Genomic DNA, 55,137 nt, shown 5'->3' on the forward strand with positions numbered 1-55,137 from the left:
CTGCTCGCTTTCGCCGCTGTCATCGATTGGATGCAGCCGCTCAAGAGGTTTTAAAACACTGCCTAGGCTTTAGCCGATCTGGGAGAGAGGTCGAAGAGTCGCCTAAAGGCTGGACTCCAACGAGTGTTATCGGCGCTCAGCGGTGGTTAACGGCGTGACTGGATCGACCACGCGTCGGTTTTGAAGCTCGTTGATGCGGCAGGTGGGGAGTTTGGGCAGGACGTATTTCGCGAAGAGATCGCACTCGTCGAGGTGCGGGTAGCCGCTGAGGACGAAGGCGCGCATGCCCATGTCCATGTAGCGGTTCAGTTTGGCGAGCACTTGATCGGGATCGCCGACGATGGCGCTGGCGCAGCCGCTTCGGGCGAGGCCGATGCCGCTCCAGAGATGGTCTTCGATGTAGAGATCCTTGCTTTGAGCGCGGAGTTCATCCTGACGGAGCACACCGAGGCTTTTGCTGTCCTGCGAGCGGGCTTTGATCTCCGCGCCTTTCGCGGCATCGAGCTTCGAAATGAGTCGATCTGCGGCGGCGCGGGCTTCAGCCTCCGTTTCGCGCACAATGACGTGGCTGCGAAATCCGAAGTCGATCTTGCGGCCGTATCCGGCGGCTTTCTCGGACATCACGCGCATCGTTTCGGCAATGCGATCCTCCGTTTCCGGCCACATGAGGAAGACATCGCAATGCTTCGCACACAAATCCTGCGCGGCAGGCGAAATGCCGCCGAAATACATCAGCGGGCCACCGTTCTGCTGATAAGGCTTCGCGGGTTCAGTGGTGGGCAGCGAGATGTCGTAGAACTTGCCTTTGAACTCATACGGACCATCCGTGCGCCAGAGGCCTTGGAGGATTTGAATGATCTCGCTGGAGCGGTCGTAGCGCGTTTGATTGTCCTCCTTGATGCCCGGCATGTCGGAGGAGATGATGTTGATGGTGAGGCGGCCTTTGAGGATGTGATCGAGCGTGGATAGCGCCCGCGCGAGCATCGGCGGCCACACCTCGCCCATGCGCAGGGCCACGAGGAGATTGATCTGCTGGGTCTGCGGTGCCATCGCTGACGCAAAGGCCAGCGCGTCCTGCCCGGCGATCCAGCCGGAGGGCAGCAGGATGTTTTGATAACCCAGCGCATCCGCCTTCCTCACGATGTCACCACAGTGCTCGTAGCTGCTGCGGATGCTGCCGTCAGGCACGCCGAGGAACTCGTAATCATCAGAGCAAATGGCGGAGAACCAGGCCACTTCACATTGGCGGCCTTCGGTGCGGATGGAGATGGGGGGCATGGCGGTGGATGGGGTTGAGTGAACGCGGAAATGAGCCGCTTGCTTTATATATTGCAGTATTGGAATATGTGACAAGACTTTTGTTTTCCAGCCTGCCATGAACGCTACCTCTTCGCCCCACATCGTCATCCTCGGAGGTGGCTACAGCGGCACGCTCGTCGCGGTGAACCTCGTCCGGCTCGCCGCAAAGCCACCGCGCATCACGATCATCAATGCGCATCGCCCTGCGGGTCGCGGTGTGGCCTACGGCACGCGGCGCATGGAGCATCTGCTGAATGTGGCCGCGCGAAACATGTCCGCCTTTCCCGATCAGCCGGATCATTTCGTGAACTGGCTGCGCACCCGCGCCGAATACGACCTCGTGCCCGATTACGAACTTCGTGAGCGCTTCATCCCTCGCATGATTTACGGCGATTACCTCAAATCGCTCGCCCATCACCACCTCAACGAAGTCAATCATGTCAAAGGCGAGGCCATCGACATTCAAAACGACGGCACCATCACGCTCGCCGATGGCAGCGAGCTCAAAGCCGACCGCATCGTGCTCGCGACCGGCAACGAAGCACCTGCCGACCTGCTGGGCGCGGAATCGCTCGCCGCGCATCCCGCGTGGGCGGGCAATCCGTGGCTGCCGTGGCATGAAAAACTACCGCCGGACACCGGCACGATCATCCTGCTCGGCACCGGCTTGACCACCGTCGATGCCATCATCACGCTGCGAGCGCTCGGATGGCTCGGACGCATCCACGCCGTGTCGCGGCATGGCTGGCTGCCGAACGCTCACTTCCGCGGCATCGACTACCCCGATTTCCCACCCGCCGAGGTCGATCTGGCCGATCTCGGCCTCGAAAAGCTCGTCACGCTCATGGAGCACCATTGCGCCCGTTTGCGCGAGATGGGTGCAAATCCAGCCATCATCGTGGACAAGATGCGACCGCACACGCAGCGCATCTGGCAGCGCTTCACCTTGGAGGAAAAGAAAACCTTCGCGCGGCATCACGCCGCGCGTTGGAACATCCTTCGGCATCGCATCGCGCCGGAAATCCACGCGCAGATCGCCAGCGCCCAACTCACCGGCCAGCTCCAAATCCACGCCGCGAACATCGAACGCGTCGAAAGCGCCGGAGAGCGCGTCCGCGTGCTTTTGAGCGATCAAAAGCATCTCGAAGGCGATCTCGTCCTCAACGCCACCGGCCCGCAAACGCACTTCACCGCCACGAAATCCGTTTTGCTGCAAAACCTGCTCCGCCGTGGCCTCATCACTCCCGACGACATGGAAATGGGCATCCGCATCCAGCCCGACCACACCATCGTCGATCGCGAAGGCAATCCCTCGCCCCATCTCATCGCTCTCGGCCCTCTTTTACGCGGCACCTACTGGGAAACCATCGCCGTCCCCGAACTCCGCGGCCAAGCTAAACGCGTCGCCGAGACCCTCCTCGGCCTCGGCACCAGCACCGAATCTCAACCCGTGATGATGGAGTTCATGATTTGAGGCTGACAGCAAATGGGGGCAGAAAAATGTTTCTGCTATTTTGCTGCCCCCATTTTTCTGTCAGTAAATCATCCGACCCTCGACTGCCTCATACCTTTCATGCGCAATCCCGAAGACCAGCGTCATCTCCTCGCCCAGGCCGTGCTGCATGTGCGCAGCCAGCGAGCCACCTCGCGGCGCACGCTGGCGGATGTGATGCGTCTTTCGCCGACGACGGCCGGTCAGTATGCAGACCAACTCATCGCCAGCGGCCACCTGAACGAAAACGGCCTCGAAAAAGGCCCCATGGGCCGGCCGAAGCGCTCGCTCACCACGAATGCCGACGCTGGATGGTTCGCAGGCATCGAGTTCAACGCGGAGCGCATCCAAGGCGTGCGCGTCGATTTCTCCGGCGCGAAGACCGACAGCCGGATCATCAGCCTGCCCGAGGCCGTGACGCCGAAAGCCGTCATCGCCGAGATCAGCAAACTCATCACCGCCCTCGCCAAAAGTGCCACCGGGTCGCTGCTCGGCATCGGTGTCGGCGTCCCGGGCATCGTCGATCCCATCGCCGGCATCGCTCGTGACTACGCCTTCATCGAAGGCTGGAAGGATGTGCCGCTCGCCCAGCAACTGCACGACAAACACCACGTCACCGTCACGCTCGACAACAACCTCCGCGCCATCGCGCTCGCCGAGCGCTGGTTCGGCGGCGCGGCCGAACTCGCCGACTACGTCGTTCTCGGCCCGCGCAGCGGATTCGGCATCGCCATCGTCATCGGCGGTCGCATCGTCACCGGCACCGAGCACGCCGCGGGCGAAATCGGCCGCTGGCCATGGCCCGATGGCGGCGAGTTGCACGACGCCCTTTCTTCCCCCGCCGTCTGGCGACGTCTCGCCGGCAAAACCAAACGCGCCAGCCTCCCCGCCGATCTCCACAGCGCCCTCGCCGCCTTTGCCGAACAACGCGACGAAGCCCGCGCCGCCATCATCGCCGACTACGCCCGCGTCCTCGGCAGCCTTCATCTCCTTCTCGACACCCACAGCTACTTCCTCCACGGCCCCCTCACCGCCCTCGGCGATGCCTTTTGCACCGACATCAGCAGCAGCATCGCCTCGCTTGCTCCTTCACTCCAAAACAAACCTCTTCGCCTGCTGCGCTCCCAACTCGGCGACGACGCCGGTGCTCTCGGTGCGGCGAGCCTCGCGATGGAAACTTGGATGCCGTGACGCCCGACGAGGACGCGAGAAATGATGCGTGGAACCAGGGAAATCGACGCGTCGCGACGCCTGGAGCGTCCGCTTGACCGAACACCACCCCGCGCAAATACCGAGGAGCGATCATTGAATCCGGATCGAATACAGATCCGCGTCCTTCAGCGTGAAACGCAGTCGCACCGGCTTTCCAGCGAGCGAGCTGACATCGGTGCCGTTTTTCCAGACCACGGTGCGTTCGAGCGAATCGCCAAAGTGCTCCTCGCAGTCGCTCAAAGTGAAGCCGGGGATCGCCTTGCTATTCGCGTCCTGGATTTCGACCTTCACGCCACCGGCAGCGGAGGTGGCGAAGTTCATCGTGAGGGCTTTGCCGGTGAAGGTGAGCGGCTTGGTGATGAGTTCGCCGCCGCTCATCGGTGCATGGATGGAGACGAAGCCATCCAGGCGCAGCGTGTAGCGGCGCAGTTCGCTGCTTTTGCCGGTCCAGTAGCTCTCGGTGGCGTAGAGGCTGAGTTCGTTCGGTGCGCCTTCCATGGACGACTTGGTCTCCACCGGATGCCACGCGATGTATTGATGGCCGTAGTTCCAGGTGCCGGGCCGCTCGATGCCGGGCGGGAGGAAGGCTTCGTTCCAGCGTTTGAAGGTCGCTCCATCGCGGCTGGCCATGAAGAGACCTTCGGTGACGACCATGCCGTAGCGGTCGCTGGCTTTGCTGCGCCATTCGCGATGCTCGCGTTCCGGCAGCGCCCGCATGCTCTCGGACCAGCCACGCTCGAGGTAACGTGTGGGAAAGCCGATCAGCACATGCGGCGCTCGATGATACGGCTTCACCTGGTTCGTGTAGAGCGCCTCGCCGGGTGAATCGACATAGCGGAGGTCCTGCTGGTTTTCCCAAGTGATAAAATCCTTCGAGGTGGCCGTGCGGATGGCGCGGAGGCCGGAGGGCTTCCAGTTCTTCTCGTCGGTGGTGCCTTCGGTGAAGTAGCGCCAGTAGGCGCGATACAAACCGGCCTGCGCATCCCAAAACGCGAGGTTTTGCGAATCGAACGCCCCATCCGTGATCACTGGCGCATCGGCCATCGGCGACCAGCGGAGGCCGTCGGGCGATTGCAGCGCAAGGAGGCCTTTCGGCGAGTTCGAGCGCACGATGGCCTTGTATCTCGACTCGGGCGGCGCGGCGGGGTTTTCGTCTTTGAAGACCGCGGGATGCCCGCCATCGGGATTCACCTTCCCCATCTTGCCATGCGGGATGACGATGTTGTTCGCCTTCGAGCCTTTGAATTCGTGCAGGCCGAGCTCCGGCTTCCGCCAATGAATGCCGTCATCGCTTTCCGCGTAGCAGGTGAAGAGCGGATGCTCGCCCGTGTTCACCTTTCCCGGCGCGGTGACCGTGAGCTGCCACGACTTGTAATACATGCGGTATTTGTCGCCGTCCTTGAAGACGCTGTGATAGCCGCTGCCGCTGCCTTCCCACGGCGCATCATGGGTGATGGCGATCTCCTGCGGCTGCGGATGATGCAGGCGCTGCTCGGCCTTGCCGGTCATCTTTTCGATCAGGAAGTCATCCACGAACAACTCACGTCTCGAACCGATGGCGATGGGATCAGCGGCGAAGGATGAAACGGTCAGGAGAGCAAAGAGGAGCTGCTTCATGACAGCACTACGCAGACAGATGGTAAAATAATGGCGGGTAAAATGATGTTCTGAAGGAATCCTGCTTCCTCATCATTTTACCCTTCATCATTCTACCCGCCTCATGCCCGCCCTTTCCCGCACCGAAGACCCCACGCCGCAGAGCCGCTGCCGTTTCGCGTTGAAGTGGTGCGACATCACGCCGCCAGCGGACATCTACCACCGCATGTGGGGCGCGGCGAAGCATGAACGCGCCACCGGCATCCACCGGCCGCTGCGGGCCACCGTGACTGTCTTTGCGCCGATGGAAGGCAGCGAGCGGCAAATCCTGCTCACGCTCGATCATTGCGTGATGGGAGCCACCGAGCATGCGAACCTCGTCGCGCAGGCCGCGGAGATCGGCGGCGTGGCGAAGGAGGAGATTCTCGTCGTCTTCTCGCACACGCATGGCGCGGGCTTGATGGGCCTGGATCGGGCGAATCTGCCCGGCGGCGATCTCATTCCGCCGTATTTGCATTCACTCGGCGAAAAAGCGGGCGCTTTGATCCGCGATGCCATCGCGTCGCTCCAGCCTGCGGGCATCGTGTATGGCCTTGGGAGGTGCTCGCTGGCCACTCATCGCGATTTTTGGGACGGAAAGCAGTTCGTGTGCGGTCACAATCCCGGCGTGCCTGCGGACGATACCGTCATCGTCGCCCGCGTGACTGATGACCATGGCAAAATGCTCGCCAGCATCGTGAACTACGCCTGCCACCCCACCACGCTCGCGTGGGAAAACACGCTCATTAGCCCCGACTACATCGGCGCCATGCGTGAACTCGTCGAACGCGACACCGGCGCTCCCTGTTTATTCCTGCAAGGTGCCAGCGGCGAACTCGGCCCGCGCGAAGGCTTCGTCGGCGACACCGCCGTGGCGGATCGCAACGGCCGCGAGCTCGGTTACGCCGCTCTTTCAGCCCTCACCGCCCTTCCCGCCGCCGGGACGACGTTCGTCTATGCCGGCCCCGTCGTCTCCGGAGCCACGCTCGGCTCGTGGAAGCATCAAAGCATCGATCTCGCCGAAAAGGCCGCCTGGAAGCTCCAACGCTGGCACGAGCCGCTGAAGTATCGCCCTGGCCAGCCCACGTCCGAACAGATCCAAAACGACCTCGCCAATCTCCAACGCGACGAAGCCGCCGCCCGCACCGCAGGCGATGAAACCCGCGCCGCCGACCTCCGAGCCCTCGCCGAACGCAAAACCCGCCTCCTCCATCGCCTCAAGCAGCTCCCGCCGGGCGACACCTACCCGCTGCAAGTCGCCATCTGGCACCTCGGAGACGCCACCTGGCTCGGCGTCCAAGGCGAAAGCTACTCCCTCCTCCAAACCGAACTCCGCCGCCGCTTCCCCGATAAAATTATCATCGTCGCCACCATCGCTGCCGACTGGGGTGCCTCGTATCTGCCACCGCGTGAGCTTTACGACACCGGCATCTACCAGGAAAGCATCGCCATCGTCGCCGCGGGGAGTCTGGAACAACTCATCGAATCCATCACACAGCGAATTTCCATTTCTTAACCGCTAATCAGACGCTGATAAGACGCTAATGGATTTATCAGCGTCCCATTAGCGTCTTATCAGCGGTTCAAAACCTGTCCTCTCACTCCATGAAAATCACCGCCATCGAAACCCTCGTCTGCCATGCCCGGATGCGAAACTGGGTCTTTGTCAAAGTCGTCACCGACCAGCCCGGCCTCATCGGCTGGGGTGAGGCGACGCTGGAATGGCACACGCGCAGCATCGTCGGTGCCATTGAAGACATGTCGCACTTGCTCATCGGTGAGGACCCGACGCGGGTGGAATACCTCTGGCAGATGATGTATCGGCAGCACTTCTGGCACGGGCACGGCATCGTGCGGGCCACAGCCATCGCGGGCATCGACCTCGCGCTGTGGGACATCGTCGGCAAGGTGGCGAACATGCCGCTCTCGAAGGTCTTTGGCGGCCCGGTGCGTGATTGGGTGCGCACCTACTGCCATCTCGGCGGCGGGAAGATGGAGGACTTTTATCAAACGCCTGCCGACAACGCGAAACGCTTCGCCGAGCTCGCTCAACAAGCCGTGGCGGATGGTTACACGGCCTTCAAAAGCATGGCGGTGCCCAGCACGATGCCCATCGAAGGCATGAAACCCGTCCGTGCCGCTGCCGCCGCCGTCGCGGCCATGCGCGAGGCCGTGGGGCCGGACATCGACATCATGGTCGATTGCCATGCGCGGCCCTCGCCGGCCATGGGAATGAAGTTTGGCAAGGCGCTCGATGATTTCGGACTCTACTTCTTCGAGGAGCCCTGCTGGCCGGAGGCTGTGGATGGCCTGGCGAAGATCAACGCCGCGCTCACCACGCCCGTGGCCAGCGGCGAGCGCGTGACGAACCTGGAGGCCTTCAAAGACATGTTCGAGAAGCGAGCCGTCGAGATCTGCCAGCTCGACATCACCCACTGCGGAGGCCTCAGCGCCGCGAAACGCATCGCCGCTCTCGCGGAGGCGCATCGCATCGCCATGGCCCCGCACAATCCGCAGGGTCCGGTGAGCACTGCCGCGTCACTCGAGTTCGGCTTCTCACAGCCGAGCTACATCATCTGCGAAACCGTGCACAACGACGTGCCGTGGCGACAGGACGTGGTCGAGGAAGGCTTCGTCATCGAGAAAGAAGGCCGCATCGTCCGCCCGAACACGAAGCCAGGTCTCGGCATCACGATCAATGAAGCCGAGGTGAAGAAGCATCCTTTCCAGCAGGAGATCGTCCTGCGCGAATTCAGCCCGGATGGTGGCGTGACGGATTGGTGAACCGCGTGGAAATGCCTGTTTGATCTGGCACGTGCGAGCGTTTGAATGGCGCAATCATGGCCACTCCCATCCGCGTCACCATCTGGAACGAATTCGTGCACGAACGTCAAAACCCGGCGGTGGCGGCCATCTATCCGAAAGGCATTCATGGGCTGCTGGCGGAGGTATTGAGCACGCAGGGCGATCTCATCATCCGCACCGCCACGCTGGATGAGCCGGAGCAGGGCGTGTCGCAGTCGGTTCTCGACGAAACGGATGTGCTGCTGTGGTGGGGCCATGCGGCGCATGATCAGGTGCTGGATGAAACGGTGACGCGGGTGCAGCAGCGGGTGCTCGCGGGAATGGGGCTGATCGTGCTGCATTCCGGGCACTGGTCGAGGGTCTTCAAGCGGCTCATGGGCACCAGTTGCGCGTTGTGCTGGCGTGAGGCCGGCGAGCGTGAGCGTGTGTGGGTGGTGAATCCCGGGCATCCGATCGCCGCAGGCATCGGCGACTGCATCGAGATCGGGCAATCGGAGATGTATGGCGAGCCCTTTGGCATTCCGACGCCCGACGAGCTGATCTTTGTCTCCTGGTTTCAAGGCGGCGAGGTCTTCCGCAGCGGAGCGACGTGGACACGCGGCAGCGGTCGCATCTTCTACTTCAGCCCGGGCCACGAGGTGTATCCGATCTACCATCACCCGGATGTGCAGCGCGTCATCGCCAACGGCATCCGCTGGGCATCTCCGCAGGGCTCACCAGCCAGCACACCGCGTCACGTGCCGGTCGATCAGGCACGGGAAAAGATCGAGCTGCGCGGCGGCACGGTGCATGTCGAGGATGGAAAGCTCGCGGGGCAGTGAGGGGCGAGCTCCCTGCTCGTCCAGCCTCGTGTGCCCTCACTGCGCAAGGTTCCGCAGCACTTCCAGCGCCTTGGCTTCAAACATCTTCTGCCACTCGGGAGCCACGATCACATCGCAGTCCTCCTGCGCATAGCCGGGGTTGCGCCGTTGCTGCTCGGTGGCGGTGTACCAAATATAGCCGTTTGTATAGCCAGAAACGTGAGCGTTGGCATCCTGCGCAGCTTTTTTGATGTTCAGGCCGACCTGCACGGTGACCTCGCCGGGAAAGGTGACGAGCTTGAAGGCTCCGACGCGGAGACCGCAGACTTCGGCATCCAACGTGGGGCTGTTCGCGGCTTGGGTCTCAGCGAGATGCTTTTTGAGCAAGGCGAGGTTCGCGTTCAGCCGCGTGAGCTTTTCCATGATGGCGAGATTGCCGAGGTAGGCCTCGACGAGCGCTTTGTTGTCGGAATCGAGCTGCTGGAGGGGCTTCGCGTTGTCGAGATAGCCCTGCGCATAGTGCGAAGGCATGTCGGGGAAGATTTTGTGCTGCAGGAGCAGCGGCAGGAAGGTCTTGAAATTGATGTTCGTGGGCTTCAGACCCGCCACGAGGGCCTTTTGCTCGCTTTCGATGTTTTCGATGCGTTTTTCAAAATCGGCGGCGCGGGGCAGTTGGAGCACTTCGCGGCTGATTTTCAGCGTGGCATCGTTTTGCGGCTCAAATCGACGCATCGCGGCCAAAACGCTCGCACCGAGCATCGTGCCGAGCGGCTCGGCATCGGCAGGGCGGCTCACTTCTTTGTAATGCACCGGATTGATGTCGCCGCCGCAGCCTTGGACGAAGAACGCCATCGCGCCGGTGGCCTCTTCAATGACTTTGGAGGCAAAGCCGGGATAGTCGGCCGAGTTGCCCTTGCTCGGCGGATTCATGATCGGATGGCAGGCGAACTGATACACGATGGCCAACGGCGTGCCGTCCGCGCGATCGAGCCGCAGCAGGCCTATCTGCGGATCAATCGGCCCGGTGCTCACGACGTCCTCATCACGCGGCATCGAGTAGGCGCGGCGCATGTCGATCTGCGTGCCGTCTTTGAGGAACATGCGGCGGTTTTCGCTGATGCGGCTCTCGCTGCCGGCTCCGGCACTCACTTTGACGGGCACGAGGTTCTTCGCGGCCTCTTTGACGGCCTGCACGACGAGTTGCTGCAAATCCGTGCGCACAACGCCATGGCAGTGGCTGGCATTGATGATGACCTCGTCCGCGAGATCGCCGAGTTCCTGGCGCACATTCGCGAGAAAGCCGTTTCCGATGCGCCCGATGCCGCCGATGGCGACCGCATCGACGGTGACGAGCACCGCGGTGGTCTCGCCGCTCTTCAATACGAGCGCCTTGGCAAAACACGGATCATTCACCGGCACCGTGCGGTCTGTGATGTCCACCTTCGCGATGCCGGCGAGGATTTGCGCGTGCAGTGGCAGTGCGAAAAGAAGAAGAGCGAGAAGGACACGAGGCATGGCACGAAACTATACGGGATGGCTTCGCCCGACTTCTCCGGTCTAATCTGCCAGGTCCGCCTGTTTCGTATCCGGCGCCCACCAGATGACGATGAATCCCAGCGCGTAGATCAACGCACAGATCGATCCGACTCGTGGGTAATCGCCTCCGAGCGCCTTGAACAGAAATCCTGCGGCCAGGACGCCAAAGGCGGTGGCGAAGCGGCCTGAATTGTAGGCCAGGCCGCTGCCGGTGGCGCGAACCCGTGTGGGGAACAGCTCCGGCAGGTACAGCGCGAGCCAGCCGAAGAACAGCGTGGCGACGAAACCCTGGGCAAACACGACGGCATGAAACCCGGGCTGCAGTGGCGCCGTGAGCTGGAACATGGCGAGCGTGATCGCAACCGTGCCGATGCTGATGAGGCAGTAGCTGAGCCTGCGGCCGATCCAACTGGCCAGTTGAGCACCAGCGAAACTGCCCAGCATGGCACCCAGCGCCCACCAGCCCTGCGTGGCCGCCTTGTAGCCCAGATTCGCAGCCCCAGCCACCTTGTCAGACCATGGAATCATCCACTTGCTGGCCGACCACGCGCCGATCATCGGGATGGAGCTGATGAGAATGCCGATGATCGTGAAATGAACAAGCTGTGGCTGGAACAGCGCGCGCAGCGGCGTCACTGGCGCTTTCACGGTGCCGCGTGTGGCGAGCCATTTCGGCGACTCCGGCAGCGCCAGGAGCACGAACAGGCCCAGGAGCACCGGTGCGCCGGCGAATTGAAACAGCCAGCGCCATGAATCGGCCGTGACCGGCCACTGACGGGCGAATTGGGAGAGCAGCAGGATGCCGGCATTCAGCCCGGCCATCATCGCCCCGGACACCAGCGGACGTGAAGCTGCGGCCCAGCATTCGGACACCAGCGCGATGCCATTCGGCCATAATCCACCGACACCCAGCCCGACCAGAAAGCGCAAGGCCAGCATCTGCCACTGATCCTGCACGTAAGCGCCCAGTGCCGCGAACACCGAGTAGAACAGAATGCACACGCCCATCGCACGAGTGCGGCCGATGCGATCCCCCAGACCCCCGAAGACGATGCCGCCGATGGCCGCGCCGAGCATCAGCGCCGCGGTGAAACGCGCAAACCATTCGCCGCCGAGCTCTGGCGTGAACGAACTGCCGAGCAGGCTCTTTGACACCGAAAGCGATGCCACGGGCATGAGTCCGAGCTCGACCCCGTCAAAGACGAGGGCCAGGAAGCTGGTGATGAGGACGAGATAGCGTTGGCTGGCGCTCATGGTTTCATGTTCCAAGTTCATGTTTCACGATGACTCCGTCGTCGCATCGGCGGGCTTCTTGAAACTTGCAACCCGGGCCTTGAAACTCTCGGCGTAAGCCGAGATCACCGCGCTGTTGTCCGCCTCGCCAAAGCCCAGCGACTCGGCCTTTTCGAGGAGCTGCCGGTGAGTCTCCGTCAACGGCAGCGGAATGCCGCTCGCAGCGAGCATGAGGCGCACGTCCTTCAAATGCTGCGAGAGCCTGGCCTGCGGCGTGAAGCCGCCGCTGATCATCTTTTCACCCTTCGTGTCCATGATGCGCGAGTAGGCCATGCTGCGGCGCATGACGTCGAGTGCGTGCGTCAGATCGAGGTCGAGCTGCTGTGCAAACACCAATCCTTCCGCCAGGGCGGCACGATTGAGGCCGAGGACGAGGTTCGTGACGAGCTTCATCTTTGCGCCACTGCCACAGGGGCCGACATGGACGACATCGCGGGCCAGTTGAGCGAGGACACTGCGACAACGCTCAAACACAACCGCGTCACCCCCCACCATGAGGAGCACGTCGCGCTGTTGAAGCTGCGCACTGCTGCCAGAAACGGTCGCATCGAGGTAATGCACGCCTTTGACTGCCAGTTCGGCGCCGAGCGCGGTCATGTCATTTGGATCGCCCGTCGTGGTGTCGATGATGATCTGTCCCTGGCTCAGCTTCGCATCGCGCAAGACGCTGCGAACGATGTCGGAGTTCGGCAGACAGAGAAAAACCACCCCGCATGCGCCAAACACGTCGTTTGCGGTCGCGGCGTTGACGCATCGTGCCGCATCCACATCCCAGCCACGGGCTGCGCCGGTCATCTTCATCACGGCGGAACCCATCAGGCCCATGCCGATGATGCCGGTGGTCGTGTCGACGGCTCCGTTCATGGCTTGCTAAGCTCCATGAATTTCGCGGCAAAGCGGCTGCCGATCTCGTTTTGCGCGGCGGTGTCGAAATGGACGCTGTCGCCGATGTGGGTCTTTAAATCGCGGGCATCGACGCAGGCGGTGTGGGGGACGGTTTGGGGCAGGGCGAGTTGGATGTCGTTCATCGCTTTGAGATTCGAGAGCGTCGGCTCTTCCTTGATTTCGCCGATGGTGCAGGCGATGAAGGGCATATCTGCCTGCGCGAGGTCGGTGCGGAAGGCTTCGATCATGGCGCGGAGGCGCTCGGCGTGCAGGGGGAGTTCCTGGGCGTTCGCGTTGGCCTCGCCTTGCAGCCAGAGGATGCCGCGGAGGCGGGCTTTGACCGGCGCGGTGGTTTGCAGGGCGAGTTGGGCGCGGCGCAGGGCGTCGTCGTAAAGCTTCGCGCCTTTCTGCCAGAGCTTGATGGAGGATCCGCCGACGGCGCAGGGCACGAGGCCGATGGCGGCGGTTTTGTCCTGCGCAGCGAGCACCTCGGCAAAGGCGAGTCCAGGGCCGACACCAGCGTTGTCGTGGCCTTGGAAGGTCTTCGCGTCGCCCGTGAGATGCAGCGGATGCCGTGCGAGATACCACTGGTCGTCCATCTTGTGCATCATGACGATGCGCGGGTCGTTTTTCGGCTCCTCCGGCATGAATCCGCGGCCTTTCATGTTCGACTGTCCGCACAGCAGCCACAGATCGAGATGCGTCGCGCCCTCCGGCAGCTTCGTGATGTCCACGCTGACCAACGGCGGCTTCGTCGGTGGCGGTGTGTTGGCTTTCTTGGCCTTCGCCGCCTTTTGGGCGAAGAGCGGAGAGCTGAGGGCGAGGAGACAGAGAAGGAAAACGCGGCGCATGGTGCGTGAACGGGACGCAGCCGTGGTTATTGCCTGCGGTGTTGTCGGTTTCGTGCCTGAAGTTCCGCGCCGTTTTCAGGCACCAAATCAACATTTGGTCAATTTGGTGCCGAACTTCGTCAGAACGAAGAGGTAGGCAGTAGAATGGGGGCAGAAGAATGGATTCATTATTCTGCCGCCCCCATTCTACTGCCATTAAACGGGTGTGGGCTGTGATGGAACTTCACTCAAAGAGATCGAGTTGATCTGGATGAGAAGTCGGTTTGGCAGGAGGTTTGGATGCAGGCTGCGCAGGCACATTGGTGGGTTTCTTGGTCTTGGGACGCTCTTTGCGTTTCTCGGCACGTTCCTGGGCTTTAACGGTGAACTTCCGCAGGTTGGCGAGCATGCGCATGATCTCTGACTTCTCGCCGTCGAGCATGTCGTTCAGGTCCTGAACGGCAGGAGAGTCAGGCTCCAGTTCCTCCAGCATGTCGCGATAGCCTTTGGCGACCTCAGGTTGACCAAGCAGGATCTTCGCGCGGGCGCTGAGGTAGGCCCAGTGACGGATTTCCGAAATGTGGAAGACTTTTCGATCTGGATAAAGTGTGCTGATGGAATGTCCTGGCACGAACAGCAGAGCCGCAGCCTCATCCACCTTGGCACGGTCCAGCAACAAGTCCGCCAGCGTGGTGCGAGCAAAGAAATAGCCCGGCATGTCGCGGAACATTTGCTCACACAGGCTCAAAGCCTCGTCCCGCTCTGCCTGCGAGCCATCGCGCAGGGCGTTGATGAGCCAGTTTCGGAAGCACGGCACCTCTGGATGACGGGCGGACATCTCACGCAGCTCTGGCACGAGCTTTTTCGCATTTTTCTGCATGAGAGGGAAGATCTTCTCCATGCGGTCTCGCGTCGCCTTCGGCAAGGCGTCCACCGCCGGATCAGGCATGACATCCCAGGTGATCTCGAAGTTCATGAGGTGGTAAACCTCCGGCGGCTGGTCCTGGCGCGTTTTGCCGCTCACCGGGCGCTCGGCCATGCGCTTGAGCAGGCCTTTGCCGTGGTCCGGGTTTCGATTGGGTTTGCGGCGTTTTGCCATGCGTGTCGATAAAAGGATGCAGTCAGGAGGTCAAGCCACTCGTGGCAGGTGACCAGGATGTATCTTGTGACAAGCCAAGTTCCGCAAACGCATCGCAGCCAGCATCGTCGATGAGGTGCGGGAGAAATTGCGCCGCCTGAAGCTCCCGAAAGGCCAGTCCGTCCGCACCGGCCTCATCTACTGCGGCGAACTCGATCCCGAAATCGACGGCCGGGATGATTTCGACTTTCTGGTGCCTGCGGAGAAGCTGATGACGAGGAAGGTCTATGGTTGAGCGTTCGAACCAAACAATGACGCGAACTTTGCAATCAGACCAATTACCAAAGTAATGATGCCGAGCAGCGAATACACCCAGTGCTCTTTCAGGAAGATCACAAGATCCTTGGGGGATGAACCATAAATGTCTCTCCAACGATAGTTGGTGACTAAAGTGCCGGCGTTCGCCTTGCTGATTATTGCCTCGAATGTATCGACTTTGCGCAATGTTGAACGGTGAACAGACACAAAATCCCCTTTAGCTGCAGCCTCGACTTCTTCCGGTCCTGACAAAAAGCCCAGATCAGTGATTTGGTTGCGAGCCATCAACGAAGGTAGCCGAGGATGTTCTATGTAGTTTGGACCATAAATATCGACCAAGCAGCGTGAAAGGTCGAAGAGGCTTGCTGGATCAAGTTCGTTTGGGTCTATGCCTTGAGTTCGGCAACGATGGTAAATCGCTGGAAAACCGTAGTTGCTGTCTCGCATGTTCCAATGGACCCAAGTGTATCCGCCATGATGCTTTGTCATGAAGGAGTTGAATTGAGACAGGAGCTCGTTTTCGAGTTCCTGGATCTTGGCCTTAACATCTGCACTGGGAACACGGAGTCTTTCCGCACATTGATGTATCGAAAACGACTCCGTTTGCGCCGAATCAAGGTTTCTTACAGCAATTGAGGTCACTCTTGCTGATGTGCCGTCGGGCCTGTTCGCGAAGTCTTCGCTTGCATAGTGGATAAGCAGAACGCGTCGCTTATCAGCAACCAGCTGCGTTAGCTTTTTCAGCGCTTCGGATCGCTTTTTTGCAAGTGTAGACATGTCCTGATCAAGTTTGGCTTTTCCAATCCAACTACGATGAACAAATGCCTTTTGGCATCTGATTAGTTTCGGATGCCCGAATCAATGGAGAGCTGCTTAATCCTTCCCTCAAACTTCCCTTTCGCGGTGTAACTCGCCACGAGTACTTTGTTGTCGTGGCCGAGGCAGAAGTCTTCTTTGGGCTGACTGCGGATGAGGCCTTGGCTGGTGGCGGTGATGAGGGCGTTTTGATCGAGCTGGAGGGTGAGCTGGCCTTTTTGGCCGAGGGTGGCGGTGATGCGGTGGGGTTGGTTGTCGGCGGGGTAGTCGGTCTGGGCGGTGGTGAGGGTTTTGCCGTGGCGGATGGCCCAGATGAGTTTGCCGCCGCTGAGATGGAGCGCGTAGCCAGTGCTGGCGCCGCCGTGGGCGATGAGGATGGCATCGCGCTGCGCGGTGGTGAGTTCGCAGGTGAGCGTGAAAGGCTTTTCGGCGATTTGTGGGGACTTTTCGGCATCGAGGGTATCGCCGGGCTTCAGGGACTCAAGCGAGACCGCTGAGGCACCGGTCTGCTTCTTCTCGCCGCGCTTTTTTCCGCGTCCGCCATCTTCCGAGGGATAGAGCGTGACAGGATTTTCGACCTCGCCAGCTGGGCGGCGGCTTTTGGGGGCGTTGCCGCCGATTTCAGCGGTCATGGTGGCGGCGAGTGAGGTGAGTTTCGCGACGATGTCGGGATGCTGCGCGGCGAGGTTGGTGCGTTCGCCGATTTCTTGGTCGAGGTTGTAAAGGCGTGGGTTCACGTTTGCGTCGCTGGCGGCGTCTTTGCCCATGGATTCCGGCTGCGTCATGAGCGCGAGCTTCCAAGGCCCTTGGCGCACGGCCTGGAGGTTGTAGCTGGAGAAGTAGTAGTGTGCTTCGCGTGGCGAGTCTTTGCTTTGACCAAAGAGCAGCGGGGAGAGGTCGCGACCGTCGAGCACGGGCTGCGCGGGCACCTCGGCTCCGGCGATTTTCAGGCAGGTGGGATGCACGTCGATGGTGCCGGCGACGGCATCGCACACGCTGCCGGGCGCGATCTTGCCAGGCCACCACGCGAGCGTGGGGACGCGCACGCCGCCTTCCCAGGTGGTGCCTTTGCCGCCGCGCAAGGGGCCAGCGCTGCCGCCATCGGGGCCTTTGATGAGCCAGGGGCCGTTGTCGCTGGTGAAGATGACGAGCGTGTTCGTGTCGAGCTGCAGCTCGCGCAACGTGTCGAACACGCGACCGACGCTGGCATCGACCTCCTGCACCCAGTCGCCAAAGCGACCGTTTTGCGAGCTGCCCTGGAAGGCTTTGCCGGGATGGATGGGCGTGTGCACGGCGGTGTGCGGGAAGTAGAGGAAGAAGGGCTTCTCTTTGCTGCCGCGGATGAACTTCACGGCCTCGTCGGTGTAAATTTCCTCGATGCGATCCTGGTCCGCCTCGTCGAGCAGGCGCTCCACTTTGTCATCGCGCACGAGCGGCACGACGCGTCGGCCGTCCACGCTCGCGGTTTTGAGCATGTCATTGGAATACGGGATGCCGAGGTAGTGATCAAAGCCCTGCTTCGTGGGCAAAAACGCCGGCTGGTCGCCGAGGTGCCACTTGCCGATGCACTGCGTGGCGTAGCCGAGCGGCCGGAGGCGGTCGGCGATGGTGTGCTCCTGCGGATGCAGCCCGTTCTTCGCCCCCGGCGGATAAACGCCCGGCACGGAAACGCGTGCGCCATAGCACCCGGTCATGATCTGCGCCCGCGACACGCTGCACACCGGCGCCGCGTAAAACGACGTGAGCTTCATCCCCTCCCGCGCCATGCGGTCAAGATGCGGCGTCTTTTGCTTCGTGGCACCAAAAGGACCGATGTCGCCGTAGCCGAGGTCGTCGATGAAGTGGATGATGATGTTCGGCTGCGAAGCAGCGGCGCAGAGCGAAGAGCTGAGGGCGAAGAGGCAGAGGAGGAGGCGCATGGGGCTGTGTGAACGAAAGAAGCCATGAAAACCTTCACACAGGAGGATTGACGTTCGGCTCAGGTGAGCCTAAATTTTGTCTCAAATGGCAAAAACACTCACCAGACCGAAATCGAATCCTAGAGCCACCGGCGCTAGGAAGCTGGCCGTTCGGAAAGCACCGCCGACAGCCACGAAGAAGACCTTTGAAGGCATTGTCGATGCCTGCGTGCGCGTCCCGAATGGGAAGAATGCCTTCCAAGTGCTCTCACCTGCACATTTGATCCCGCTTTTGAAGGCTGGTCTGCCCGTGCAGGAACTGAACGAACTCCAAGGCTATCTTGCCATGCCGTTGGACAAGCTGGTGCCAATGCTCGGCATCTCGAAAGCCACGCTGCACCGCCGAAAAAGCTCCGGTCGGCTCGATATCGCGGAGTCGGACCGCGTGGTGCGTTATGCGCGGCTGCTTGGCCGTGCCGCTGTCGTGATGGAGTCGTTGGAGAATGGACGTCGCTGGCTTGCCTCGCCTCAGGTAGGGCTCGGCGGCGAAGTGCCGTTGAGCTTTGCGCAAACCGAAGTCGGCGCCCGCGAGGTGGAGGACCTGCTCGGTCGTATCGAATACGGTGTTTACTCATGAAACGACGTGCCTGGCGCATCGTGAAGGCCAAGCACGCCACCACCGCCTTCGATGGCGAGGGGGCCTGGCTCTTCGGAGGCCGGTGGAACTCTCCCGGCACCCGGATGATCTACACCAGCGCCACACTGTCTTTGGCAGCGCTCGAAAGCCTCGTTCACCTCAGCCCGCCAGTCCTCTTCAAGTATGCGGCCATTCCGGTCGAGTTTGACGAAGCGCTGATCGAAACACTGCCACCCTCCGCTTTGCCCACCGACTGGACCGCCGAGCCGCCGTCACCCTCGACCAAGATCATCGGCGACCGCTGGGTGAAAGAAGCCCGCTCCGCCGTCCTCGAAGTCCCCAGCGTGATCATCAACACAGAGCCGAACTACCTGCTCGATCCGGCGCACCGAGACTTCAAGAAGGTGCGAATTGGGAAACCGGTGCCGTTTGCCTTTGATTCGAGGTTGTTGTGAGCGAGTCGGCGCAAGCAAAGTAGCCATCTCGCTCCGCGAGATGAGCCATGCGCTCCGCCATATCGCGAGCCATCGAACGATCAACACGCCTCGTTTCTACGGCAGCCCTCACCTCCTCTCGACGAAGCGAGATGGCTACTTTGCTTTGCTCCAAAGACGCGCTTGGTCTGCTCGCAGGCCAGCTTTGAGTGGATTTTGCGCGATGTAGTCACGCAAACGCCGAAACTGGCCTTCGTGCCGCACGAGGTAATCAAAGGCGTCCTGCTGCCAAAACCGGCCTTGAGTGCCAAGACGACGATTGATCTGCCGGGCGGTGAAATGCTTCCACGAATCGCATTGTTCGACCATCGCAGCCTTATCAGGAAACGTGGCGAGCAAATGGACGTGATTCGGCATGATGACGAAGTCGAGCATCTCATAACGATCACCATCGAAGTGCAGCAAGCTGTTTGAGACGAGGTCTGCGATCTCGTTTTGAGCGAGAACACACGCGCCATGCCCCGAATCGAGCGCCTCATGCCAGCGGGTGGTGAATCGGTCGTGGTATTCGACCATCAAATCGGGAGGAAGTTCTTGGACCCGCATCTTCCAGCCCTTTTGCGTGGGATCGATGCCGTGGATGTCCAGCCAGTGATTTCGATCCGCCCGCCAGCGTTCGAGAACATCCCGCGCCATCGAGTCGGATGTGCGCCAAGTGATGAAGACCACACAACCATCCTGCGCCCAGTGCGGTAATCTCCGCTGGGTGATGAGCAGTTGGTCATGCGGGTCGAAGAAACGCATGTCGCGATGCTATGACGCTCACAAAATGGCACAAGCAAAGTAGCCATCTTGCTCCGCAAGATGAGCACAAGGCTGGCGCAGACACGAACAGCTTCCGAAACTCGGCAACGCTTGGCGTGGCATAACGCTCGGCTCATCTCGACGGAGCGAGATGGCTACTTTGCTTCGCCCAAGGCGGTGCTTGGAGACAGCGGCTTCTCTGGTCTCCAGTTGATTCGGAGCCGGGTTGTTCCACGATAGGGCCAACTGGTTGCCACGCATGAGAACATCCACTCCCGCCGACACGGTCGTTTTGATCCATGGACTCGGACGCACGCATCGAAGCATGTGGATGGTGGGCTTGTGGCTGAGGTTTTGCGGTTTCCGCGTGGCGAGCATTGGCTACCCGTCACGCTGCGTGTCGATCACGGAGGCGGTGGAGCAGCATCTGGTGCCGGCGCTGGCGAAGCTGGAGATCGAAGAAAACTCACGGGTGCATTTCGTGACGCACTCGCTCGGCGGCATTGTGTTTCGCGCGTGGGCGGCCAGGCGTGATCCGGCGTTTCCATTCGGTCGCGCCGTGCTGCTGGCACCGCCGAATCAAGGCAGCCAGATCATCGACGAATTGCGTCAATCGCGCTGGGTGCGCTGGCTGCTGGGCCCGGTTTCCGCCGAACTCGGGACGGATGCGGAGAGCACACCGAACAGGCTCGGTCCACTGCCACCGGAGACCGGGGTGATCATGGGAAACAAGGACACGCTGCCCATTTTCCGGCATCTTCTCGGCGCTGAATCGGATGGTGTCGTGACCATCACCAGCTCTCACGGTGATGGGGAGTCGGACTTCATTCTGCTGCCGGCGAATCATGCCACGATCATCCTGCATCCGGCGGTTTTCCGGGCGGTGAGCCGGTTTCTGCGGACGGGCGGCTTTGCGGAGGCGTGAATCAGCTCAGGGCGCGGCCAGCTTCGTGACGACGTGGCTCATGTAGGGGAAGAGCTGCTTCTTCCGGCTGACGACGCCGGGCATGTCATAAACGTGCTCCTTCGCGAGCGGGTAGTCGATGGCGTTGATGACGCGCTGATCACCGGCGACGAGCAACACGCTGTGATGGCGGGTAATGTCAGTGACCATGAGGCAGGCGAAGTGCAGGTTATGCTTCGCCAGCAGGGCCTGAAGCGCCGCCTGGAGGTCGTTTTCACGCTTCCAGAACTCGTCCAGGCCGAGCTCCTCGATCTGGCTGATGCTGATGTGCCAGCCGTTTTCCTCGAAGACCTTGCGGTCGCTCTCCAAGGCGCGGTCGGGGGTGTTTTCGCGTAGCATGGAGCCGGCGGCGAAGAAGTCCTTCACGAACTGGGCGCTGTCGATGCCGCCGATGCCCGCCAGCCAGGCGAGGATGTCCTTGTCCGTCTCGGTGGTGGTGGGGCTGGTGAGGTGCAGCGTGTCGGAAATGATGCCGGCGCAGAGGCAGATGGCCGTGCCTTTGTCAGGCGCGGCCTTTTGCATGCGGTACATGATGCCGACGATGGTCGAAGTGCTGCCGACGGGCTCGTTGAGGAAGCGGATGGGCTCCTTGGTGCGCAGATTGCCACTGAGACGATGGTGGTCGATGACCTCGAGGATCTCCGCCTCGTCGGCACCTGTGACGGCCTGGGCGAACTCGTTGTGATCGACAAGCACGAGCTTCATGCGCGGCAGGTCGATGAGGTCAGACTTGGAGAACACGCCGAGCAGCTTGTGCGTCTCCTCATCCACCACGGGAAACAGGGCCTGATGCGAGTGCTGGACAGCGGGCACGATCTCCAGCAACGGAGTGCGCGAGGTGAAGGAGAGGAACTCGTGCGTCAGCGCTTCGCCGATGGGGCGGGAGAAACGCAGAAGCTGCGAGGTGCTGGCCGTGTCGTAGGGGGAGTAGATGACAGCGACACCTTTCTCCGCAGCACGGGACAGAATGCTGGTGGCCGCCTTGAACTTGCCCGTGATGATGAGGCAGCGCACGCCCATCTCGACCGCGAGTTCGTGAATCTCCGGCCTGTCGCCAGTGATGACGACGACGCTTTCCGCGGCGAATTGCTGCGCCCGTTTCCGCGTGGTTTCGAGACTGGAGGCCGCGACGACGAGCACTAGGTCCTGCAGCGCCTCAGGCTCCGGGGCCGTTCCACCCAGGATGCCGTCGAGCGCGTTGACGATGTTCAGCAGGCTGGTGCGGACCTCGCGATTGGCGGCGGCGGTCTTTTCATTCGTCTGGGCCGGCAGGAACAATTGCGCCAGCTCCTGGATGGACGGCATGCCGAGCAGGCGGCCTTCCGGATCCACGACCGGGATGGCACGGAAGTTGTGGTCCATCATCATGCGATAGACCGAGAGGAAGGTCTGATGCGGAGACGCGGTGAAAACATCCCTGCGGCAGATCGTGGCGGCGGTGGGCCGCACGTCGAGCAGGAGCTTTGGCGCGGCGACACCGGCGGTTTGCAGCACCCAGTTGGTGCGCACGCTCACCTCGCCACAGCACGCGGCCTCGGCCTTCATTTTGCGCACGTCGCGCAGGAAGGCCGCATAACCGATGGCGGAGCAGATCGCGTCCGTGTCAGGATTGCGGTGGCCAATGACGTGGACGGTGTCCGGCGAGCTGAGCTGCCGCGTCGAAGACGAGATGCGAACGGTGTTTTCAGCGGGACGCATTCGTCACTGGGGGCTCAGATTCGTCTCCAACCACGGCTCACGCAAAGCCAAGCGCCGTGATGCGCTCATGCACCGCGTCCTTGTTTTCGAGCAACTCGGCGATCGGATCCCACTGGCCGGAGGTGAGGGCCTCGTGGGCCGTCGATGGCAGCGTGATGGCGATCTCCTGGTCTTCGAAGAACACTTTGCCAGCCGCGAGATCGACAGTGACTTCGAGCTGCGGATTGCGCTCGATCTCCTTGGCGAGCACCTGGATGTCAGCACCGCTGGCGCACACGCACGGGATGCCGAGCGTCGTGCAGTTGCCGAAAAAGATCTCCGCGAAGCTCTCCGCGATCACAGCACGGATGCCGAAGCGATACAGCGCCTGCGGGGCGTGCTCACGGGAGCTGCCGCAGCCAAAGTTCGTGCCGGAGAGCAGAATGTTCGCGCCTTGGAAGCGCGGATCATCGAGCGGGTGGCCGGTGGGCTTGCCTTCCTTGTCAAAACGGGCGTCGTAGAATGCGAACTCGCCCAGCCCGTCGAACGTCACGCATTTCATGAAGCGTGCGGGGATGATGCGGTCGGTGTCGATGTCCGAACCGGGCACATAAACGCCGCGGCCGGCAACTTGGGTGATTTTTGCGAGAGCCATGAGGGCGGCGATACTAGCGGAATTCAGCGTGAGGGCAAATGCGCATCTCAACGGCTTTGCGCCTCGATTCCGGCCTTCCGTGCACGCTCGGCGAGGTAGTTCGTGTCGCTCAGGAGCTGGCGGTAGCTTTCCAGCCAGTTCAGCGTGCCCTCGCGGTTCATCGCCTTCGCCTGGCCGGCCCAGAGGTAGGCAAATTCAGCCTCCTCGAACTTCCGCAGCCGGTGGTAATGCATGCCCAGGGCGAGACGCGGCTCCTCATAGAGCGGCGCCAGCACCAGGGCGCGCTGGATCGCCAGCAGCGCGGCGTCATTCTTCCCGGCGGCATCGAGCGCATCGGCCAGCGCCACCTGATACAGGTTATTCCACGGGTTCAAGGCGGTCGCGCGGGTCAATTCGATCACTGAAGCGTCGATGATGCGACGGCGCTCGGCCTCGGGTTTGTCCGGCTTGTAGGAATCCATCAGCGCGAGTCCGTGCTGATAGGCCAGGACGGCGTTGCGCGGATCGTTTCCGGTCGCGTGCTCCAGATTGCGCAGGGCTAGCGCTGTTTCGCCGCGCTTGTTCTGCACCTGGGCGATGCCCGCGTGTGCATCCGCGATGCCAAAGGTCGCCGCCCCGTAGATCATCGCCGCCGAAGCGGCCAGCATGACCACTTTCATCACGAAGCGCAGGCCCCAGACGCGGCGGGATTTGAACACCTCGCTCTCAATGCCCGGATTGGCGAGCAGCCCCAGGATGATCGCCCCCAGAATCGCCGTGACTGGCACATGGCCGTGGAATTCGAACACCGCATGCACCAGCGTGGCCACCAGCGCCGCAGTGCCACCGAGCGTGAGCGCGAGGGTGTTGCTCGACAGCATGCCGGTGGCCGGGAACTTCTCCGCCGCAAACCAGCGCAGGTAGCGGATGCCATTGATCAGATGAGCGATGATCACCAGCGCCAGCAGCACAAGCCCGGCCCAGCCGTAGTCCGCGAGCGTTTGCAGGTATTCGTTGTGGGCAAAGAGGGCGTCCCCAGCCTGGGCCGAGGTCTCCGGATCGCGATGCGTGATGCTGCCCTCGTAAAACATCCGCGCTCCTGCCCCGATCCACGGCGATTCCGCATGCTGGGCCAGTGCGGCACGCCAGATGTGCGTGCGCATGTCATCACCCATCGGCGTGGTGAGCTGGCGGGTGAGCAGCGAGTCTTCATTCACCTTGTAAAGCGCCCCTCCGGCGGCTCCGGCGACGAGAATGAGCGCCAGCAGCAGCCATTTGAACAACGGACGCCGCGTCCGCCACACGATCCAGAACGTGAGCACCACCATCACGAGTCCGCCGACCGCAAAACCCAGCATCGCCGCCCGGCTGACGGTCAAACCCACGCCAGCGAGCATCGCCAGAATGCCAAACCCCAGCAGCAATCGCGACGCGATGTGAATCCGGGCGAAAAGCATCACGCCTGCCGACAGAAAGGCCGAGAACGAAAGGAAGGCCGCGAGGTGGTTCGGATTGTTGAAGAAGCCGCCGATTCGGCCCGCCGGGAACGAGCGTGAGAAGCCCGGAACGAGGTGGAAATCCCAGCGTCCTTTGAAGTTCAGCCAGCCAGCGGTCAAATTCCCCGCCACCAGCACCAGCAGCACGCACACCACGCCCAGACGCCACTTCGGGTGACTCGCCGCCGTCACGGTCATCAGGTAAGCCACAAAGCAGGCCAGCAGGATCGCCCCATCCTCCCGCGCATACACTTCCACCGGCGAAACCCACGCGCGCCAGCCCACATAGCCCGCCAGCGCGAGCACCGTCAGCAAACACCAGTCGCTGGGTTGAAAACTCACCCGCAGCTTCCAACGCAGCACCGCCAGCAAGCCCGCCAGCCCGATCAACGCGCACCCCGGCCAGAAAAACAGCAGCCGCGTCTCCGTGCCGAGCAAACCCGTCACGAAGAGACCGAGGAGGAAAAGGATGAGCGCCAGTTTCTGCATCAGCCGGAAAGCTCACCGCGTCCGCAGGAAAGCGCAAGCGCCCCGTAGGCCGGATGTGTTTGGCGCGTTGCACATCGTCTTCCCGCAGAGTTCTCTTCGCCAAACTATCCGGCTTTGAAAGCGGCCGCGTGGTCGCACACCTCCAAACCAGCCGGATAGTCCGGCGCAGAGAACTCTTTTTGCTTGCGGCGTTCAGTGCGCCGAACACATCCGGCCTACAACTCCATGTCTTGGCCCATTCCAGAGCAGATTCCGCTGCCGGAGAACTTCAAGGGGTTTGATCCTGAGAGTCCGCTGACACGCGATTTTGAGACCTATGAGCGCCATCTGCCGCACTGGCGGGTTCCGGGACGGTGCTATTTCGTGACATTCCGGCTGAGGGATTCCATCCCGGCAGAAATCTGGGCGGCGATGAAGGCGGAGGCGAGACAATGGGAGCAGCGTCTCGCCCAGGGCGGCTTGAGCACCGACGAATGGGCCGCATGGCAGGATTTCCAGCAAGTTCAGCTCCGCAAAATTGAGCAGGTGCTTGATGAAGGCCGCGGAGAGTGCCTGCTGCGACTTGCGGAACATCGCGAGGTCATTGTCGAGGCGCTGCATCACTTTGACGGCAGCCGTTGCGACATACTGGCTTATGTCATCATGCCCAACCACGTCCACGTGCTGTGCCACCCCATGGACGGACACTCATTGGAAAACCTGACCCGTTCGTGGAAACGTCACAGTGCCGACCACATTCATCGGCGGCTGGGCAGATCAGGTTCGCTTTGGCAGGACGAGAGCTTTGACCGCATCATTTGTGATGAGGAGCATTATCGGCGCGTGGTGCGCTACATCGCCAGAAATCCTTCGAAGGCTGGCCTGCCTGCGGCAGATGCAACCGTGTGGCTGCACCCCAAGATCGTTGCAGCGAACGCCGGAATGTAGGCCGGATGTGTTTGGCGCGTTGCACATCGTCTTCCCGCAGAGTTCTCTTTGCCAAACTATCCGGCTCTGACAGCGGCCGCGTGGTCGCACACCTCCAAACCAGCCGGATAGTTCGGCGGAGAATGCATGAGTGTCAGCGTGGTTTGTGGCGCCGAACACATCCGGCCTACAGCGCCAGCGGCTGGTCCTCGCCGATGACCTTCACTTCGAGCTCCAAGGTCACACCGCGCTCTTCGAGGGCCTTTTCTTTGATCTTGGCGATCAAATCAAGCACTTCGCGGGCGGTGACGCCGCCTTCGTTGACGATGAAGTTGCCGTGGACGGCCGAAACGACGGCGTTGCCCACGCGGGTGCCTTTGAGGCCGAGGTCATCGACGAGTTTGCCCGCGCCGCAGAGTTCGGGATTTTTGAAAATGCAGCCGGCGCTGGCTCCGATGGGCTGGCTGGTGCGGCGTTTCACGCGGCTGGCTTCCAAACCGGCATCAATTTGAGCCTGTGTGGCCGGTTTGCCCTCCAACACGGCTCCCACGATGTAACGCTCCTCAAACTCCGGGACGCTGCGGTAGTGATGCACGATGTCAGCGAGCGGTTTTTCCTGAATCCTGCCATCCGTGGCGATGAAGCGCACGCTGACGACATGGTCGAACATCTCCGCGCCCATGGCTCCGGCGTTCATGCGCAAAGCACCGCCGAGATTGCCGGGAACGCCTTCCATCCATTCGAGACCACCGATGCCGGCATTTCGAGCGGCGCTGGCGATCTTTTTTAGGCGAGCACCGACACCGACGATGAGGCGCATGCCTTCGGCTTTCACGTCTTCAAACTCACCTTTGCTCGGATGAATCACCGCGCCGCGGATGCCGCCGTCTTTGACGAGCAAATTCGAGCCGCGACCGATCACCCGGATCGGCACGGAACTCGAGCGAAGGTAACGCACGATCTCCGCGAAGGCCTCGACGGTGCGTGGCTCGATCCAATACTGCGCAGGGCCGCCGATGAGGAAGGTGGTGTGGCGGTTCATCGGTTCGTAAAGCCTCGCTGCGCCGCCGCCATGCGCTTCGAGGATGCTGGTGAGCCTTTCGAGCACTGGCAGATCGCGTGCGATGCAGCGGCCGACTTCGTGGACATTGCCTGCACCGAGCGTGATGAGCAGATCGCCGGGGCGCAACGCATTGCCGACCTTGTCGCGGGCAATCGGCATCGTTGGCGTGCTGCCGGTCTTCGTTCGTAGTTCGGGCTTCAGCCCGCTCTGGTGCGCAATCACCTCTTCCAAAATGGTTTCGCCGCTCACACCCGGCAGCGGTTTCTCGCTCGCCGGATACACGTCGGTGATGAACAACTCGTTCACATCATCAAAACTGGCTCCGAACTCCTTCTTGAGCAATTGCGTGCGGCTGAAGCGATGCGGTTGGAAGAGGCAGACGATGCGTTTGGCATTCACCCCCTTCGCGGTGGCCAGTGTGGCGGCGATTTCGCTCGGATGATGGCCGTAGTCATCGACGACGGTGAATTGCTCGCCGCTGTGGCGGATCTCGAAACGGCGTTTCGCACCGCGGAAGGTCTTCAAGGCATGCTGGATGGCCTCAAACGTCACGCCGCACTTGGTGGCGAGCGCGATGGCAGCGAGGGCGTTGCTAACGTTGTGCTTGCCGGGAATGCCAAGCGTGGCCACGCCGAGCAGTTGCTCGTTTTGATACACCTCGAACTCGGAGTGATCCGGGCGCATCGTGAGGATGTTTGCGGAAAAATCGTGCTCGCGGCTCCAGCCGTAGCTGACGCCATGTGATCCGGCGCAGACTTCGGTGGCGACGGGATCTTCAGCGCAGTAAACCCAATGACCGGGCGTCTGGCTCAAAAGCTGGCGGAAGACGGCTTTGATGGCCTCGATGCCGTCGTAGAAGTCGAGATGCTCGGGCTCGATGTTGAGCACGATGGCGTGCTGCGGGTGAAAATTGACGAGCGTGCCATCGCTCTCATCGCCTTCGGCCACAAAAAGCTCGCCTTCGGTATCCCAGTGCGCATTCGAGCCAAGAATCGGAATCTCCGCGCCGACGTAGTGGCTTGGCTTGAGGCCGCCTTGACGCAAAACGTGCGCCGTCACAGCTGAAGTGGTGGTTTTGCCGTGTGTTCCGCAAACGACGACGCCTTTCTTGTTCGCCATCACGGCGGCGAGAGCCTCGGCGCGACGCACCAGCGGGATGCCCTGCTTGTAAGCGGCTTCGTAGGCGATGTTGCCGGGCTTGATGGCGCTGGAGAAGATCACCATGTCGCAATCCTCGACTTCCTTCTCGGTGTGACCGTGGAAGAATTGCAGGCCGAGCTTTTGCAGGCGCTCCGTCTCGAGCGTCGTGGCCTTGTCCGAGCCGCTGACCTTGTGGCCGAGACCGAGAAGCAGCAGCGCGAGTCCGCTCATGCCAGAACCAGCGACCCCGATGAGGTCGATGCGCATGGGATGACGGCTTTCTTTGAGGAGGCTGAGGACGGCGTGGGTCATGAACGGAGGGGAAAGGGCGGGAAAACTAGGCGGGATTGCGCAGGGGAGCAAGAAACCGCCGGTCCACCTCCTCGAATCCTGATGGATTTTTGTCTTCGCCAGTCTGCTGGCTTCTGCTCAAGATCGGTCGGCAAGAATCAACCTCCCGAAAATGAAACCCGACATCCAAATCATCCCGAAGCTGTGGACCACGATCCCCGAAGCGATCCGCAACCGCGTAGGCCGTGAACCCGGCCCGCAACGTGCCATGCTGGAGGAGGAGCACCTGCTCATCATCCTTCATCAGATTCCGGGTCCCGATGATGCCTCCCGCCGCCCGGCCCTGTTCTGGCGTCAGCCGGACGGCACATGGAAATCCAGCCCTGATGCAGGCGGTCATCTCGCCTTGCAGAATCACCTGGCTTCCTTCTCGGCACGGCTTGATGAGCTCGACAAGGCGGAGCACATCGCGCAGACGGCGACGGAGTATCACAAGGTGCTCGAAGCCATCGCGCCGGTGCTGCGTTCCTCCCGTGGCCTGCATCGGGCGCTGCAGCAGGCGCGTGAATTTGTGAAGGCGGACCGTGACTTGATCAATCTGCGCGACCAAGCCGCCAGCATTGAGCGCAACGCGGAGCTGCTGCTGCAGGATGCACAGTTCGGCCTGAACTTCACCGTGGCCAAGCAGGCCGAGGCGCAGGCTCAAAGCGCCCAGCGCATGGCCAACACCTCCCACCGCCTGAATGTGCTCGCGGCGCTGTTTTTGCCCCTGACGGCGCTCACCGGCCTTTTCAGCATGTCAATTCGCGGCCCCTTGGAAGACAAACCGGTGAACTTCTGGCTCATCGCCGTCATTGGCGTGCTGGTGGGCATGGTGATGAGTTCCGTCGTCGTGGCGCGGCGGTGAATGGCTGATTCCGGCCGGGCTCGTGACCATGCTGGCATTCCGTCCGGAGTTCATGTTTCTTTGCCCATGCGCCGCTGGAAAGCCATCTTGATCACCTTGCCCGCCCTCGCGGCTGCCGGTTGGTGGGGTGTTCCATGGCTGGTGCCTCTGCCAGAGGCCTTGTTGAAGCCGGCGACGTCCTCCACCCGCTATCTCGCCCGCGATGGCACGCCGCTGCGGCATCTGCTGGATGAAAACGGCCACCGCTCGGCTCCTCCCGTGACCTTCGCGGAGATTCCACAGCCGTTGGTGCACGCGCTGCTCGCCGCGGAGGACAAACGCTTCTTCTCGCACGGGGGCATCGACCTGTTCGCCATCGCCCGTGCGGTGCGGGACAACGCACGCAGCGGGCGCGTCGTCTCCGGCGCCTCGACAGTTCATCAGCAGCTCATCAAAAACACCACGCCGGGCACCGGGAAGCGCACGCTGTGGGTCAAGCTCGTCGAAGCGCTCCGGGCGCGGCATCTCGCGATGTCGTGGAGTCATGATGAGGTGTTCGCGGCTTATGTTAACCGCATCTCCTTTGGCAATCTCATGACGGGAGCCGCGACGGCGGCCTCCGGCTACTTCCACAAGCCCCTGGGTGATCTCACGCCTGCCGAATGCGCGCTGCTGGCCGCGCTGCCACAATCCCCGGCCCGCTTGAATCCGTTTCGCAATCTGAACGCCGTCCTGCCACGCCAGCGCCGCATCCTTGACCAAATGCACGCGCTCGGCTGGCTCAGTGACGAGCAGCATCGCGTCGCCTTGGACCAAAGCATCGTGCTGCAACGCTTCAGCGGCGGTTTCGAGGCTCCACATGCCGTGGAGATGCTTCGCGGCGAAGCCCGCAGCTCCACCATTCGCACCACGCTGGACGCGACATTGCAGCAACACGTCGAAACGATCATCGCGCAGCGATTGGAAGCGCTGAAAGGCCGTCACGTGAGCCATGGTGCGGTCGTCGTGATCGAAAACGCGACCGGTGCCGTGCTCGCGCTCGCGGGTTCGCGTGATTTCTTCGCCAGCGACGGCGGCCAGCTCAATGGTGCCTGGGCGCCGCATTCACCGGGTTCGGCGATGAAGCCGTTCACGTATGAGATCGCCTTCGAACGCGGCGCGATGCCTGCGAGCATCGTCGCCGATCTGCCGATCGAATTCACCACCACCACCAGCGGCACCTACCGGCCTGAAAACTACTCGCTGCGCAGCTACGGGCCGATGACGTATCGCAACGCGCTCGGCAATTCGCTCAACATCTCCGCCGTGCGCGTGCTCGACTCCATCGGCGGTGCGGAAACCCTGCTGCCGCGCCTGCGCGAGCTCGGACTGACCACGCTCACCGAGGACGCCGCGCATTACGGTCTCGGCCTCACCATTGGCAATGCCTCCGTGCGACTCATCGAACTCGCCAACGCCTACGCCTGCCTCGCGCGCCTCGGTCGTTTCAAGCCGTGGACGCTGCGCGCCGAGGCTCCCGCCGTCGAAGAACGTCGCCTGCTCGGCGAAAACGAATCGTGGCTCGTCGCCGACATCCTCAGCGACAACCAGGCGCGCGAGATGTCCTTCGGCAGTCACTCGGTTTTGCGTCTGCCATTCAAATGCGCGGTCAAGACGGGGACCAGTTCCACCTTTCGCGACAACTGGACGCTCGGTTACACGCCCGAGTTCACCGTCGGCGTGTGGGTCGGCAATTTCGACAACACACCGATGCAGGATGTCAGCGGCGTCACCGGCGCCGGGCCGATTTTCCGCGATGTGATGCTGCATCTGCATGAAAAGCATCCCGCCACGTGGTTTGAACGTCCCGCGGCCGTCACGCACGCGCGCATCGATCCGCGCACCGGCAGACGCCTCACACCGCAGACCCCGCCCGCGCGTGTGAGCCGCGAGGAGTACTTCGTCGGCGGAAAAATGCCGCCTATCGCGCAAGCTGCCGACTACGACACCCGCGGCCGTGCCATCCTGCCGCGTGAATACGCCGAATGGGTGCGGAGCAGCGCCAACTGGCTGGGCGATCTCGTCACCACCGCCGAAACCGACGCACGGCCGATGCTGCGCATCACCCATCCGATCCCCGGCACCGTCGTCATCCTCGATCCCGACATCCGCAATCACGGCAACCGCCTCCTCCTCCAGTCCGCCGGCGCCATGGAACCGCACTGGAGTTCCAAAACCATCGAACTCCGCAAAGAGGCCGATCACACCTTCGCCATCCTCAAACCTGGCCGCCACGAGATCGAAGTGCATGATGAAGCGAGCGGTTTGAGTGCGAAGACCTTCGTGATTGTGCAGGAGGAGTAGCACTGGAACCACCGGCCGATTGACGAGAGGCACTCTGTTCCGCGAGCTGGAGACGGGCCGCGCGAACAGAGCGCGACAACCATGCACGTAAGAGTCTGAGGCGGCCCATCACTTCGGCGCATCCGGGGATGCGGGGAACGGCGATCCATTCATGGACAAACCCCTACCAACCATGAAACACACTCTGTTCGCCCTCATCACCGCCGCCGCTGTCTGCGTGGCGGGTTGCAACAAGGAAAAGCAGGCCATCGATGATCGTGCCGATGCCAAGAAGGAAGCCCTGGAGCAGCAGAAGGATGCTGCCGAGGAGGCCGCACGACGCGCCAAGGAACAGGCGGACATCGACGCCAAGATGACCAAGGCCAACATCGAAGCCAATACCGAGGCCGTGCAGGCCCAGCTCGATGCCGAGAAGAAACGCGCCGACGCCGAGGCGGAAGCCGCGAAGGCGAAGGTCGATGTGAAGAACCCGTGAGCATCGTCCGGCCGTGCGACAACGCCCTCCCGCTCTGGCAGGAGGGCGTTGTTCGTACGGCGTTCATGCCGAACGGGCGCACAACGAGCCGCTGCTCAGGGAGAGATGCGAGTTACTCGTCAACGACGGTCCTTTTCCGCCGCCTGCGAAGGGTGAAGAGGTTCGGTGAGCGGCAGGATCCACGCGGCAGGTCGCAGAGTCCTCGGTTCGGCAGCAAGATCGACCGTCGGATCGATCAACCTCTGTGGACGACGGCCATTGAGCGAAACGTGGACGTCGCCGCGGACCTGCACCCGGTCGTGGCCTGCATTGCGACTCACCGCCGCCAAATAGTGGCTGAACTGCAGGATCATGTCGGGATGCGTGGCCATTTTCTCCACCTGTCGCAGCGTCAGGTGCGCCGCAGGTTCGACCGTCCAGCTTTGACCCGTAACCGTGTCGGTGACGTGGAAACGGGCCACGCCTTGCTTCGAACGCAGTTTCATATGCCAGGAAAAGCGGTGCCCCTGCTCGGTCCAGTGCACGACGCCTGGATAAGCAAAGTGGCGCAAGGGCATGAGCATCTGAAACAGGAGGTAGATCGACAGGAGGCCCGCAATCACGCGATGTCGGCGGGTGATCGTCACAGTCGTCGGCGACGATGACGCGGCGGGTGGTTCAAGCCCTGCGCAGGCGAGCAGGCGGCGCGGCACTGCCGGCGGGAAGAAGATGACTGTGGCCGCCAGCATCAGCCATGGAAAGATGCCGATGCTGAAGAGCCTGGCATTGAGCAGGTGAAAGAGGACCGCGCCGGCAAAAGCCATGGCACGTGTGCGACGCCACAGCAGCAGCGGAACGATGAGGAGATCGAGCAGCAGACCGCCGATGACGAAAAAGTACACCATCCATTCCTCCTGGAACCACCGTCCGATGAGCGGGAAGTCCATGCGCCGCGCCAGCCACAGGCGCATCGGCTCGCCCTGCAGCCAGTCGGCGTTGAGTTTGGCGATGCCCCCGAAGAAATACGGAATGCCGATCTGCGCCCGCAGCAGCCAGAGAGCCCACGCAGGAGCCACGCTGGAGCGCAGCTTCGGTCGCAGCCAGGCATCGACTGAGACCGCACGTTCCGCCGGAACGAAGATGAGCACAAAGCTGATGAGGCAGATCAGATAGAAGTGGTTCAGATAGCGGACTTCATCGAGCAGGAACACATACGTGAAGCCGGCAAAGAACAGCGCGGCTGCGATGCGGTAACAAAACCCCGCCACGATGCAGGCGGACAGCAAGCCCAGCGCAAAGAAATGCATCTGCATGCCGGCGCCTGGCCAGGGTTTCACCCACTCGAAGCCATAGTAAGTGAAGTGAAAGGTCGGAGCGCTGTAGAAGCTGCTGATCCAGCCGTTTTGAAAGTAGCGGCACACCTCCCAGAGCATCACGGCACCGAAAATGATGCGCACATACACGAGCGGGGCGATGTCCACGGGCGCAAAGAGCCGCTGCAGCAGAGACGGGGCGCGTGCCGGAGACTTGGGGGCCGAAACAGCCGGCTGCAGGCCGACGATTGAGCTTTGAGTGCCGTCGAAAGTGGTCATGCGCTGCCCTCACTTCGCAGCCGCCCTCGGCTGAGGCCGGAAATGATTCAACCATCGCCGGATTGACCGGAGCGATGGTTGAAACGGGGTCACACGAGGCACGGATTCATCGGCCCTGCGAGGCCGGGTCAGTTGTCGTCGTCATCGTCATCCTCGTCGCCATGTTTGGTCACGACGACGCGGCTGATCACGCGATTCGAGCCGTCCATGGTGTAGTGCACACGCACAGGCACGCCGACCTTGATCTGCGCGGCGGCCTGCTCGGCAGGAATGACAGCGCCGGTTTCGGTGACGTAGGTGACGCTGGGACCGTAGGTGTAGGTGACGGGGCCGGAGGTTTCCTTCACCACGAAGGTGGTGCCGGGAACGAACTGGGTGATGGTGCCATCAGCCGTGGTGGTGGTCGTGGTGACCACGGATTGCTGCTGGGCGGCAGCCGTGCCTGCGGCGATCAGCGTGCAGGCCAGGAGCAAGGTGAGGTATTTCATAGGGGGCGGGGTTTGGTTTGTTTGTGTGTGAGGTATCCATCAGATGATGGGGAAAACAGATCGCACCCACCTCTGAATCCGGTTCGTGCGTGCTCATCAGGACGCGGCCCGATTCCTTCCTCACGTCTTCCCACGACCTGCGGCGGGCACAGCGGCGATTCCTGCGTGTGATGTCATTCAAGGTGTTCGCCAACAAAGCGAAGGACGCGGCCCTGCAACGCATGGCGGCATGGGTCGCCAACCGCTTTCACCTGCACCGGCTGGGGAAGGTGACCACGCTCCGGCTGGACAGCGTGGCGCAGGAGGTCTTTGTCATCGTGGAGCTGCACGGTGAGGCCAGCCCGGTGGAAATGACGGTGCGCTATCGCATTCTCAGCCCGACACAGATCGAGGTGACGGACGTCCAGGCCTCACGCGAATGGATGACGGCGTTTGCGAACGACGTGCTGCCGCCGGAGCGAAAGCGCTTCGACGTGTCGTCGATGGTCACCAAGGCGCTCAGGCACCTGTGAATCATGTTTGAGGCGGCCTGCAAGAGGCGCTCACGAAGAACGACCACGGATCACGCGGTAAACCAGCAGCACCAGCACGGCACCGACCACCGAGGCGATGAAGCCCACCGGCTCCCCTTCGCCATACCATCCGGCGGCACGGCCGAGAAAGCCGGCCAACATGGCTCCGACGACGCCCAGGAGCATCGTGACGAGACAACCGCCAGGATCGCGGCCGGGGGTGAGGAATTTGGCCACAGCGCCCACGATGAGGCCGATGATGAGCATCCACAAGAAGGTCATAAGCGGAGAGGTTTGAGGGTTACCCTCTCAAATCGCACTTCAGGCCAAATCTGGCGGTGCCATGCGATCCCGGCACAAAAAACCGGTGCCACGCTCTCACGCGGCACCGGTTTGGGGATCAGGATGTGCTCAGTCGGCCGGCCTCAGGCTTTCGCCTTGGCTTTCTTGCCGTTTTTGTCGGCGGCCTTCGGGCGCTCAGGCGGGCTGAGCGGCTCCGGAGCGGCTTCCGGCGGGAACTGGATGAGCGGGAAGGGATTCGCCTGCGGTTCCATGGCGTATTCGCGATCCTTGAACTGGCCGGCCTTCGGCACGGGATAGTTGCCGTCCTTGTCGGCGACGAGCGGCGGCGGGCCATCCATCGTGAGTTTGTCCGCGTTCGGGGAGAACTCAAAGGCGCTGTTGATGTAATCATTGTAGCGCACCACCTGGCCGGTGTGGGCGGCGGCGCGGCCCATGGCGGTGGTGACGCTGGATTTGATGCCGCGCTCGACCTCGTTGTAGGGCTTGTCGTTGGTGATGGCCTCGATGAGGTCCTGCCACTCCAGGTCATACGGATTCGGCTCCGGCTGCTTGCCGCGCCAGATGATGTTGGAGCGCACCATATTCTGGCCCTTGAAGGTCATGGCCTTCGAGGGGAAGTGGCCGGCGGTGGAGACGATGGCGCTGCCCTTGGTGCCGTGGACCTGCGTGGCGAACTGCGTGTGCACATTCAACTGTGTGCGGCCTTCGAGGTAAAGCTTCGCGCCGTCCTTGAAGGTGTACTCGCAGGAGTAGTGGTCGAAGTTTTGATCGACATTGTCGCCACGGTCGGTGCGGCCGCCGCTGGCCTGAACTTCGACGGGCCAGTCGTTCTTCATCCAGCAGGCTTCGTCGATGTTGTGGATGTTGAAGTCGCTGAAGCCACCGCCGGAGGCCCAGAGGAAGCTGTGGAAGTTTTTGATCTGCCAGAGCAGCTCGTTCGGGTGCGCGTTCGGGTCACGACGCGGGGTGAAGACGCTGCCGATGACGCCCTGCATGCGGTAGGCACGCATGAGCATGAGATCGCCGATTTCGCCGTCCTGGATGCGGTTGAAGAGCTCCCCACGCACGCGGCAGTGGCGGCACATGAGGCCGACGCCGACTTTCAGATTCTTCTTCTTCGCCTCTTCATTCAGCGCGAGCAGGCGGCGGGCGGTGGGGCCGTCGGTGCAGATCGGCTTTTCCATGAAGACGTTCACGCCCTTGTCGATGGCATACTTGTAATGCACCCAGCGGAAGGCCACAGGCGTGGTGAAGATGGCCACATCGCCTTTGCGCAGGCTGTCGATGGCGTTCTTGTAGGCGTCGAAGCCGATGAACTTGGAGTCCTCCGACACAGACATGCGGTCCGGGTGCTTCTTGCTGAGGTTTTCAAAGCTGGCGTCGAGGCGGTCTTTGGAAACGTCCGCCATCGCGACGAGGCGGGTCACGCGGGATTGCACGCCCATCGCATTGCTGGCGGCACCGGTGCCACGGCCGCCACAGCCGATCAGCGCGGCTTTGATCTCATCGCTGCCGGCGGCATGCACGTGAGGGAGGGTGATGCCGGAGAGGACCGACAGGCCGGCGACGGTCTTGGTGGTGGTGGAGAGAAAATCGCGACGGCAGAGGTTGGATTCGAAATCGGTGTTCATGAGGAGCGCTCATGTACGTTCACGCCTCTCCCAAGCTTGCCGGAGAATCAATCCGCAGTGGATCTTGCCAAAGATCAGCCCAGCATGCCGCCACGGGCGGAAATCTCCGAAAACGCCCGGGAAAGCGCGTCATTCAGCTCGCGCAGCGTCGCTTGCTCCAGCTCAGGATCGAGCGCGGTGATGTGCGTCGGAGGCAGAACGACCGCCTCATGCTCATGTTTGACGCCGTTGCCGTTCACCGGAGCTGCCGGAACTTCTGAGACCAATGGGGTGACAGCGACCGGCGTGGAGACAGGCGCGGGCAAGGCCAGGGCCTGGGCCGGCGGAGTTGAAGAAGCCGCCTGTGTTGGCTGGGGAGCTTGAAACAGGGTGGCCATCGAGGCGTTGTAGGCAGGCTCGTCCGGCTGCATCGCCGCCCGGAGCTGCCTCAAGCTGTTGAGCTGGGTCTCAATCTGCGCGTTGAACCAGTCCCGGGTACGCTGAATCTCATCCACCAAGGCGGCCAGTTCCTGGGCGAGGTGCTCTCCCGAACGGGCTGCGGGGGCGTTGGACGGGGGAAAGCTGGCGGTGAGTGACGGGAAGCTCATGCAGAGCCAAATCTATTAAAATTTCCATAGAATATCAAGCCTTGTTCATCCTCAAGGCCGTGGAATTTCAAAATTTCTGGAAGGACGTGGAAGTCGCCCGCTACTTCTTCTTTTTCGCCTTCCCCAACCGTTTCTGCACCAGCGGCCAGTCGGGATCTTCCGTGCGGGAGGCCTTCATCAGAGCTTCCACCTTCGCCACGAGGTCCGGCTTCTCCGCCGCGAGGTTGTGGGCCTCGCCCGCATCGGTTTTGAGGTCGTACAGCTCAATGGGTGCCTCCGGGCCGTTGCGCACTGCCTTCCAGTCGCCAAACCGGACCGCCTGGAGGGAGGTCCCCTCGTGCAGCTCCCAGTAAAAGTGATCGCGCTTCGGTGCGGGACCGCCTTTGAGGAAGGAAACCAGCGAAACGCCGTCCGTTTTGCACTCCGCGGGAACCGAGGTCCCAACCAGCTCGGCAGCGGTGGGCAGAAAATCCCAGAACGCCCATGGTTCGTCGGTCACGCGGCCAGCAGGCACCTTTCCAGGCCAGCGAGCCAGCGCTGCCTGGCGCAAAGCCCCTTCGTACAGGCCCCGTTTGAAGCCGCGCAGGCCGTTGGACGCCTGGTCGAACAGCCTTCCGACCTCGGACTTCGGGTCGAAGGACGAGCCGTTGTCACCCGCGAGCATGACGAGGGTTTGCTCGTCGATTTTGAGCTCCTTGAGCAGCGAAAGCAGGCGGCCGACATGGGTGTCGAGCCGGGTGACCATGGCGGCGTAATTCTTCTGTGTTTCCGTCCACGGCTTGTCCTTGTACACGCCCTGATCGTCGATCTCGAAGCGGCCGTGCGGCAGCGTGATGGAATAGTAGAGGAAGAACGGCCGGTCCCTGTTTGCGCGGACGAATTTCAGCGTCTCGTCAGCGATCAGGTTCTGCGCATACGTTTTGCCGACTCCTTTGCCGTCGTTTCCCGGCAGTTCGATGCGCTGGTCGTCATTATAGAGATAGGCGGGGAAGTAGCTGTGGGCGTGGCGCTGGCAGTTGTAGCCAAAGAAGTGATCGAAACCGAGCTTCAGCGGGCTGCCGGTGGTGTCGAACATGCCCATGCCCCATTTTCCGCAGCAGGCCGTGACGTAGCCGGCGTTTTTGAGGATCTTCGCCACGGTGATGGTGCCTGCTGGCAGCGGTTTCTGGCCCTCCGGCTGGATTTCGCGGTTGGCACGGATGGGGCAATGACCGGTGTGCAAACCCGTCATCAAGGTCGAGCGTGAGGGAGCGCAGACGCTCGTGCCGCAGTAGCCTTGCAGGTAGCGCGTGCCCTCCTGGGCCATGCGGTCGAGATTCGGCGTCTGGATGAGCTTCTGGCCGTAGCAGCCGAGGTCCCCCTGCGCGAGGTCGTCGCTGAGGATGAAGATGAGGTTCGGTTTGTCGGCAGCCGCAGCAGCGGAAAGCGCGAAGCCAGTGACGACGAGGGCGATGAGGCGGATCATGGGCGCAGTGGAACGATGCGCCGCAGGCGGCTCGCTCACAAAAAAGCGGCCCGGAATCGCTTCCGGGCCGCTGAATGGGGGTTTTGGGTTTTGAAGCGCGAGGTGGGTTGGGTCACCTCGCGATCAAAAGGGGCGGAACGAGTTCGAAAACCCGTTCTACGGCATTACATCATGCCGCCGTGGTCGTGGCTGTGGCCGGCGTCTGCCTTCTCCTCTTTCGGGATGTCGGCGATGAGGCACTCGGTGGTCAGCAGGAGACCGGAGATGGAAGCGGCGTGCTGGAGGGCGCTGCGGGTCACCTTGGCGGGGTCAACGACGCCGGCCTTGATGAGGTCGGTGTATTCGCCGGTGGCCACGTTGTAACCTTCGTTGCCCTTGCCCTTCTTCACCTGGGACACCACGAGGGCGCCTTCGACGCCGGCGTTGGCAGCCAGCTGGCGGAGAGGAGCTTCGATGGCACGCTTCACGATGTCAGCGCCGGTGGCTTCGTCGCCAGTCAGACCCAGGTCGCCCAGGGCTGCGGTGGCACGGATGAGAGCGACACCACCGCCAGGGACGATGCCTTCTTCCACGGCCGCACGGGTGGCGTGCAGGGCGTCTTCGACGCGGGCTTTCTTTTCCTTCATCTCCGTTTCGGTGGCAGCACCGACGTTGATGACGGCCACGCCGCCGGCGAGCTTCGCAAGGCGCTCCTGGAGCTTCTCACGGTCGTAATCGCTGGTGGTTTCGGCGATCTGGTTCTTGATCTGGGAAACGCGTCCGGCGATGGCGTCGGAGGAGCCTTCGCCCTCGACGATGACGGTGTTTTCCTTGCCGATGGTGATGCGCTTGGCACGGCCGAGGTCGGAAAGCTCGATGTTCTCAAGCTTGATGCCGAGGTCTTCGGTGATGCAACGGCCGCCGGTGAGGATGGCGATGTCTTCGAGCATGGCCTTGCGGCGGTCGCCGAAGCCAGGGGCCTTGACGGCGACGATGTTGAGGGTGCCGCGCAGCTTGTTCACCACGAGGGTGGCAAGGGCTTCACCTTCGACGTCTTCCGCGATGATGAGGAGGGGCTTGCCGGAGCGGGCGACCTTCTCAAGCAGGGGCAGCATGTCCTTGAGGTTGCTGACCTTCTTCTCGTTGATGAGGATGTAGGCGTTCTCGAGGTTGCACTCCATCGTCTCCGGATTGGTGACGAAGTAGGGGGAGAGGTAGCCCTTGTCGAACTGCATGCCTTCCACGACTTCGAGGGTCGTTTCGATGCTCTTGGCTTCTTCGACGGTGATGGTGCCTTCCTTGCCGACCTTGTCCATGGCCTCGGCGATGATGTTGCCGATGCTGGCGTCCCAGTTGGCGGAGACGGTGGCGACCTGGGCCACGTCCTTGCTGTCCTTCACCGGGGTGGAGATTTCCTTCAGCTTGGCAACGATGGCCTCAGTGGCCTTCAGGATGCCGCGCTGCAGGGAGGTCGGGTTCGCACCAGCGGTGACGTTGCGGAGGCCTTCGCTGTAGATGGCTTCGGCAAGCACGGTGGCGGTGGTGGTACCGTCGCCAGCGATGTCGGAGGTCTTGGAGGAGACTTCCTTGATGAGCTGGGCGCCCATGTTTTCATAGGGATCAGGAAGTTCGATTTCCTTGGCCACGGTGACACCGTCCTTGGTGATCGTGGGGGAGCCGAATTTCTTCTCGAGGATGACGTTGCGGCCGGAAGGGCCGAGCGTGGCCTTCACGGCCTTGGCGAGCTTGGTGACGCCGCGGAGCAGCGCCTGACGGGCGTTTTCGTCAAAGTTGAGTTGTTTAGCCATATCTGGGTGTGTGCTGAGTTAGGGGTTCTGGTGGGGGGGATTAGCCAATGATGCCGAGGATGTCGGTCTCGTTGATGATGAGGAGGTCGTCGCCGGCCACCTTGACTTCGGTGCCGCCGTACTTGGAGATGAGGACCTTGTCGCCCTTCTTCACGGTGAAGAGGGTGCTGACGTCCTTGCCTTCGTCATCCTTGCCGGTGCCGAGGGCGAGAACTTCAGCTTCCTGGGGTTTTTCCTTGGCGGTGTCGGGGAGGAAGATGCCGCCAGCGGTCTTTTCTTCGCTGGAGGAACGCTTCACGAGGACGCGACGGCCGAGCGGTGTGATGGTGTTAGCCATAGTTGGTCTGCTTTATGCTTTGAGGGTTGTGGTTCTGGTTTGGTTTCGGGTTGTCTGCCCGGCCTGCTGTCACACAAGGTTGGGTGTGGCGGCTGGCCGGGCGGAAAGGGGTGCTAGATGAAAAGGGAGTCGGGGAGGTTGCGGAGCGGGGAATGACGAAATCCGAATGACGAATGTCGGATGAATGTCGAAGCCGGAAGCACGAATGGTGTGCGCTCGATGGGCTTCATAAGTGGTTCGGTTTTCGTCATTGGGGCTTCGTTCGTCATTCTGGTTTCTGGTTTCGTCATTCCGCCGCCGGTCAATCAGGCTGATCTGCCTTCGTTGCGGTGGCGGCGGGAGCGGCCGGATTGGAAAGGATGGCGACGCCGTTCGGGGCGCGTTCGAGGCCCCCGTAACTGATGTCGGGAGTCGCCTCCCCGATCTCACCGACGAGGAAGGCGACGAGTTGCTGCGGGTCTTCGGAAAGCGTCGCCTGGAGCATCCGGCTGGTGCGGGCCTTGTCGTAGCCTTTGATGTCGAGATCGAGCCGCGCCGCGCCTTCCAGGCCTTTCACCTGCGCCGCCAGATCCACGCTGCCATTGATGCGCTGCTGCAGCGCCTTGTCCTGGGCGAGTTTGCCGAGGAGGTTGCGCAGTTTCGTGTTCACCTCCGGCACGTTGAGGAGGTCGGCGGCGGTTTTGCCGGGATACTTCTCGATGATGTCGTCGGCTTCGCGTTGGAGATCGCCTGCGCTGGCTGGCGCCGGGGCCGTGCCGGTCAGAGCATTCGTGATCTCGGCCTCGATGCGTGTGTCCGACACGGTGGCGGCCGGCTTGGCCGGTGTTTCGGCTGCTTTGGCAGGTTCCGTGGCTTTTTTGCCGCAGGAGGCGAGCGCCAGAGCTGCGACGATGAGGAGCGTGTTTGTCTTCATGCGGCGCGGGGGGCGATGGCGGCGTTGGAAATTTCGCGCAAGGCGGTGCGGATCGCCTGCTCGAAGGTTTGGAAGGACTCGAACTGGGGCTGCACGCCGACCATGGTGAGACTGTCCCCCATGGTCTCCAGACGGCCGATCACATACCACTGGTCGTTGCTCTGGTTGGCGATGAGCGACTGCAGGTATTCGATCTCCAGTTTCTTGTTCGTGATCTGGTCGTTGGTGTCGGAACTCTGGTTGGTGAACTCCACCAACGGCTGGCGGCAAAGCAGGATGCCATAGGCCCGGTTCGCCGCGAGAGAGCAGGTGATGACGTACTTCGCCTGCGCTTCGACGAGGATGTGGGAAGGATCGGTGCCGCTGATGGCCAGCTCCGTGTCGGACAAACGGGCGCTGACTCCCATCGGATCACGCTTGATGCGGAAACCCTCCGCCTCAGTCAGACCTGCGAAGCACTCGACGATCTGCGACAGGTAGCGCCTCCGGCGCTCCAGCAGCAACTCGTCGTATCGATGGAGAAGCCTTTTGGCCTCCCCATCGAGTGCAGACAGTTCCTTGAGGGCTTCCAAACTCATCGGGAATCAGAGCGTCACATTGGTGATCATGCAGTGGAGAAAATGGAGCGCCGACAGCATCGGCGCTCCTGAATGGCGCGAGGGTTACTTGTCCTTGTCCACGACTTCGAAGTCGGCATCGACGACCTTGCCTTTGTCTTGGCTCTTCGGCTCGGCGGAGGCGACATCGGGGCCGGCGGCGCCCATGTCGGGCATGCCACCGGGGGCTCCGGCTCCTGCGGCGGCAGCGGCCTGATAAGCAGCGGCGAAGAGTTTTTCGATCTCTTCGGTCTGCGACTTCATCGCGTCGGTGTCGTTGGCTTCGATGGCGGACTTCAGCGTGGCGAGCTTGTCCTTGATAGGCGTGAGCTGCTCGGCGGGGACCTTGCCTTCCCACTCCTTCAGGGTCTTCTCGATCTCGTAGCTGAGGCTGTCGGCCTTGTTCTTGACCTCGACGCCTTCCTTGCGCTTGCGGTCTTCCTCGGCGTGCTCCTCGGCATCGCGCTTGGCCTTCTCGATTTCGTCCTGGCTGAGGCCGGAGCTGCCCTGGATGGAGATTTTCTGCTCCTTGCCGGTGGTTTTTTCCTTCGCGGAGACGTGGAGGATGCCGTTCGCGTCGATGTCAAAGGTGACCTCGATCTGCGGCACGCCGCGCGGCATCGGCGGGATGCCGTCGAGCTTGAAGGTGCCGAGCGTTTTGTTGTCGCGGGACATTGGACGCTCGCCCTGGAGGACGACGATTTCGACGCCAGGCTGCTGATCGGCGTAGGTGGAGAAGATTTGTGAGTGCTTCTTCGGGATGGTCGTGTTGCGGGCGATCATCGGCGTGGCGACGCCGCCGGCGGTCTCGATGGCGAGCGTGAGCGGCGTCACGTCGAGCAGGAGCACGTCCTTCACATCGCCCTTCAAAACGCCGCCCTGGATGGCTGCGCCGATGGCGACGACTTCGTCCGGGTTCACGCCCTGATGCGGATCTTTGCCAGCGAGCTTCTTCGCGGTCTCGACGACCTTTGGCATGCGGGTCATGCCGCCGACGAGAACGAGCTCGTCGATCTTCGATGCGTCCAGTTTGGCCGCGGCGAGGCAATCACGCACGGGCTTCATGGTGCGCTCAAAGAGACTGTCGCAGAGCTGCTCCATCTTCGCCCGCGTGAGCGTCTTCATGATGTGCTTCGGCCCGGTGGCGTCGGCGGTGATGAAGGGCAGATTGATGTCGTAGCTCTGGCTCGAGCTGAGGGCGATCTTCGCCTTCTCCGCCTCTTCTTTGATGCGCTGAAGAGCGTCCGGCTGGCCGCTGAGGTCGATGCCGCTGTCGGATTTGAACTCGTTCACGATCCAGGTGATGAGCGTGTTGTCCCAGTCGTCGCCGCCGAGATGCGTGTCGCCGTCCGTGGCGAGCACTTCGAAGACGCCGTCGCCGATTTCGAGCACGCTGATGTCAAAGGTGCCGCCGCCGAGGTCATACACGGCGATCTTTTCATCGCTCTTCGACTCCAGGCCGTAGGCCAACGAAGCCGCGGTGGGCTCATTGATGATGCGGCGCACGTTCAGGCCGGCGATCTCGCCCGCGGCCTTCGTGGCGTTGCGCTGGCTGTCGTTGAAGTAGGCCGGCACGGTGATGACGGCCTCGGTGATCGTTTCACCCAGCTTCGCCTCGGCGTCAGCCTTCAGCTTCGAGAGGATCATCGCGCTGACTTCCTGCGGGGAGTAGGTCTTCGTCTCGCCGCCGACTTCGACCTGCACATGCGCGTCGCCATTGCTGGCGGGAACGATCTTGTAAGGCATGCGCTTGTCCGCCTCGGTGAGTTCCGCGAACTTGCGGCCCATGAGGCGCTTCACGGAGAAGACGGTGTTGCGCGGGTTCGTGACGGCCTGGCGCTTCGCGGCCTGACCGACGACACGCTCGCCGCTCTTCGTGAATGCGACGACGGAGGGCGTGGTGCGTGCGCCTTCCGAATTTTCGAGGACCACGGCCTTGCCGCCTTCGAGGACGGCCATGCAGGAGTTCGTGGTGCCGAGGTCAATGCCGAGGATTTTGCTCATGATGGTTGGTTTGGGGGGAAAGGTTGAACTGAGGGATTTGGTGGCCTTTCCATGGCTAGAGCCGTGCCAAGTGGGTTCTTGGAGGCTGGAGTCATTGATTCGCAAGGGATGCAGCGTTTTGATGGACCCATACGCCAAAGTGCCAACGGCCCCAGAAACCGCCCAAAGTGCCAGCAAATGGCACAATTGGGCTGTCACTTGGCACTTTGGGCTGATTCGAAGCAGTTTGTGCCACAGCGCGTGTTTCGAGCCGAACCAAGACTTCCCGGGCAAGCTCCAACGAGCCATTTCCGCTTGGCGAGACTTTGTGAAAAGATTCACAATCTGATTGCCGCTCCTTCGCACGGGGCGTAATTCTCGCTGCCCAAATCCCCTCACGCCCATGGTAGCCCCTGCAGACGCCACCCTCGCCGCCTACGACTCGAAGGTCGAGGGCAATGTCATTTTCACGAAGCTCGACGCCGCCATCAACTGGATGCGCAAGAACTCCATGTGGCCGATGCCGATGGGCCTGGCCTGCTGCGCGATCGAAATGATGGCCGCCGCGTGCAGCCGCTACGATTTGAGCCGCTTTGGCGCCGAGGTGATGCGCTTTTCCCCCCGCCAAGCCGACGTCATGATCGTGGCTGGCACCGTGACCTACAAGATGGCCCTCGCCGTGAAGCGCATCTGGGATCAGATGCCCGCGCCGAAGTGGTGCATCGCCATGGGCGCCTGCGCCAGCAGCGGCGGGATGTATCGCAGCTACGCCGTGCTCCAGGGCATCGACCAGCTCATCCCGGTGGACGTTTACATCTCCGGCTGCCCTCCGCGCCCCGAGGCGCTGCTCGAGGGCCTGATGCGCCTCCAGCACAAGATCGAAACCGAGCATTCTTTTGTTGAGCAGAAGAAGGAGCTGATCGCCGAACTCACCGCTTAATTTTTCGACGCCATGAACGCCGCCCAGATGGTTGAAGCCTTGAAGCAGAAATTCGGCTCCGCCGTGCTCGAAACGAAGGAATTCCGCGGCGAGCAGACGCTCGTCGTCACGCTCGAAAGCGCGAAGCCGCTGCTGAAATACTGCCGCGACGAACTGGCCTTCGACTACCTCGTGGATGTCTCCAGCCTCGACTACATGGGCAAGGAGCCACGTTTTGAGATGGTGTATGAGATCTACGGTTACGGGCACCACCAGCACCTTCGCGTGCGGGCCGCCGTGGCCGAGGATGTGGAAGTCCCCACCGTCAGCGACCTCTGGCCGACCGCCGACTGGCATGAGCGCGAGGTGTACGACATGATGGGCATCAAATTCAGCGGCCACCCGGATCTGCGCCGCATCCTGATGTGGGAAGGCTATCCCTTCTTCCCGCTGCGGAAGGACTTCCCGCTCGAAGGCAAGCCCAGCGACATGCCTGAAGTGGGCTTCACCAAAGTCGCCCCGATGGCCGACGGCCCCTTCGTCACCAGCGCCGGCACGCACGACACCGTCGCCCGCGAGCCGCGCTCCCGCCGCCCGGTGGAGTGACATTCCTTTCAGCCTACGGAAGACACGGAAACCCGCAGAACGTCAGTTTGCCGTTTGGTCTGCGTGTTCCGCAGGCAGGAAAGAGCCGCCACGATCAACCGTTCCCGTTTTCCTTCATCATGACACGCACCCACCTCACCACCGCACTCGGTCTGGCGCTCGCCACGGCCGCCTTTTCCGCTGAATCCTCCGATTGGGCCAAGTTCCGCGGCCCGGCGGGCGATGGCACCGTTCCCGCCCTTTCCGGCGCCAAATGGAGCCTCAAGGAAGTCTGGAAATCACCCACCAACCTCGGTTTCAGCAGCTTTGCCGTCGCAGGTGGCAAGGCTTACACGCTCGTCACCGGGGAGAGCGATGGCAATACGGGCGAGATGCTCCTCTGCCTTGATGAAAAGACAGGCAAGCAGCTCTGGAGCAAGCCGCTGAGTGTCATCGCCAAATACGATGGCGGCGGCGACGCCGGCACCCCTGACAACAAAGGCGGCGACGGCTCCCGCAGCACGCCCGTGATCAACGGCGGCAAGGTCTATGTCATCGACTCCATGCTCAGCGTCTTCTGCTTCGACGCGGAATCCGGCAGCCAGGTGTGGAATCACGATGTCATGAAGGACAACGCCGGTGTGCAGATCAAATGGCACAATGCAGCCTCCCCGCTCATCGATGGCGATGTGCTCATGCTCGCCGGCGGCGGGGAAGGCCAGGCGCTCATCGGCTTGAACAAAAACACCGGCAAAGTCCTGTGGAAAGGCGAGGACGACAAGATGACCCACGCCACGCCGATCCTGGCGGACATCCTTGGCGTTCACCAGGCGGTCTTTTTCACCCAGAAAGGTCTCGTCGGCGTGAATCCAAAGGACGGCGACGTGCTCTGGCGTGCCGACTTCCCCTACAAGGTCAGCACCGCCGCCTCGCCAGTCGTGTTCGAAGACATCGTGTATTGCAGCGCCGGCTACGGCGTGGGCGCCGGTGCCTTCAAGCTCAGCAAAAAAGGCAGCAAACTCTCCGCCGAGCAGATCTGGCGTCGTGAAAACGAATGCTTCAACCACTGGAGCACCCCCGTCGTGAAGGACGGCTACCTCTACGGCATGTTCAGCTTCAAGGAATACGGCAAAGGCCCGCTCGCCTGCGTGGACATCCGCACGGGCAAGGACATGTGGAAGGAAGAAGGCTTTGGCCCCGGCCAGGTCATCCTCGTCGGCGACAAGGTCGTCGCCACCAGTGACAAGGGCGAAATCGTCGTCGCCGAGGCCAATCCGGAGAAGTACAAGGAAGTCGCCCGCAAGGACGTGCTCGACGGCAAGGTCTGGAGCTATCCGATCCTCGCCAACGGCAAAATCTTCGCCCGCAGCACGGTCGAAGGCGTCTGCCTTGAGGTGAACTGAGCCTGTCCCGCGAACCAGTCCGATTTCAAGAAGCCCGGAGCCGCAAAACTCCGGGCTTTTTCGTGCCGGTGGCCGCCCGGCGGTGATTTGACTCCGCAGGGGCGCGCAGCCTTGACGCCTCCGGCCCTCTGGCCGACTCTCGCCGTTCTCCCCCGGCATGAAGCAGTGGCTGTCACGATTGAACCAGGCCTGGCAAAAGGCGCGCGAACTCCCCTATGTGGGGCGCAGTTTGTTTGTGCTCGGCCTCCTGGTCCTGGCGGTCGCCATGTTTTTCGGCTGGCATCACACCCATCCGGATGATGTGGCCGGGGCGGCCATCCAGCAGGCGCAGATGGCGCAGATGGCGGTACCGGGGAGCATCGTGGTGCTCGCACGCATCCTGCCTTACCTCAATCTGTGGGTCTCCATCGGCGTGCCGTTGCTGCTGATCGTGATCTGGCGGCGGTGGGGGAATCTCACCCGCCTGATGGCGCCGGTCAGCATCGCCTCAGTATCCGTCGCTCTGTGGGCGATCACTAGCGAGCTGGTCGATTACATCGCTCATTCGCACATGACGGAGATGGGCGAGCCGCCCGCGCCGGTCGCGTTTGCCTTCAAGCTCGTCTTCATCGCCGTCGCCGTGGGTTCCTTGCCCTTGGCGCTTCAGTACTATCGCAAAACGCCGATTCTGGAGAACTACACGCTGCGCACCTTCCTCCATCCGCTGATCTTCTGCTTCGTCGCCTTCTGCTCGCTGTGGATCATCATGGACCTGCTCGACAACCTGAAGGACTTCCAGCAGGCGAAGACCAGCTTTGGCGATCTGCTCGGCTTCTACGTGGCGCTGCTGCCCTACATCTACGTCACCATCATGCCAGTGGCCCTGCTTCTGGCTGTGCTGTATGCCCTCACGCGCATGTCACGCGCCAACGAGCTCATCTCCATGCTCGGCTTCGGCCGCAGCCTTGCCCAGGTGCTGCGCCCGATCTTTCTCTGCACTCTTTATGTCTCCGTGCTGAGCATGGCGGCGAACTACTACTGGGCGCCACGTGCCGAGGGCAATCGCAAGGCCATCGTCCGCGCCCTGAGCGAGAAGGGAAAGGACTCCATCATGGCCTCGGCCATCATGTTCCGGAACGAGCAGACACGCCGCACCTGGTATGCCGCCACCTTCCCCTTTTCCCTGCGTGGCGGCCATGAGCGCATGCACGGCGTGCAGGTGCGTGAGGAAAACGCGGATGGCAGCCCGGCGCGCACCATCCTCGCGCCTTCGGCCTCCTGGTCGCCGGGTGGCGGATGGCGGTTCTTCGACGGCCAGGAGATGATCTATGAAAAGGGCAGCGTCGTCGCGATGCGCCCGTTTCCGGCCCTCGCAGACGGGCAGAAGGTGCTTGAGGCGCCGGAGATCGAGGAAACGCCCTGGGGCATCGTCAGTTACGCCCTGCGGGCCGATTTCATGAGCGTGCCGGAGCTGGTGTCCTACCTCCATGCGCATCCGAAGGCCGCGGACGACAAGCTCGCCCCCTTCCGCACGCACCTGTGGCATCGTTTTGCCCTGCCGTGGCAGATGGTGGCTCTCGTACTCGTCGCCGCGCCGCTGGGGGTCGCTTACTCGCGTCGCGGCGCCGTCGGCGGCATCGCGGGCAGTGTCTTCATCTTCTTCATCTTCATGTTCGTCGGGAATCTCTTCCTGAACCTCGGCAAAGGCGGGCACCTTCCGCCCTGGCTCACGGTCTGGATGCCTCATGTGCTCTTCGGTGCCTTCGGCTGGATGCTTTTCCGTTACCGCTCAGCCAACCGCGACCTGCCGACCCTCAAATCCCTGTTCAAAAAGGCGCCTGCGAGCATCCAGCGTCCACGCAACCGCAGCGATGCCGCCGCAGCCTCCGGCATGGCGTGAACTTGACGCTTGAAACTTCCCGCCTGGAACTCATAGACACTTAGATGCAGCAAAACTGGTCCATCCGCAGCCGCGCTCACGAGTGTGCCCTCACCGGCCGTCCCTTTGAGGATGGCGAGAGCTTCCACACCGCGATCTACTTCGATCCCGGGGAAAACGGCTACGTTCGCCGTGATGTCTGCGCCGAGGCGTGGAAACAGGAGGTTCAGGACCGCAAGCCGGTCGCTTCCTGGCGGACCATTTATCAAAAAGTCATCGCCGAGGCGAAGCCCGAAATCGCTCCCAAGGCAAGTGCGCAGGAACTGCTGCAGCGTTTCATTGAGGAAGGCGATCCGATGACGGAAAACGCCCGTTACATCCTCGCCCTCATGCTGGAGCGGAAGCGCCAGATCGTGCAGACCGCCGAGAAGGAAGTCGATGGCGCGAAGATGCTCTTCTACGAGAACAAAAAGACCGGCGAGATCTTCATCGTGCGAGATCCCGAGCTGCGTCTCGACGAAGTCGCCCAGATTCAGGAGGAAGTCGCCACCATCCTCGCCTTCGGCGGTCCCGCCGTCGAAGCCGCGAAAGCCGTGGGCGTCACCTTGACCGTCGATGGCGTCGTCCCGGCCGAAGAACCGAAGCCCGAAGGCGAACCAGCAGCCGAATCCACCGACGAACCAGCTCCGGAGACCCCGGCAGAAGCCGAGGTTTCATCCGACAGCGAGGAATCCGAGCCCTCCGAGCCTGCGGAAACCGAATCCGTCGCAGAAGAACCCACCGAGTCCACCGAAGCCGACGCTGCTTGATCCCGCATCACTTATCCCTCATCCCCGATCCCATGTCCCTCCAGCAAGACCGCGAAGAACTCCGCCAGATTTTGAAATCGAAGTCCGTGAAGACGGGCAAATTCACCCTCGCCTCCGGCAAGGAGAGCGATCTCTATGTCGATTGCCGCGTCACCACGCTCGATTCGCGAGGCGCGGTGCTCGTCGGCCGTGTGCTGCATGACCTGCTGCGGAAGGAAGAGGCGAAACGCGGCCTCAGCATCGGCTCCCTCGGCGGTTTGACCATGGGTGCGGACCCCATCACGCTGGCCGTGGCCATGAGTTCCAGCATGGCGGGTGACACACCGCCTGTGCAGGCCTTTGTCGTGCGCAAGGAGCCGAAAGGCCACGGCCGCGGCAAGCGCATCGAGGGCAACTTCATCGCCGGGCAGCCCGTCGTCGTCGTCGATGACGTCATCACCACGGGCGGTTCCACGTTGAAGGCCATCGAAGCCATCGAGCAGGAAGGCGGCAAGGTCGCCTTCGCCCTCATCCTCGTCGATCGCGACGAAGGCGGCCGCGACGCCATCGAAAGCGCCGGCTACCCCGTCGTCGCCGCCTTCACCCGGGCCGACCTGGTGTGATGCCATGCGGCGCCCTCCTCCACCGGGCTTGTCTCCGCATTCTCCGAACTGGCGGCTTGCGCTCACCGGCTGCCCTTGTGCTAGCATGCCGGTGATGAAACTTCGTCATTTCCTCCTCCTCGGCACCGCCCTGATCGCAGCGTGCGGCAAGACATCCGACAAACCTGCCGCCAAAGGCGCCATTGGCGTGTCACTGCTCACCCTGCAGAACCCGTTCTTCAAAGTGATCGGCGACAACATCACCGCCGAGGCGGCGAAGAGTGGTTATGACACGCTCGTGGTCAGCGCGGACAACGATGTGGCCCGCCAGAGCAACCAGGTGAAGGATTTCATTGTGAAAAAGGCCGCTGCGATCGTGCTGAGCCCGGCGGATTCGAAGGCGATCGTGCCGGTTATCCAGGAGGCAAACGCAGCAGGCATTCCCGTCTTCACCGTCGATGTGCCGTGCAACGAGCCCGGCGTGAAGATCGTGACGCAGGTGGCCACGGACAACTTCGGCGGCGGCAAGGAGGCCGGCAAAGCGATGATCGAGGCGCTCAAAGGCCAGGGTGGCAAGATCGGTGTGCTCGATCTGAAGGCCGTCGAGTCCTGCATCCTGCGCGTGAAGGGATTCAAGGAGGTGATCGACGCGCACAACGCGACGGCAACACTAAAGATCGAGATCGTCAGCGAACTCGACGGCGGCGGCGCGAAGGACAAGGGCTACAAGGCGGCGGAAGACATGCTGCAGGCGCATCCCGATCTCGTCGGCATCTTTGCCATCAATGATCCCTCCGCGCTCGGCGCTCGTGGAGCGCTCGAAAAAGCCGGGAAGGCCGACAAGGTCGTCATCATTGGCTTTGACGGCCAGCCGGAGGGCAAGCAGGCCATCAAGGACGGCAAGATTTACGCCGATCCCATCCAGTTTCCCGAAAAGATGGGCGTCGAGGTCGTTCGCGCTTTCATCCGGCACTCAAAAGGCGAGGAGTTGCCGCCGCAGATGCTCATTCCGACGAGTTTGTACCGTCAAAGCGATGGCGCGGCCGATGCATCGCTGAAATAGTCTCATCCTGATTGGTCATGAAGCCGCTTATCCTTCTCGCCTCGCTCCTCCTTGGCATCGCCGTCGTTCCGGCGGCTGAACCACGACCAGCATCCGAATTCACCACCACGGACCCGAAGAAGGTGAAGATCCTGGAGGATTCGTCGCTGGAGAAAGAGCCGGAGATCGACCACTTCAGGCACCTGTGCCCCGGACTCGGCGGCTATCAGGTGATCCACGAAGGCGGCGACCTGCGGAGCTGGATCAACCTCGTTTACGACGGCCGGAAGACCGACCTGATGAACGACACCCTCACCGCCTGCCCCGGCCAGTTCCCGGCGAAGGCCAACCACGTCGTGCAATGGCGTGGATTCCGCCGGGGCGATGCGTTTGTGCCTTATGCGGTCATCTTCCGCATGGCCTCCTCCAGCGACGATGAGAAGCAGTCGATCCTGGAGACGCTGATCGTGATCAAGCTCGACAAGGAGAAGACGCGAGTCGTCGGCCATGTCGCGGCGAAAGAAGGAAACACCAAGGCGGAGGCGCTGGCGGACAAGCTGTGCAAGCCATGAACACGGACTCCGGCACTTCATGGTCCCGCCGCCGCGTGATGACCGCCGCTCTGGCCGGTTTCGGCTGCCGCGTGGCCGCTGAGGAAGGCGGTCTGCCACACGTGCGCATCCTGTTCCTCGGGAACAGCTACACGGCAGGCCACAGCGTTCCCGCCATGGTGGGGGAGGTGCTGCTTTCGTCCCAGGTTCTCGCGCCGCACATCGGCAGCTACTTGCAGAGCAGCTACCGGCTGGCGCAACACGCCGCCGATCCGGATGCGCTGAAGCTGCTGAAGCAGGGCGCCGACGATGGCAGGCCCTGGGATGTGCTCGTGGTGCAGGAGCAGAGCATCCTGTCTTCTGTCGCCGCCGTGAATGAGGAAGCGCGGCAGATGATGAACGAGGGTTTCACCAAGCTCGTGGCGCTGGCCCTGGAGGCGAACCCGAAGATGCTCATCGTCGATTTCCAGGTCTGGGCACGGCATGCGAGGCTGTGGAAAGAGCAATCGCGTGAGGCTCTGAGCACCGGCAGGACTCCGGCCGAGGCGCACACGCGCATCCGGCTCGCCAATGCCCGTGCCGCGCAGGCTGCCCGGGAAAAGCATCCAGGGGCCAGCATTCTCGTCAGCCCCGTCGGGGATTTCTGGTGGCTCGTGGCCGACACCTACCCGGCGCTGCCGCTTTACTCCGATGACGGCACGCATCCCGACATGCTCGGCGCCATTCTCACCGCTCTCATCATCGCCGGAACCATCGGCGGCCGTGCGGTCATTGAGAACTCCACCTGGATCGGCGAATGCCCCTTCGACCAGGTCGAGCGTGTGAAGAAAGTGCTGCTCGACCATCCCGAAGTGTTCAAGAACGCAGGGAAGTGAATGAGAATGCGACATCCTCGGCCAGCCATCCTCTTTTCGTGACCAAACAAGCCGTCCTCGACCAGTTTCGCGCCGTGCTGAATGCCGAGCTCGCCTCGCTGACGCGGGCGGCACATGATTCGTTTGCAGCAGCCACCGATCCAGACAGCAAAGCGGAGAACAAATACGACACGCGCACCCTGGAGGCCTCGTATGTCGCTCGTGGTCAGGCGAAACGCGTGGCGGAGCTTCGCGAAGCCGTCCAGGCCTTTGCCGCCATGTCAGGCAATGCGTTGGAGCCAGGCGCGGCGGTCACTGTGGGAGCGCTGGTGACTTTGGAAACGCCGGAAGAGCTGGCGCACTATTTCCTCGGCCCGTTCGCCGGCGGCACGGAGATCGTGCATGAGCGCCAGGAGGTCGTGGTCATCACGCCTGCGTCACCGTTGGGACAGAAGCTCGTCGGCAGACGTGAGGGTGAGTCGATCGCCTTGCGTCCCGGCGTCACCGCCAGGGTGGCCGCGGTGGTTTGAGATTACGAGCAGTCACAGCCGCAGCATTCGATGCCGTCGCCGTCGCAGGGATTGCAGTCGCACATCGATCCGCCGCCACGGCCGGGTTTGCAGCAGCGGAAGATGTCGCAGCACCCGCTGCAGTCGCAGTCGCAGCAATCGCATCGATCACAGCAGCGGTCGCGCTGCCGTTCCGTGCGCTCCAGAGGAGACTGCGGGTGCTGGCGTCGCGTGGCCTTGCCTTTGCCACTGCCGGACACCTGCCTCACCCGCTGCTCCGCCCCTTCGATAAGGACTGAATTGAGCAGATCGCGGTGCCTGCGCAGCGGAAGCTGAAGAAAGGCGGCCCGCAGCCGCTGCAATGCGGCCTCCAACATCGGCAACACGGCCTCACGCCGGCCATTGATGTCTGGAAAGGCATGCAGCGGATTGAACTGGCCGCGCTTCCGGTCACGGTACCAGTCATCCCAGGCATCGTGGGCGTAAATGAGAAAGCCGAGGCTTTCGCCAAGCTCGCTCAAAGCAGCCCGGGACTGCGGCACGGCACAAACCTCTGCCAGATGGCCGACGATCTCGCCATAGGCGGCGCTCGTCGGCCGTGAACAGGCCTGAAGATCACGGGAGCTGCCTTCGATGTCATTTTGCCCTGCCACCCAGCCACGCACCTCCTTCACAGGAAAGCGCCACGCGTGGAGCAGCCCGAGAGCCCTTGAGATCGATCCATCGGCCAGCCGCCCTCCGACGTTCGCGGCCAGCCGCCGCCAGCCGCGTTCGTCTTGCACATCGTCATCAATCTTGGCGCTGAGGCCGCAGATCGTGATGGCAGCGGCGTATTGCAGCACCGGACTGTCTGCCACGAGATCGCGTGGAGTGGCGAAACGATTGCAGCACGTCGTGCGCTCGAATGAGGGCGGATCACCGGTCAAAGCCGAGCCCAGCAACGCGAGGAAGGTGCTGTCGCGATTCACCAGCCAGCGGCCCCAGGCACCGTAATCACGATGCAGACCGGTGCCCAGGCCGCAGAAGTGCGCGCGGTAAAGGGCACCGGCTTTTTCACAACACATCGCAGGACCCGGGAGATAGCCGAACATGGGCCGATGATGTGGAGCCGATGCAACTCCGCGAGCGGATTATGCGCTGGCACGACCGCGATTCGTCCGAGCGCGATGAATGACGGCCAGGACGAGCCCGATCACCAGCCAGCACATGCCGAGCAGCACGATGGCCCATTTAAGCCGCGAAGCCGCCCCGGCGATCATCAATGTGCCTGTTTGGATGGTGTTGGTGACGACGATCTGACGCAGACCGTGGTTCTCCACCAGATCGAGAACGCCTGCCAGCAGTTGCGCCGCCGCCAGCCATCGCGCGAACGCCGGAGCCCCAGGCCACAGATGGCCCCACGCATCTCCGGCGCACCAGCACAGCAGACATAGAAGCGGCGCATAACAGCAGATGAACCACGTGTCCATTTCAAGGTGCGTCAGCAGCGCCTTGCGCCGCTAAGCTTGATGTCGAGTTCGGCTCCGCGCTGCACAAGGACAACGAAATCCTCGTCGAGGCCAAAACGGCGAACGATCCCGATGACCAACCGCGCTCCAAAGCCAAGGGCGAGAGCTACAACCGCACCTACGCGGCCTCATCGCGGCCCGCGGCCGATTTCACCGATTACACGATCGCCGATGATGCCATCGCCACGCTGGAGCAATTCAAGGCGCGG

The 55,137-nt window shown here is 62.1% G+C and carries 51 protein-coding genes; 24 read left to right on the forward strand and 27 right to left on the reverse strand.

Annotated elements, in window-relative coordinates; all coding sequences use genetic code 11:
- Nucleotides 1–126: 126 nt before the first annotated feature.
- Complete coding sequence (locus IAE77_RS14735) at nucleotides 127–1,278, reverse strand: LLM class flavin-dependent oxidoreductase (protein WP_294227733.1); 1,152 nt, start codon at nucleotides 1,276–1,278, stop codon at nucleotides 127–129.
- 97 nt (nucleotides 1,279–1,375) lie between these two features.
- Here IAE77_RS14735 and IAE77_RS14740 point away from each other — a divergent pair, with 97 nt between their 5' ends.
- Complete coding sequence (locus IAE77_RS14740; RefSeq protein ID WP_294227735.1) at nucleotides 1,376–2,773, forward strand: FAD/NAD(P)-binding protein; 1,398 nt, start codon at nucleotides 1,376–1,378, stop codon at nucleotides 2,771–2,773.
- Between the two features lie 99 nt (nucleotides 2,774–2,872).
- On the forward strand, nucleotides 2,873–3,982 hold the full coding sequence (locus IAE77_RS14745; protein ID WP_294227737.1) for an ROK family protein: 1,110 nt from the start codon (nucleotides 2,873–2,875) through the stop codon (nucleotides 3,980–3,982).
- Between the two features lie 111 nt (nucleotides 3,983–4,093).
- Here IAE77_RS14745 and IAE77_RS14750 read toward each other — a convergent pair whose 3' ends face one another.
- The gene (locus IAE77_RS14750; RefSeq protein WP_294227740.1) at nucleotides 4,094–5,620 is read right to left on the reverse strand and encodes a hypothetical protein; all 1,527 of its coding nucleotides are present in this window, start codon (nucleotides 5,618–5,620) and stop codon (nucleotides 4,094–4,096) included.
- Nucleotides 5,621–5,723: 103 nt separating this feature from the next.
- Here IAE77_RS14750 and IAE77_RS14755 point away from each other — a divergent pair, with 103 nt between their 5' ends.
- The 3 genes from IAE77_RS14755 to IAE77_RS14765 all read left to right on the forward strand — a co-directional run bounded on the left by IAE77_RS14755 (nucleotide 5,724) and on the right by IAE77_RS14765 (nucleotide 9,264).
- Nucleotides 5,724–7,154 carry a hypothetical protein gene (locus IAE77_RS14755; RefSeq protein ID WP_294227741.1) on the forward strand — a complete coding sequence of 477 codons (1,431 nt, stop codon included), beginning with the start codon at nucleotides 5,724–5,726 and terminating at the stop codon, nucleotides 7,152–7,154.
- 89 nt (nucleotides 7,155–7,243) lie between these two features.
- Nucleotides 7,244–8,422: an enolase C-terminal domain-like protein gene (locus IAE77_RS14760; RefSeq protein ID WP_294227743.1), complete on the forward strand. Its 1,179-nt coding sequence runs from the start codon at nucleotides 7,244–7,246 to the stop codon at nucleotides 8,420–8,422.
- Between the two features lie 56 nt (nucleotides 8,423–8,478).
- A complete protein-coding gene (locus IAE77_RS14765; protein WP_294227745.1) occupies nucleotides 8,479–9,264 on the forward strand; it encodes a ThuA domain-containing protein in 786 nt (261 codons plus the stop codon).
- Between the two features lie 36 nt (nucleotides 9,265–9,300).
- Here the strand turns inward: IAE77_RS14765 and IAE77_RS14770 are convergent, their stop codons facing one another.
- From IAE77_RS14770 to IAE77_RS14790, 5 genes are all read right to left on the reverse strand, one after another.
- Nucleotides 9,301–10,758: a hypothetical protein gene (locus IAE77_RS14770; protein ID WP_294227747.1), complete on the reverse strand. Its 1,458-nt coding sequence runs from the start codon at nucleotides 10,756–10,758 to the stop codon at nucleotides 9,301–9,303.
- Between the two features lie 42 nt (nucleotides 10,759–10,800).
- Nucleotides 10,801–12,033 (reverse strand): MFS transporter, encoded by a 1,233-nt coding sequence (locus tag IAE77_RS14775; RefSeq protein ID WP_294227749.1) that lies wholly within the window; start codon nucleotides 12,031–12,033, stop codon nucleotides 10,801–10,803.
- Between the two features lie 24 nt (nucleotides 12,034–12,057).
- Complete coding sequence (locus IAE77_RS14780; protein WP_294227751.1) at nucleotides 12,058–12,936, reverse strand: NAD(P)-dependent oxidoreductase; 879 nt, start codon at nucleotides 12,934–12,936, stop codon at nucleotides 12,058–12,060.
- A complete protein-coding gene (locus IAE77_RS14785; protein WP_294227753.1) occupies nucleotides 12,933–13,808 on the reverse strand; it encodes a sialate O-acetylesterase in 876 nt (291 codons plus the stop codon). Before IAE77_RS14785 ends, IAE77_RS14780 begins: the two co-directional genes overlap by 4 nt.
- A gap of 223 nt (nucleotides 13,809–14,031) precedes the next feature.
- Nucleotides 14,032–14,886: a hypothetical protein gene (locus IAE77_RS14790; protein WP_294227755.1), complete on the reverse strand. Its 855-nt coding sequence runs from the start codon at nucleotides 14,884–14,886 to the stop codon at nucleotides 14,032–14,034.
- Between the two features lie 127 nt (nucleotides 14,887–15,013).
- Here IAE77_RS14790 and IAE77_RS14795 point away from each other — a divergent pair, with 127 nt between their 5' ends.
- Nucleotides 15,014–15,160 (forward strand): hypothetical protein, encoded by a 147-nt coding sequence (locus IAE77_RS14795; RefSeq protein ID WP_294227757.1) that lies wholly within the window; start codon nucleotides 15,014–15,016, stop codon nucleotides 15,158–15,160.
- Here the strand turns inward: IAE77_RS14795 and IAE77_RS14800 are convergent.
- Nucleotides 15,151–15,960, reverse strand: coding sequence for a hypothetical protein (locus IAE77_RS14800; protein ID WP_294227759.1), 810 nt, complete (start codon nucleotides 15,958–15,960; stop codon nucleotides 15,151–15,153). The two genes, IAE77_RS14795 and IAE77_RS14800, sit on opposite strands and share 10 nt — an antisense overlap.
- Before the next feature lie 62 nt (nucleotides 15,961–16,022).
- The gene (locus IAE77_RS14805; protein WP_294227760.1) at nucleotides 16,023–17,918 is read right to left on the reverse strand and encodes a sulfatase-like hydrolase/transferase; all 1,896 of its coding nucleotides are present in this window, start codon (nucleotides 17,916–17,918) and stop codon (nucleotides 16,023–16,025) included.
- 85 nt (nucleotides 17,919–18,003) lie between these two features.
- On the opposite strand from IAE77_RS14805, the gene IAE77_RS14810 reads away from it, so the two are divergent.
- A complete protein-coding gene (locus IAE77_RS14810; protein WP_294227763.1) occupies nucleotides 18,004–18,534 on the forward strand; it encodes an antitoxin Xre/MbcA/ParS toxin-binding domain-containing protein in 531 nt (176 codons plus the stop codon).
- Nucleotides 18,531–18,989 carry an RES family NAD+ phosphorylase gene (locus IAE77_RS14815; protein ID WP_294227765.1) on the forward strand — a complete coding sequence of 153 codons (459 nt, stop codon included), beginning with the start codon at nucleotides 18,531–18,533 and terminating at the stop codon, nucleotides 18,987–18,989. The genes IAE77_RS14810 and IAE77_RS14815 overlap by 4 nt, the downstream gene beginning before the upstream one ends.
- Before the next feature lie 135 nt (nucleotides 18,990–19,124).
- Here IAE77_RS14815 and IAE77_RS14820 read toward each other — a convergent pair whose 3' ends face one another.
- On the reverse strand, nucleotides 19,125–19,772 hold the full coding sequence (locus IAE77_RS14820; protein ID WP_294227767.1) for a transposase: 648 nt from the start codon (nucleotides 19,770–19,772) through the stop codon (nucleotides 19,125–19,127).
- A 259-nt stretch (nucleotides 19,773–20,031) separates the two neighbouring features.
- On the opposite strand from IAE77_RS14820, the gene IAE77_RS14825 reads away from it, so the two are divergent.
- Nucleotides 20,032–20,697 (forward strand): alpha/beta fold hydrolase, encoded by a 666-nt coding sequence (locus IAE77_RS14825; RefSeq protein WP_294227769.1) that lies wholly within the window; start codon nucleotides 20,032–20,034, stop codon nucleotides 20,695–20,697.
- A gap of 6 nt (nucleotides 20,698–20,703) precedes the next feature.
- Here IAE77_RS14825 and IAE77_RS14830 read toward each other — a convergent pair whose 3' ends face one another.
- The 3 genes from IAE77_RS14830 to IAE77_RS14840 are packed head-to-tail and all read right to left on the reverse strand — an operon-like array spanning nucleotide 20,704 to nucleotide 25,032.
- Nucleotides 20,704–22,434: a putative manganese-dependent inorganic diphosphatase gene (locus IAE77_RS14830; RefSeq protein WP_294227771.1), complete on the reverse strand. Its 1,731-nt coding sequence runs from the start codon at nucleotides 22,432–22,434 to the stop codon at nucleotides 20,704–20,706.
- 37 nt (nucleotides 22,435–22,471) lie between these two features.
- Nucleotides 22,472–23,068, reverse strand: coding sequence for a 3-isopropylmalate dehydratase small subunit (gene leuD / locus IAE77_RS14835; RefSeq protein WP_294227773.1), 597 nt, complete (start codon nucleotides 23,066–23,068; stop codon nucleotides 22,472–22,474).
- Nucleotides 23,069–23,115: 47 nt separating this feature from the next.
- A complete protein-coding gene (locus tag IAE77_RS14840; protein WP_294227775.1) occupies nucleotides 23,116–25,032 on the reverse strand; it encodes an O-antigen ligase family protein in 1,917 nt (638 codons plus the stop codon).
- A gap of 459 nt (nucleotides 25,033–25,491) precedes the next feature.
- Here IAE77_RS14840 and IAE77_RS14845 point away from each other — a divergent pair, with 459 nt between their 5' ends.
- Entirely contained in the window at nucleotides 25,492–25,959 is a 468-nt protein-coding gene (locus IAE77_RS14845; protein WP_294227777.1) for a transposase, read from the forward strand.
- Between the two features lie 166 nt (nucleotides 25,960–26,125).
- Here the strand turns inward: IAE77_RS14845 and murC are convergent, their stop codons facing one another.
- A complete protein-coding gene (gene murC, locus IAE77_RS14850) occupies nucleotides 26,126–28,453 on the reverse strand; it encodes a UDP-N-acetylmuramate--L-alanine ligase (RefSeq protein WP_294227779.1) in 2,328 nt (775 codons plus the stop codon).
- Between the two features lie 151 nt (nucleotides 28,454–28,604).
- Between murC and IAE77_RS14855 the strand changes: the two genes are divergently transcribed.
- From IAE77_RS14855 to IAE77_RS14865, 3 genes are all read left to right on the forward strand, one after another.
- Entirely contained in the window at nucleotides 28,605–29,339 is a 735-nt protein-coding gene (locus tag IAE77_RS14855) for a CorA family divalent cation transporter (protein ID WP_294227781.1), read from the forward strand.
- A gap of 66 nt (nucleotides 29,340–29,405) precedes the next feature.
- Entirely contained in the window at nucleotides 29,406–31,661 is a 2,256-nt protein-coding gene (pbpC, locus tag IAE77_RS14860; RefSeq protein ID WP_294227783.1) for a penicillin-binding protein 1C, read from the forward strand.
- 172 nt (nucleotides 31,662–31,833) lie between these two features.
- On the forward strand, nucleotides 31,834–32,136 hold the full coding sequence (locus tag IAE77_RS14865) for a hypothetical protein (protein ID WP_294227785.1): 303 nt from the start codon (nucleotides 31,834–31,836) through the stop codon (nucleotides 32,134–32,136).
- 119 nt (nucleotides 32,137–32,255) lie between these two features.
- Here IAE77_RS14865 and IAE77_RS14870 read toward each other — a convergent pair whose 3' ends face one another.
- Both IAE77_RS14870 and IAE77_RS14875 read right to left on the reverse strand, forming a co-directional pair.
- A complete protein-coding gene (locus IAE77_RS14870) occupies nucleotides 32,256–33,707 on the reverse strand; it encodes an HTTM domain-containing protein (protein WP_294227787.1) in 1,452 nt (483 codons plus the stop codon).
- Nucleotides 33,708–33,835: 128 nt separating this feature from the next.
- Nucleotides 33,836–34,195 (reverse strand): hypothetical protein, encoded by a 360-nt coding sequence (locus tag IAE77_RS14875; protein ID WP_294227789.1) that lies wholly within the window; start codon nucleotides 34,193–34,195, stop codon nucleotides 33,836–33,838.
- An 89-nt stretch (nucleotides 34,196–34,284) separates the two neighbouring features.
- Here IAE77_RS14875 and IAE77_RS14880 point away from each other — a divergent pair, with 89 nt between their 5' ends.
- Complete coding sequence (locus IAE77_RS14880; protein ID WP_294227790.1) at nucleotides 34,285–34,707, forward strand: hypothetical protein; 423 nt, start codon at nucleotides 34,285–34,287, stop codon at nucleotides 34,705–34,707.
- A gap of 30 nt (nucleotides 34,708–34,737) precedes the next feature.
- Here the strand turns inward: IAE77_RS14880 and IAE77_RS14885 are convergent, their stop codons facing one another.
- The 9 genes from IAE77_RS14885 to dnaK all read right to left on the reverse strand — a co-directional run bounded on the left by IAE77_RS14885 (nucleotide 34,738) and on the right by dnaK (nucleotide 44,330).
- Complete coding sequence (locus IAE77_RS14885) at nucleotides 34,738–34,989, reverse strand: GlsB/YeaQ/YmgE family stress response membrane protein (RefSeq protein ID WP_294227792.1); 252 nt, start codon at nucleotides 34,987–34,989, stop codon at nucleotides 34,738–34,740.
- A 143-nt stretch (nucleotides 34,990–35,132) separates the two neighbouring features.
- Nucleotides 35,133–36,641, reverse strand: a complete 1,509-nt coding sequence (locus IAE77_RS14890; RefSeq protein WP_294227794.1) for a Gfo/Idh/MocA family oxidoreductase — start codon at nucleotides 36,639–36,641, stop codon at nucleotides 35,133–35,135.
- A 74-nt stretch (nucleotides 36,642–36,715) separates the two neighbouring features.
- Nucleotides 36,716–37,228: a hypothetical protein gene (locus IAE77_RS14895; protein WP_294227797.1), complete on the reverse strand. Its 513-nt coding sequence runs from the start codon at nucleotides 37,226–37,228 to the stop codon at nucleotides 36,716–36,718.
- Nucleotides 37,229–37,328: 100 nt separating this feature from the next.
- Complete coding sequence (locus tag IAE77_RS14900; RefSeq protein ID WP_294227798.1) at nucleotides 37,329–38,693, reverse strand: arylsulfatase; 1,365 nt, start codon at nucleotides 38,691–38,693, stop codon at nucleotides 37,329–37,331.
- A 164-nt stretch (nucleotides 38,694–38,857) separates the two neighbouring features.
- Entirely contained in the window at nucleotides 38,858–40,480 is a 1,623-nt protein-coding gene (gene groL / locus IAE77_RS14905; RefSeq protein ID WP_294227799.1) for a chaperonin GroEL, read from the reverse strand.
- A 40-nt stretch (nucleotides 40,481–40,520) separates the two neighbouring features.
- Entirely contained in the window at nucleotides 40,521–40,817 is a 297-nt protein-coding gene (locus IAE77_RS14910) for a co-chaperone GroES (protein ID WP_294227800.1), read from the reverse strand.
- A gap of 301 nt (nucleotides 40,818–41,118) precedes the next feature.
- On the reverse strand, nucleotides 41,119–41,730 hold the full coding sequence (locus IAE77_RS14915) for a hypothetical protein (RefSeq protein WP_294227802.1): 612 nt from the start codon (nucleotides 41,728–41,730) through the stop codon (nucleotides 41,119–41,121).
- The gene (locus tag IAE77_RS14920; RefSeq protein WP_294227804.1) at nucleotides 41,727–42,308 is read right to left on the reverse strand and encodes a hypothetical protein; all 582 of its coding nucleotides are present in this window, start codon (nucleotides 42,306–42,308) and stop codon (nucleotides 41,727–41,729) included. Before IAE77_RS14920 ends, IAE77_RS14915 begins: the two co-directional genes overlap by 4 nt.
- An 84-nt stretch (nucleotides 42,309–42,392) precedes the next feature.
- A complete protein-coding gene (gene dnaK, locus IAE77_RS14925) occupies nucleotides 42,393–44,330 on the reverse strand; it encodes a molecular chaperone DnaK (RefSeq protein WP_294227806.1) in 1,938 nt (645 codons plus the stop codon).
- Between the two features lie 382 nt (nucleotides 44,331–44,712).
- On the opposite strand from dnaK, the gene nuoB reads away from it, so the two are divergent.
- The 10 genes from nuoB (at nucleotide 44,713) to IAE77_RS14975 (ending at nucleotide 53,441) form a co-directional block, all read left to right on the forward strand.
- Nucleotides 44,713–45,249: an NADH-quinone oxidoreductase subunit NuoB gene (nuoB, locus tag IAE77_RS14930; protein ID WP_294227808.1), complete on the forward strand. Its 537-nt coding sequence runs from the start codon at nucleotides 44,713–44,715 to the stop codon at nucleotides 45,247–45,249.
- A 12-nt stretch (nucleotides 45,250–45,261) separates the two neighbouring features.
- Entirely contained in the window at nucleotides 45,262–45,834 is a 573-nt protein-coding gene (locus tag IAE77_RS14935; protein WP_294227810.1) for an NADH-quinone oxidoreductase subunit C, read from the forward strand.
- A 119-nt stretch (nucleotides 45,835–45,953) separates the two neighbouring features.
- A complete protein-coding gene (locus tag IAE77_RS14940; protein ID WP_294227811.1) occupies nucleotides 45,954–47,216 on the forward strand; it encodes a PQQ-binding-like beta-propeller repeat protein in 1,263 nt (420 codons plus the stop codon).
- Nucleotides 47,217–47,373: 157 nt separating this feature from the next.
- On the forward strand, nucleotides 47,374–49,095 hold the full coding sequence (locus IAE77_RS14945) for an LptF/LptG family permease (protein ID WP_294227813.1): 1,722 nt from the start codon (nucleotides 47,374–47,376) through the stop codon (nucleotides 49,093–49,095).
- Between the two features lie 44 nt (nucleotides 49,096–49,139).
- Nucleotides 49,140–49,883 carry a hypothetical protein gene (locus IAE77_RS14950; protein ID WP_294227814.1) on the forward strand — a complete coding sequence of 248 codons (744 nt, stop codon included), beginning with the start codon at nucleotides 49,140–49,142 and terminating at the stop codon, nucleotides 49,881–49,883.
- Between the two features lie 32 nt (nucleotides 49,884–49,915).
- Nucleotides 49,916–50,485 carry an orotate phosphoribosyltransferase gene (gene pyrE / locus IAE77_RS14955; RefSeq protein WP_294227816.1) on the forward strand — a complete coding sequence of 190 codons (570 nt, stop codon included), beginning with the start codon at nucleotides 49,916–49,918 and terminating at the stop codon, nucleotides 50,483–50,485.
- 94 nt (nucleotides 50,486–50,579) lie between these two features.
- The gene (locus IAE77_RS14960; RefSeq protein ID WP_294227817.1) at nucleotides 50,580–51,527 is read left to right on the forward strand and encodes a substrate-binding domain-containing protein; all 948 of its coding nucleotides are present in this window, start codon (nucleotides 50,580–50,582) and stop codon (nucleotides 51,525–51,527) included.
- Between the two features lie 17 nt (nucleotides 51,528–51,544).
- On the forward strand, nucleotides 51,545–52,078 hold the full coding sequence (locus IAE77_RS14965) for a hypothetical protein (protein ID WP_294227818.1): 534 nt from the start codon (nucleotides 51,545–51,547) through the stop codon (nucleotides 52,076–52,078).
- Nucleotides 52,075–52,932, forward strand: a complete 858-nt coding sequence (locus IAE77_RS14970; RefSeq protein ID WP_294227819.1) for a hypothetical protein — start codon at nucleotides 52,075–52,077, stop codon at nucleotides 52,930–52,932. The genes IAE77_RS14965 and IAE77_RS14970 overlap by 4 nt, the downstream gene beginning before the upstream one ends.
- Nucleotides 52,933–52,970: 38 nt before the next feature.
- Nucleotides 52,971–53,441, forward strand: coding sequence for a hypothetical protein (locus tag IAE77_RS14975; RefSeq protein ID WP_294227821.1), 471 nt, complete (start codon nucleotides 52,971–52,973; stop codon nucleotides 53,439–53,441).
- 2 nt (nucleotides 53,442–53,443) lie between these two features.
- Here IAE77_RS14975 and IAE77_RS14980 read toward each other — a convergent pair whose 3' ends face one another.
- Together IAE77_RS14980 and IAE77_RS14985 are read right to left on the reverse strand one after the other, a co-directional pair.
- Nucleotides 53,444–54,511 carry a DUF5685 family protein gene (locus IAE77_RS14980; RefSeq protein ID WP_294227823.1) on the reverse strand — a complete coding sequence of 356 codons (1,068 nt, stop codon included), beginning with the start codon at nucleotides 54,509–54,511 and terminating at the stop codon, nucleotides 53,444–53,446.
- A gap of 39 nt (nucleotides 54,512–54,550) precedes the next feature.
- Nucleotides 54,551–54,889, reverse strand: a complete 339-nt coding sequence (locus IAE77_RS14985; protein WP_294227825.1) for a hypothetical protein — start codon at nucleotides 54,887–54,889, stop codon at nucleotides 54,551–54,553.
- Nucleotides 54,890–55,137: the final 248 nt, after the last annotated feature.

This window comes from Prosthecobacter sp. (genome assembly GCF_014879935.1).
GTDB lineage: Bacteria > Verrucomicrobiota > Verrucomicrobiia > Verrucomicrobiales > Verrucomicrobiaceae > Prosthecobacter.

Excerpts from the sequence above, each read along its gene's own strand:
- IAE77_RS14755 (WP_294227741.1), top strand. The coding sequence starts at position 5,724 with ATGCCCGCCCTTTCCCGCACCGAAGACCCCACGCCGCAGAGCCGCTGC.
- pbpC (WP_294227783.1), top strand. The coding sequence starts at position 29,406 with ATGCGCCGCTGGAAAGCCATCTTGATCACCTTGCCCGCCCTCGCGGCT.
- IAE77_RS14885 (WP_294227792.1), bottom strand. The coding sequence starts at position 34,989 with ATGACCTTCTTGTGGATGCTCATCATCGGCCTCATCGTGGGCGCTGTG.
- IAE77_RS14760 (WP_294227743.1), top strand. The coding sequence starts at position 7,244 with ATGAAAATCACCGCCATCGAAACCCTCGTCTGCCATGCCCGGATGCGA.
- IAE77_RS14895 (WP_294227797.1), bottom strand. The coding sequence starts at position 37,228 with ATGAGCTTCCCGTCACTCACCGCCAGCTTTCCCCCGTCCAACGCCCCC.
- IAE77_RS14875 (WP_294227789.1), bottom strand. The coding sequence starts at position 34,195 with ATGAAATACCTCACCTTGCTCCTGGCCTGCACGCTGATCGCCGCAGGC.
- IAE77_RS14945 (WP_294227813.1), top strand. The coding sequence starts at position 47,374 with ATGAAGCAGTGGCTGTCACGATTGAACCAGGCCTGGCAAAAGGCGCGC.
- IAE77_RS14770 (WP_294227747.1), bottom strand. The coding sequence starts at position 10,758 with ATGCCTCGTGTCCTTCTCGCTCTTCTTCTTTTCGCACTGCCACTGCAC.
- IAE77_RS14940 (WP_294227811.1), top strand. The coding sequence starts at position 45,954 with ATGACACGCACCCACCTCACCACCGCACTCGGTCTGGCGCTCGCCACG.
- IAE77_RS14765 (WP_294227745.1), top strand. The coding sequence starts at position 8,479 with ATGGCCACTCCCATCCGCGTCACCATCTGGAACGAATTCGTGCACGAA.
- IAE77_RS14855 (WP_294227781.1), top strand. The coding sequence starts at position 28,605 with ATGAAACCCGACATCCAAATCATCCCGAAGCTGTGGACCACGATCCCC.
- IAE77_RS14745 (WP_294227737.1), top strand. The coding sequence starts at position 2,873 with ATGCGCAATCCCGAAGACCAGCGTCATCTCCTCGCCCAGGCCGTGCTG.
- IAE77_RS14805 (WP_294227760.1), bottom strand. The coding sequence starts at position 17,918 with ATGCGCCTCCTCCTCTGCCTCTTCGCCCTCAGCTCTTCGCTCTGCGCC.
- IAE77_RS14950 (WP_294227814.1), top strand. The coding sequence starts at position 49,140 with ATGCAGCAAAACTGGTCCATCCGCAGCCGCGCTCACGAGTGTGCCCTC.
- IAE77_RS14810 (WP_294227763.1), top strand. The coding sequence starts at position 18,004 with ATGGCAAAAACACTCACCAGACCGAAATCGAATCCTAGAGCCACCGGC.
- IAE77_RS14750 (WP_294227740.1), bottom strand. The coding sequence starts at position 5,620 with ATGAAGCAGCTCCTCTTTGCTCTCCTGACCGTTTCATCCTTCGCCGCT.
- IAE77_RS14970 (WP_294227819.1), top strand. The coding sequence starts at position 52,075 with ATGAACACGGACTCCGGCACTTCATGGTCCCGCCGCCGCGTGATGACC.
- IAE77_RS14935 (WP_294227810.1), top strand. The coding sequence starts at position 45,262 with ATGAACGCCGCCCAGATGGTTGAAGCCTTGAAGCAGAAATTCGGCTCC.
- IAE77_RS14985 (WP_294227825.1), bottom strand. The coding sequence starts at position 54,889 with ATGGACACGTGGTTCATCTGCTGTTATGCGCCGCTTCTATGTCTGCTG.
- murC (WP_294227779.1), bottom strand. The coding sequence starts at position 28,453 with ATGACCCACGCCGTCCTCAGCCTCCTCAAAGAAAGCCGTCATCCCATG.
- IAE77_RS14915 (WP_294227802.1), bottom strand. The coding sequence starts at position 41,730 with ATGAAGACAAACACGCTCCTCATCGTCGCAGCTCTGGCGCTCGCCTCC.
- IAE77_RS14820 (WP_294227767.1), bottom strand. The coding sequence starts at position 19,772 with ATGCGTTTCTTCGACCCGCATGACCAACTGCTCATCACCCAGCGGAGA.
- IAE77_RS14910 (WP_294227800.1), bottom strand. The coding sequence starts at position 40,817 with ATGGCTAACACCATCACACCGCTCGGCCGTCGCGTCCTCGTGAAGCGT.
- groL (WP_294227799.1), bottom strand. The coding sequence starts at position 40,480 with ATGGCTAAACAACTCAACTTTGACGAAAACGCCCGTCAGGCGCTGCTC.
- dnaK (WP_294227806.1), bottom strand. The coding sequence starts at position 44,330 with ATGAGCAAAATCCTCGGCATTGACCTCGGCACCACGAACTCCTGCATG.
- IAE77_RS14815 (WP_294227765.1), top strand. The coding sequence starts at position 18,531 with ATGAAACGACGTGCCTGGCGCATCGTGAAGGCCAAGCACGCCACCACC.
- IAE77_RS14865 (WP_294227785.1), top strand. The coding sequence starts at position 31,834 with ATGAAACACACTCTGTTCGCCCTCATCACCGCCGCCGCTGTCTGCGTG.
- IAE77_RS14870 (WP_294227787.1), bottom strand. The coding sequence starts at position 33,707 with ATGACCACTTTCGACGGCACTCAAAGCTCAATCGTCGGCCTGCAGCCG.
- nuoB (WP_294227808.1), top strand. The coding sequence starts at position 44,713 with ATGGTAGCCCCTGCAGACGCCACCCTCGCCGCCTACGACTCGAAGGTC.
- IAE77_RS14825 (WP_294227769.1), top strand. The coding sequence starts at position 20,032 with ATGAGAACATCCACTCCCGCCGACACGGTCGTTTTGATCCATGGACTC.
- IAE77_RS14965 (WP_294227818.1), top strand. The coding sequence starts at position 51,545 with ATGAAGCCGCTTATCCTTCTCGCCTCGCTCCTCCTTGGCATCGCCGTC.
- IAE77_RS14800 (WP_294227759.1), bottom strand. The coding sequence starts at position 15,960 with ATGTCTACACTTGCAAAAAAGCGATCCGAAGCGCTGAAAAAGCTAACG.
- leuD (WP_294227773.1), bottom strand. The coding sequence starts at position 23,068 with ATGGCTCTCGCAAAAATCACCCAAGTTGCCGGCCGCGGCGTTTATGTG.
- IAE77_RS14830 (WP_294227771.1), bottom strand. The coding sequence starts at position 22,434 with ATGCGTCCCGCTGAAAACACCGTTCGCATCTCGTCTTCGACGCGGCAG.
- IAE77_RS14780 (WP_294227751.1), bottom strand. The coding sequence starts at position 12,936 with ATGAACGGAGCCGTCGACACGACCACCGGCATCATCGGCATGGGCCTG.
- IAE77_RS14890 (WP_294227794.1), bottom strand. The coding sequence starts at position 36,641 with ATGAACACCGATTTCGAATCCAACCTCTGCCGTCGCGATTTTCTCTCC.
- IAE77_RS14900 (WP_294227798.1), bottom strand. The coding sequence starts at position 38,693 with ATGATCCGCCTCATCGCCCTCGTCGTCACTGGCTTCGCGCTTTCCGCT.
- IAE77_RS14790 (WP_294227755.1), bottom strand. The coding sequence starts at position 14,886 with ATGGCAAAACGCCGCAAACCCAATCGAAACCCGGACCACGGCAAAGGC.
- IAE77_RS14785 (WP_294227753.1), bottom strand. The coding sequence starts at position 13,808 with ATGCGCCGCGTTTTCCTTCTCTGTCTCCTCGCCCTCAGCTCTCCGCTC.
- IAE77_RS14775 (WP_294227749.1), bottom strand. The coding sequence starts at position 12,033 with ATGAGCGCCAGCCAACGCTATCTCGTCCTCATCACCAGCTTCCTGGCC.
- IAE77_RS14920 (WP_294227804.1), bottom strand. The coding sequence starts at position 42,308 with ATGAGTTTGGAAGCCCTCAAGGAACTGTCTGCACTCGATGGGGAGGCC.
- IAE77_RS14740 (WP_294227735.1), top strand. The coding sequence starts at position 1,376 with ATGAACGCTACCTCTTCGCCCCACATCGTCATCCTCGGAGGTGGCTAC.
- IAE77_RS14735 (WP_294227733.1), bottom strand. The coding sequence starts at position 1,278 with ATGCCCCCCATCTCCATCCGCACCGAAGGCCGCCAATGTGAAGTGGCC.
- pyrE (WP_294227816.1), top strand. The coding sequence starts at position 49,916 with ATGTCCCTCCAGCAAGACCGCGAAGAACTCCGCCAGATTTTGAAATCG.
- IAE77_RS14980 (WP_294227823.1), bottom strand. The coding sequence starts at position 54,511 with ATGTTCGGCTATCTCCCGGGTCCTGCGATGTGTTGTGAAAAAGCCGGT.
- IAE77_RS14840 (WP_294227775.1), bottom strand. The coding sequence starts at position 25,032 with ATGCAGAAACTGGCGCTCATCCTTTTCCTCCTCGGTCTCTTCGTGACG.
- IAE77_RS14960 (WP_294227817.1), top strand. The coding sequence starts at position 50,580 with ATGAAACTTCGTCATTTCCTCCTCCTCGGCACCGCCCTGATCGCAGCG.